Source organism: Alcanivorax jadensis T9, from assembly GCF_000756655.1.
GTDB lineage: Bacteria > Pseudomonadota > Gammaproteobacteria > Pseudomonadales > Alcanivoracaceae > Alcanivorax > Alcanivorax jadensis.
Map to the genome: position 1 here is coordinate 1 of NZ_ARXU01000009.1, position 57,671 is coordinate 57,671.

54 protein-coding genes and 1 tRNA gene (1 of these 55 running past the window's edge) are annotated in these 57,671 nt (G+C 59.7%); 22 read left to right on the top strand and 33 right to left on the bottom strand.

Annotated features, from left to right (window positions below):
- The 8 genes from T9A_RS11545 to T9A_RS11580 all read right to left on the bottom strand — a co-directional run.
- A partial coding sequence (locus tag T9A_RS11545) for a transglutaminase-like domain-containing protein (RefSeq protein WP_232222091.1) occupies window positions 1-2,107 on the bottom strand: 2,107 nt, incomplete at its 3' end.
- 68 nt (window positions 2,108-2,175) lie between these two features.
- Window positions 2,176-8,385 carry a carboxypeptidase regulatory-like domain-containing protein gene (locus tag T9A_RS11550; protein WP_035248534.1) on the bottom strand — a complete coding sequence of 2,070 codons (6,210 nt, stop codon included), beginning with the start codon at window positions 8,383-8,385 and terminating at the stop codon, window positions 2,176-2,178.
- Window positions 8,386-8,546: 161 nt separating this feature from the next.
- Window positions 8,547-8,894: a c-type cytochrome gene (locus tag T9A_RS11555; protein WP_232222092.1), complete on the bottom strand. Its 348-nt coding sequence runs from the start codon at window positions 8,892-8,894 to the stop codon at window positions 8,547-8,549.
- 2 nt (window positions 8,895-8,896) lie between these two features.
- Window positions 8,897-9,355 carry a c-type cytochrome gene (locus tag T9A_RS11560; RefSeq protein WP_035248751.1) on the bottom strand — a complete coding sequence of 153 codons (459 nt, stop codon included), beginning with the start codon at window positions 9,353-9,355 and terminating at the stop codon, window positions 8,897-8,899.
- A gap of 109 nt (window positions 9,356-9,464) precedes the next feature.
- Window positions 9,465-12,059, bottom strand: coding sequence for a CHASE2 domain-containing protein (locus T9A_RS11565; RefSeq protein WP_035248536.1), 2,595 nt, complete (start codon window positions 12,057-12,059; stop codon window positions 9,465-9,467).
- A gap of 3 nt (window positions 12,060-12,062) precedes the next feature.
- Entirely contained in the window at window positions 12,063-13,145 is a 1,083-nt protein-coding gene (locus T9A_RS11570; RefSeq protein ID WP_035248539.1) for a FecR family protein, read from the bottom strand.
- 4 nt (window positions 13,146-13,149) lie between these two features.
- Complete coding sequence (locus T9A_RS11575; RefSeq protein WP_035248541.1) at window positions 13,150-13,839, bottom strand: response regulator transcription factor; 690 nt, start codon at window positions 13,837-13,839, stop codon at window positions 13,150-13,152.
- A 117-nt stretch (window positions 13,840-13,956) separates the two neighbouring features.
- Entirely contained in the window at window positions 13,957-14,286 is a 330-nt protein-coding gene (locus T9A_RS11580; RefSeq protein ID WP_035248544.1) for a DMT family transporter, read from the bottom strand.
- Between the two features lie 270 nt (window positions 14,287-14,556).
- Between T9A_RS11580 and T9A_RS11590 the strand changes: the two genes are divergently transcribed.
- Window positions 14,557-14,633, top strand: a tRNA-Arg gene (locus T9A_RS11590).
- A gap of 58 nt (window positions 14,634-14,691) precedes the next feature.
- On the opposite strand, the gene T9A_RS11595 is transcribed toward T9A_RS11590, so the two are convergent.
- Window positions 14,692-15,708, bottom strand: a complete 1,017-nt coding sequence (locus tag T9A_RS11595) for an AraC family transcriptional regulator (protein WP_035248548.1) — start codon at window positions 15,706-15,708, stop codon at window positions 14,692-14,694.
- Between the two features lie 130 nt (window positions 15,709-15,838).
- On the opposite strand from T9A_RS11595, the gene T9A_RS11600 reads away from it, so the two are divergent.
- Both T9A_RS11600 and T9A_RS11605 read left to right on the top strand, forming a co-directional pair.
- Window positions 15,839-16,738, top strand: coding sequence for a fatty acid desaturase family protein (locus T9A_RS11600; protein ID WP_035248550.1), 900 nt, complete (start codon window positions 15,839-15,841; stop codon window positions 16,736-16,738).
- A 399-nt stretch (window positions 16,739-17,137) separates the two neighbouring features.
- Window positions 17,138-18,445 carry an OmpP1/FadL family transporter gene (locus T9A_RS11605; protein ID WP_035248552.1) on the top strand — a complete coding sequence of 436 codons (1,308 nt, stop codon included), beginning with the start codon at window positions 17,138-17,140 and terminating at the stop codon, window positions 18,443-18,445.
- Window positions 18,446-18,514: 69 nt separating this feature from the next.
- On the opposite strand, the gene T9A_RS11610 is transcribed toward T9A_RS11605, so the two are convergent.
- The 5 genes from T9A_RS11610 to T9A_RS11630 form a co-directional block, all read right to left on the bottom strand.
- On the bottom strand, window positions 18,515-20,128 hold the full coding sequence (locus T9A_RS11610; RefSeq protein WP_035248554.1) for a PepSY-associated TM helix domain-containing protein: 1,614 nt from the start codon (window positions 20,126-20,128) through the stop codon (window positions 18,515-18,517).
- Entirely contained in the window at window positions 20,125-20,382 is a 258-nt protein-coding gene (locus T9A_RS11615; RefSeq protein WP_035248556.1) for a hypothetical protein, read from the bottom strand. The genes T9A_RS11610 and T9A_RS11615 overlap by 4 nt, the downstream gene beginning before the upstream one ends.
- Window positions 20,379-20,648 (bottom strand): hypothetical protein, encoded by a 270-nt coding sequence (locus T9A_RS11620; protein ID WP_035248558.1) that lies wholly within the window; start codon window positions 20,646-20,648, stop codon window positions 20,379-20,381. Before T9A_RS11620 ends, T9A_RS11615 begins: the two co-directional genes overlap by 4 nt.
- Window positions 20,649-20,709: 61 nt before the next feature.
- Window positions 20,710-21,312, bottom strand: coding sequence for a hypothetical protein (locus T9A_RS11625; protein ID WP_035248559.1), 603 nt, complete (start codon window positions 21,310-21,312; stop codon window positions 20,710-20,712).
- Window positions 21,312-21,923, bottom strand: a complete 612-nt coding sequence (locus tag T9A_RS11630) for a hypothetical protein (protein ID WP_035248561.1) — start codon at window positions 21,921-21,923, stop codon at window positions 21,312-21,314. The genes T9A_RS11625 and T9A_RS11630 overlap by 1 nt, the downstream gene beginning before the upstream one ends.
- Window positions 21,924-22,183: 260 nt before the next feature.
- Between T9A_RS11630 and T9A_RS11635 the strand changes: the two genes are divergently transcribed.
- The gene (locus T9A_RS11635) at window positions 22,184-22,882 is read left to right on the top strand and encodes an HNH endonuclease (RefSeq protein ID WP_035248563.1); all 699 of its coding nucleotides are present in this window, start codon (window positions 22,184-22,186) and stop codon (window positions 22,880-22,882) included.
- 45 nt (window positions 22,883-22,927) lie between these two features.
- On the opposite strand, the gene T9A_RS11640 is transcribed toward T9A_RS11635, so the two are convergent.
- The gene (locus T9A_RS11640; protein WP_035248566.1) at window positions 22,928-23,158 is read right to left on the bottom strand and encodes a hypothetical protein; all 231 of its coding nucleotides are present in this window, start codon (window positions 23,156-23,158) and stop codon (window positions 22,928-22,930) included.
- 212 nt (window positions 23,159-23,370) lie between these two features.
- Between T9A_RS11640 and T9A_RS11645 the strand changes: the two genes are divergently transcribed.
- Together T9A_RS11645 and T9A_RS11650 are read left to right on the top strand one after the other, a co-directional pair.
- The gene (locus T9A_RS11645; protein ID WP_035248567.1) at window positions 23,371-24,465 is read left to right on the top strand and encodes an alpha/beta fold hydrolase; all 1,095 of its coding nucleotides are present in this window, start codon (window positions 23,371-23,373) and stop codon (window positions 24,463-24,465) included.
- Window positions 24,431-25,114: a class I SAM-dependent methyltransferase gene (locus T9A_RS11650; RefSeq protein ID WP_232222093.1), complete on the top strand. Its 684-nt coding sequence runs from the start codon at window positions 24,431-24,433 to the stop codon at window positions 25,112-25,114. Before T9A_RS11645 ends, T9A_RS11650 begins: the two co-directional genes overlap by 35 nt.
- Window positions 25,115-25,539: 425 nt before the next feature.
- On the opposite strand, the gene T9A_RS11655 is transcribed toward T9A_RS11650, so the two are convergent.
- The 6 genes from T9A_RS11655 to T9A_RS11680 all read right to left on the bottom strand — a co-directional run bounded on the left by T9A_RS11655 (window position 25,540) and on the right by T9A_RS11680 (window position 31,113).
- Window positions 25,540-26,130, bottom strand: coding sequence for a GNAT family N-acetyltransferase (locus T9A_RS11655; RefSeq protein ID WP_035248572.1), 591 nt, complete (start codon window positions 26,128-26,130; stop codon window positions 25,540-25,542).
- Between the two features lie 323 nt (window positions 26,131-26,453).
- Window positions 26,454-27,197: a sulfite exporter TauE/SafE family protein gene (locus tag T9A_RS11660; protein WP_084573489.1), complete on the bottom strand. Its 744-nt coding sequence runs from the start codon at window positions 27,195-27,197 to the stop codon at window positions 26,454-26,456.
- Complete coding sequence (locus T9A_RS11665; RefSeq protein WP_035248574.1) at window positions 27,197-27,994, bottom strand: SDR family NAD(P)-dependent oxidoreductase; 798 nt, start codon at window positions 27,992-27,994, stop codon at window positions 27,197-27,199. The genes T9A_RS11660 and T9A_RS11665 overlap by 1 nt, the downstream gene beginning before the upstream one ends.
- Window positions 27,991-28,929, bottom strand: coding sequence for an SDR family oxidoreductase (locus T9A_RS11670; protein WP_035248576.1), 939 nt, complete (start codon window positions 28,927-28,929; stop codon window positions 27,991-27,993). Before T9A_RS11670 ends, T9A_RS11665 begins: the two co-directional genes overlap by 4 nt.
- Complete coding sequence (locus tag T9A_RS11675) at window positions 28,911-29,819, bottom strand: bile acid:sodium symporter family protein (RefSeq protein WP_052042898.1); 909 nt, start codon at window positions 29,817-29,819, stop codon at window positions 28,911-28,913. Before T9A_RS11675 ends, T9A_RS11670 begins: the two co-directional genes overlap by 19 nt.
- 1 nt (window position 29,820) lies before the next feature.
- Window positions 29,821-31,113 (bottom strand): flavin-containing monooxygenase, encoded by a 1,293-nt coding sequence (locus T9A_RS11680; protein ID WP_035248578.1) that lies wholly within the window; start codon window positions 31,111-31,113, stop codon window positions 29,821-29,823.
- Window positions 31,114-31,264: 151 nt separating this feature from the next.
- On the opposite strand from T9A_RS11680, the gene T9A_RS11685 reads away from it, so the two are divergent.
- Window positions 31,265-32,233, top strand: coding sequence for an AraC family transcriptional regulator (locus T9A_RS11685; protein ID WP_035248580.1), 969 nt, complete (start codon window positions 31,265-31,267; stop codon window positions 32,231-32,233).
- A 198-nt stretch (window positions 32,234-32,431) separates the two neighbouring features.
- Here the strand turns inward: T9A_RS11685 and T9A_RS11690 are convergent, their stop codons facing one another.
- The 4 genes from T9A_RS11690 to T9A_RS11705 form a co-directional block, all read right to left on the bottom strand.
- Entirely contained in the window at window positions 32,432-33,298 is an 867-nt protein-coding gene (locus T9A_RS11690; RefSeq protein ID WP_035248582.1) for a crotonase/enoyl-CoA hydratase family protein, read from the bottom strand.
- A gap of 13 nt (window positions 33,299-33,311) precedes the next feature.
- Window positions 33,312-34,070, bottom strand: a complete 759-nt coding sequence (locus T9A_RS11695; protein ID WP_035248585.1) for a helix-turn-helix domain-containing protein — start codon at window positions 34,068-34,070, stop codon at window positions 33,312-33,314.
- Window positions 34,071-34,114: 44 nt separating this feature from the next.
- Window positions 34,115-34,603 (bottom strand): Mpo1 family 2-hydroxy fatty acid dioxygenase, encoded by a 489-nt coding sequence (locus tag T9A_RS11700; protein WP_035248587.1) that lies wholly within the window; start codon window positions 34,601-34,603, stop codon window positions 34,115-34,117.
- Window positions 34,604-34,724: 121 nt separating this feature from the next.
- A complete protein-coding gene (locus T9A_RS11705) occupies window positions 34,725-35,132 on the bottom strand; it encodes a CBS domain-containing protein (RefSeq protein WP_035248590.1) in 408 nt (135 codons plus the stop codon).
- 157 nt (window positions 35,133-35,289) lie between these two features.
- Between T9A_RS11705 and T9A_RS11710 the strand changes: the two genes are divergently transcribed.
- Window positions 35,290-38,016 carry an ATP-binding protein gene (locus tag T9A_RS11710; RefSeq protein ID WP_035248591.1) on the top strand — a complete coding sequence of 909 codons (2,727 nt, stop codon included), beginning with the start codon at window positions 35,290-35,292 and terminating at the stop codon, window positions 38,014-38,016.
- Window positions 38,009-38,827, top strand: a complete 819-nt coding sequence (locus T9A_RS11715; RefSeq protein WP_035248595.1) for a mechanosensitive ion channel family protein — start codon at window positions 38,009-38,011, stop codon at window positions 38,825-38,827. Before T9A_RS11710 ends, T9A_RS11715 begins: the two co-directional genes overlap by 8 nt.
- Window positions 38,828-38,843: 16 nt before the next feature.
- Here the strand turns inward: T9A_RS11715 and T9A_RS11720 are convergent, their stop codons facing one another.
- The 7 genes from T9A_RS11720 to T9A_RS11750 all read right to left on the bottom strand — a co-directional run bounded on the left by T9A_RS11720 (window position 38,844) and on the right by T9A_RS11750 (window position 45,799).
- Complete coding sequence (locus T9A_RS11720) at window positions 38,844-39,080, bottom strand: hypothetical protein (protein ID WP_156964892.1); 237 nt, start codon at window positions 39,078-39,080, stop codon at window positions 38,844-38,846.
- A gap of 358 nt (window positions 39,081-39,438) precedes the next feature.
- On the bottom strand, window positions 39,439-40,314 hold the full coding sequence (locus T9A_RS11725) for a metal-dependent hydrolase (protein WP_035248598.1): 876 nt from the start codon (window positions 40,312-40,314) through the stop codon (window positions 39,439-39,441).
- 144 nt (window positions 40,315-40,458) lie between these two features.
- Entirely contained in the window at window positions 40,459-41,424 is a 966-nt protein-coding gene (locus T9A_RS16660; protein WP_052042904.1) for a sensor domain-containing diguanylate cyclase, read from the bottom strand.
- Window positions 41,424-41,948, bottom strand: coding sequence for a methanogen output domain 1-containing protein (locus T9A_RS11735; protein WP_035248599.1), 525 nt, complete (start codon window positions 41,946-41,948; stop codon window positions 41,424-41,426). The genes T9A_RS16660 and T9A_RS11735 overlap by 1 nt, the downstream gene beginning before the upstream one ends.
- A 368-nt stretch (window positions 41,949-42,316) precedes the next feature.
- Complete coding sequence (rsmD, locus tag T9A_RS11740) at window positions 42,317-42,916, bottom strand: 16S rRNA (guanine(966)-N(2))-methyltransferase RsmD (RefSeq protein WP_035248601.1); 600 nt, start codon at window positions 42,914-42,916, stop codon at window positions 42,317-42,319.
- Window positions 42,906-44,309: a M16 family metallopeptidase gene (locus T9A_RS11745; protein WP_232222094.1), complete on the bottom strand. Its 1,404-nt coding sequence runs from the start codon at window positions 44,307-44,309 to the stop codon at window positions 42,906-42,908. Before T9A_RS11745 ends, rsmD begins: the two co-directional genes overlap by 11 nt.
- A gap of 161 nt (window positions 44,310-44,470) precedes the next feature.
- The gene (locus T9A_RS11750; RefSeq protein WP_035248604.1) at window positions 44,471-45,799 is read right to left on the bottom strand and encodes a M16 family metallopeptidase; all 1,329 of its coding nucleotides are present in this window, start codon (window positions 45,797-45,799) and stop codon (window positions 44,471-44,473) included.
- A gap of 210 nt (window positions 45,800-46,009) precedes the next feature.
- Here T9A_RS11750 and ftsY point away from each other — a divergent pair, with 210 nt between their 5' ends.
- The 8 genes from ftsY (at window position 46,010) to trmB (ending at window position 52,588) form a co-directional block, all read left to right on the top strand.
- Window positions 46,010-47,206, top strand: a complete 1,197-nt coding sequence (gene ftsY / locus T9A_RS11755) for a signal recognition particle-docking protein FtsY (RefSeq protein WP_035248608.1) — start codon at window positions 46,010-46,012, stop codon at window positions 47,204-47,206.
- 125 nt (window positions 47,207-47,331) lie between these two features.
- Window positions 47,332-48,015: a cell division ATP-binding protein FtsE gene (gene ftsE, locus T9A_RS11760; protein WP_035248610.1), complete on the top strand. Its 684-nt coding sequence runs from the start codon at window positions 47,332-47,334 to the stop codon at window positions 48,013-48,015.
- Window positions 48,005-49,033 (top strand): permease-like cell division protein FtsX, encoded by a 1,029-nt coding sequence (gene ftsX / locus T9A_RS11765; protein ID WP_035248612.1) that lies wholly within the window; start codon window positions 48,005-48,007, stop codon window positions 49,031-49,033. Before ftsE ends, ftsX begins: the two co-directional genes overlap by 11 nt.
- Before the next feature lie 309 nt (window positions 49,034-49,342).
- Complete coding sequence (gene rpoH / locus T9A_RS11770; RefSeq protein WP_035248615.1) at window positions 49,343-50,206, top strand: RNA polymerase sigma factor RpoH; 864 nt, start codon at window positions 49,343-49,345, stop codon at window positions 50,204-50,206.
- Between the two features lie 92 nt (window positions 50,207-50,298).
- A complete protein-coding gene (locus T9A_RS11775) occupies window positions 50,299-50,667 on the top strand; it encodes a DUF423 domain-containing protein (protein WP_035248618.1) in 369 nt (122 codons plus the stop codon).
- An 8-nt stretch (window positions 50,668-50,675) separates the two neighbouring features.
- Window positions 50,676-50,873 (top strand): sulfur carrier protein ThiS, encoded by a 198-nt coding sequence (thiS, locus tag T9A_RS11780; RefSeq protein WP_035248621.1) that lies wholly within the window; start codon window positions 50,676-50,678, stop codon window positions 50,871-50,873.
- Between the two features lie 52 nt (window positions 50,874-50,925).
- Window positions 50,926-51,705 carry a thiazole synthase gene (locus T9A_RS11785; protein ID WP_035248624.1) on the top strand — a complete coding sequence of 260 codons (780 nt, stop codon included), beginning with the start codon at window positions 50,926-50,928 and terminating at the stop codon, window positions 51,703-51,705.
- A 166-nt stretch (window positions 51,706-51,871) separates the two neighbouring features.
- Complete coding sequence (trmB, locus tag T9A_RS11790; RefSeq protein ID WP_035248627.1) at window positions 51,872-52,588, top strand: tRNA (guanosine(46)-N7)-methyltransferase TrmB; 717 nt, start codon at window positions 51,872-51,874, stop codon at window positions 52,586-52,588.
- A gap of 97 nt (window positions 52,589-52,685) precedes the next feature.
- Here the strand turns inward: trmB and T9A_RS11795 are convergent, their stop codons facing one another.
- Window positions 52,686-53,987 (bottom strand): MFS transporter, encoded by a 1,302-nt coding sequence (locus T9A_RS11795; RefSeq protein WP_035248631.1) that lies wholly within the window; start codon window positions 53,985-53,987, stop codon window positions 52,686-52,688.
- A 90-nt stretch (window positions 53,988-54,077) separates the two neighbouring features.
- On the opposite strand from T9A_RS11795, the gene T9A_RS11800 reads away from it, so the two are divergent.
- From T9A_RS11800 to T9A_RS11820, 5 genes are all read left to right on the top strand, one after another.
- Window positions 54,078-54,593 (top strand): hypothetical protein, encoded by a 516-nt coding sequence (locus T9A_RS11800; RefSeq protein WP_035248633.1) that lies wholly within the window; start codon window positions 54,078-54,080, stop codon window positions 54,591-54,593.
- Window positions 54,594-54,689: 96 nt separating this feature from the next.
- On the top strand, window positions 54,690-55,892 hold the full coding sequence (gene metX, locus T9A_RS11805; RefSeq protein WP_156964895.1) for a homoserine O-succinyltransferase MetX: 1,203 nt from the start codon (window positions 54,690-54,692) through the stop codon (window positions 55,890-55,892).
- Entirely contained in the window at window positions 55,885-56,475 is a 591-nt protein-coding gene (metW, locus tag T9A_RS11810) for a methionine biosynthesis protein MetW (protein ID WP_035248636.1), read from the top strand. The genes metX and metW overlap by 8 nt, the downstream gene beginning before the upstream one ends.
- A gap of 119 nt (window positions 56,476-56,594) precedes the next feature.
- On the top strand, window positions 56,595-57,182 hold the full coding sequence (gene rdgB / locus T9A_RS11815) for an RdgB/HAM1 family non-canonical purine NTP pyrophosphatase (RefSeq protein WP_035248640.1): 588 nt from the start codon (window positions 56,595-56,597) through the stop codon (window positions 57,180-57,182).
- Between the two features lie 319 nt (window positions 57,183-57,501).
- Window positions 57,502-57,671, top strand: partial view of a hypothetical protein gene (locus tag T9A_RS11820; RefSeq protein WP_035248643.1) — the beginning only. The gene runs 274 nt beyond the window's last position; only the first 170 of its 444 coding nucleotides appear in the window; it begins with the start codon at window positions 57,502-57,504; the stop codon falls past the right edge of the window.

A 57,671-nucleotide genomic window follows, 5' to 3' on the forward strand; every position in this document is an offset into this window, starting at 1 on the left:
TAAAGTCTTCTGCCTCCAGTTTTTGTCGGGTGCTTTCCAGGTTGATTTGCAGATCTTGGGCCTGACTCTGACTGATGCCTTGCAGGTTCAGCGCCAGGGCTCTGTATTCGCGGGGAACGGCTTCGTTCTGACTGGTGCGCCACCCCTGATTAGGCTGCCAGTAGCCCATTTCGGATTGCAGCTCGGACCCCATGGCGGTATTGGTGGTCGCTGTGGCTACTACCTCATTGCCAATGGTGAACTCACCAGTTAGATCGATCAGGTAGCCCGGCAGGGTATCGGGAATATCGTTGGGGTCGACCTCGCCGTTTTCATCCGGCTCTGGAAGATAACTGGCCAGGGTCTCCTCATCTTCCGGGGTGGCCGGTTTGAAGGACAGGGCGAGTTTGCGACCGGCCAGGGCTACGGTGGGCTGCTGGATGCTGATCAACTCGCTGCCTTGCCGACCGAACTGGTTAGTATAGAGCTGGTAACGGAATTTCCAGCGCAGGCTATCCGATAACTCGGACGCTACCAGCTTGCGTGTCAGCAATTGATAAGGAAGCCCCGCGGCCAACTGCTGGTGGATCACTGTCTTGATGTTCTGAGTGCCCAGCACTTCCCCTACTGTGGCGTCAGGGGCCTGGTTTTCCAGAAAGGCCTCCAGCTGGGCGCGATAGTCGGCAAAGGCATCTTCCATAGCCTGCTGGGGCACACCCTGCACCCAGCCTTCCTCTTCGTTGATGGTGCTTTGCTGTTCGATGGTCTGGGCCAGACCTTGAGCATCGAAGGGCACCTGCTCTTCCAGGGCCATGCCCTCTGTGTATTCATATTGCTTGAAGCTGGCATCCATGGGCACCCAGCTATCGCCCACGCTATGCTTGGCACCACGACTGGGGTGATAGTCGATCCAGGCCTCCACCCACACATGCTCCAGGTTGATGTGGGTGATTTCCCCTCCGCTGACCATGCCAACATTGGGGATACCGCCCTGCCCCAGAAGATCGCTGGCGGCTTGCGGCGTATTGACGTTGCCTACCCAATTCATCACCTGATCGGCAGGCATTTGCACGGTACCGAACGTGTAGCGGGCAGGGATGTTGGCCGCACGGAGCAAGGCAACCAGCAAGCTGGCTGTGTCGTAGGCATTGCCCTTACCGTGTTGCAGGGTGTAATCCGCGCCCTGGATGGAACCATGGCTGGGAATAAACTCGATGTTATTGCGAACCCACTGGTAGATTGCCACTGGGTCGTGATCCAGCGCTTGCGCCTTCGCACGGACGGCATCGGTGAGCTGGGCATCCAGCGTGGCGGCCAGATCGCCTTCGGTGGGGCCTCCAGGCTGACCGAGCATATCTTGGGTAATGACGTTACTGGCCAGTTGCACGCCACGCTCGAACAAGGGGAGCGCATTCCTGGCGCTTAATTCTCTGGCGGTGGTGGACGGCTCCGGTGTCAGGTTCGGGTCCGGGGTGCCCCATGGCAAGTTGTTCGGGTCAAAAGGATCACGGGGTTTTTCCAGGGTGAAGCTGTCCATCCACTCTTTCAGCGACGCCGCTGCGTCCTGCTGCTCCTGCAGACTCTCTGCTTCCAGCATGGCAGCCATCCGAACTTGCATGGTCTGGTAGCGTTCCCGGTATTGTTGGCGAGCCTCGGCGTGCCGCTGCTGAATTTTTTCTGGTAACTGCTTCTCCCGCAGCCGCTTGCCGGTGGCATCAAATTCTTTCAGCGCCTGCTGATGCAGATTATCGGCCCGACCAGCTAACCAGCTCAGGTCCTCAACACTTTCCAGCGTCAACTGGCTCAGCCCTATGGCCGAAAGCATGTTATCCAGCATACCTCCTTCCTTGGCCAAACGCTGGTCAATAGCCGCCTTACGGTCATGGACTTTATTGCGGACATGCTTGAGCACCTGATCCAGGTGCTGGTTATTCGCTTCCCAGCGGGCCTGCTCGGCAATGTCTTTCTGACGCTCTACTTCCAGTGCGACTGCCCAGGATGGCCAGATCACCCCGTTGAGCAGAAGCAGCACTGCCGCCATCGCAATGGTGCGGGCAAATCGACCGGACTCACGGATTTTCTCCATGGCTGGCGCGTCTACGTTATGCACCTTTTCCCTGTGCTCCATGAGTCCATTCCCCCGTAACATACGCTTAGCCTCGATTCTTGTTCCGTTCATAACACTCTCGCCCCCCATTACCGGTTCAAGGCCCAAATTGCCCAATCCAGATCTTCGCGTAGTGATGGGGCATCCGGGTGACTTGAGCCTGCCAAGGCCGATGTGGCTTTCAGGGCTTTCTTGATGGCCAGGGCTTCATGCCCATGGCTATTGGCCACCACGGCCATTTCCAGCAAAAGCGCCGCTTTCTTCAGCTTCAGGTCAAACAGGGACTGGCCGTAGGCCGCCTGCACGGCCTGGGTCACGTCCATGAGGGTCTGGGTGTCCGGCCCTTCCTGCAGTGGCAGCATTTCCGACAGCGTTAGCGAGGCACCGCTACCAAGGCTGGCCGTCACCTCCGCGCTTAATGTGGCCGAGCCTTGCGAGAAGTTCGGAACCAGCCAGGCGTGCAGATTACGCTGCTCGGCCTCGGCCAAAGACAACCTCCACGACAACGAGCCATTCTGTGTGGCAGGCAAAGTGTTCAGCACCTCGCCTCCTGAAGACATAGCCAGATCTGCCTGGACATCGACAGCGGGCCCCGTGTTTTGCAACGACAGAGAGACAGGTAACACTGCGCCCGGGCGATTTATCAGATTTTCTGCTGTGGTGTACTCCAGTGCCCGCGACAACAACCGGGCATGGTGATCACTGTTACTTTCGGCTACCGCTTCGGCCAGCAGGTCGTAACCCACATACACTGCCCGCCCCTCGCCGTAATCACGATAGGTAACGGCATCGTGCTGACTGGAATAAGCCAGGCACTGAAGCGAGTGGTCACTGACTCCCTGATACAAGGCGGCAACATTGGCTTGATGGTGATGTATGCGCGGCAATCGACGATCCAGAGCCAGTGGCAGGTAGGCCGGTTCGGAGAGCGGGGATTGCATAAATTCCACGCCATCCGCCCTGTGGCCATCCCTACCCAGCAGACTAAACAGATAGTTGCCAAGCAGACTCTCATGTGGATGAACCCCCAGGGTCTGATACAGGGGCAGAGTGCGCGGCCTGTCACCGGCGGCATACACCAGGCCATCACCCCGATTAACCGCTTCCCGCAGTTGCTTGGCGCTCCAGTGGCCCAACGGCACCCGGTCTGCCAGCAACAGATACTGTTGATAATTTCCCGATAACAAGGCATCACGGAAACCACCCAGAGAATCCACCAAGGTGTAGCTGTAGCCATTTTCAGTGAGGAAGGCATCCAGCCATTGTTGTTGCTGTGCCAGTGAGGGTATTTCTGACTGTTCATGTACAGACGACCCACTTTCGCTTTCCTCGACCTCGATATCCACGACTTCGAAGTCGCCGAGGCGCTGGCCAAGTGCCGGAAAATGCCCGCACTTGAATCCTGTCAGACCGGTTTCCAACTTTCCTTGCAGGAAAAGGAATATGGGGTACTTGGCAACAATATTGTGTTTGCCCCCTAGCAGCGCTGAGCCAGATACCCGAACCTCAACGGCCTCCCGGGTAAGGCTGGTCACCGCCACATTCACATCGGCGCCGATATTGCTGTCCAGCAAGTCGGTAAAGGCTTGAGGTGTCGATGCCTCCAGATCAAGGGTGAAGAAGAGGGAATTCAGCGCTTTCACGCTTACCAGGGTGCTCGCCGATAGCGGCTTGGGGAATTCTGCACGCAAAGTCAGCCAGTCCACAGCGGTACAGGCATCTTGCTGTTTGTCCGTCAGCACCAACAATCTCGGCTTCCCTGACAGGGAGAGCGTGGCCTCCAGAGAAATCGGTGGCTCCACCATCTGGAATATCGCAGTGTCCACATCCCGCTGCTCACCATTTTCTTCCACCTGCAGGGCGCAGGCATGGCGAGTCAGATTAAAGCCTGCCGTACCAAACACATCCGAGAAAGTGGTTGTCTCACCCGGCTGCAAACTCACTGTTCGTGTATCGCGATGCAGCTCGGCCTGGTTATCCACATCCAGTCGGGTGTTGATCACTGTCAGGTTCTGTATTGCCTCGCTGCTGATGTTACGGAGCGTGAAATCACAGGTTTGCGGATCCCCCTGGTACACGCTAGCAGCGCGGGCCTGGACCTCACCTTCCACGGCTCTGATTGAGCTGATGCTGACGGTGAATGCCTGCCTGTCACTGGCCAGCACATCCCCATCATCGTCAGTCAAGGTGCCTACCGCTTCATAGCTGCCGGCGGTCACATCTTCCAGAGACAGGTTTTCGTAGAGCTGCACAACTTGGCCAATAGCCAGACCGGCCAATACATATTCTTTATTGAGCAACACGTCGCCGCTCTCGTCACTGACAACCAGGCGATAGTTGGCAGGCTGTATCAGTGTGCTACTACTGCTATTGAGCAGGGTATTCTCAATGACAGCCTTGTCACCCAGGTAATAACTGGCGTTATCAGTACCCACCCCCACCGTCGCAACGGGGGCAGACACATCGCCACCTTCCCGGATTGAGATGGGCACCGTCTGCGAGTCAAGCCGCTCTCCACTTTGGCTATACAGTTCGGCAATCGCCTGATAATCACCTGCCAGTGTCACCCCACTATTCCAGACCACGCCCAGCAAACGCTGCTCACCGGATGGCAAAGCTGGCACCGGTTTACTGCCAAGATTTGCAACCAGGGCGCCGCTACTATCGAGAATGCTATGTTGCACTGAATAGTCTGCTTCCACCCCACCGGTATTGGTCACCAGGGAGTCCAAGTTCAGCGCTTCGGTTGGAGCTAGCAGGCTATCTGACAGCGTCAGCGTGAGCGATCCTCTGCGTGCGGCCACTTTCTTCTGAGCGAGATTATTGGTGTTATTGCATTCTGCCACCTGGCCCTCGATAGCAGCACGAGCATAAAGAGTGACACCCTGCAGCTGGTCGGGATCAACATCGTCCATCACCGCATTTTTGTGAGCGCCACTTTCAACTCCGCCACTAACAACCAAATCACCAATTTCTGCACCGGTGTCAGGGTGACCATCAAACAGCGTGATATGGATATCTTCTGAAATGTCGGCAGATCCCGCATTACCGATAACCATGGCAACTGAGGCCAGCTCTCCCACGCCATTGTCCACGAACTGAAGGGCACCAAGAGTCAAATCAGGGATCTTTGTTTCTTTTGCAACTTTCGAGGAAATACCTTCGATGTATTCCTCATAGCTATCCACCATGAGGACAAAACCGCGCTCTCCGCCCGCCGGTTTGGGGAATACTATATAATTTAAAAGGCTTTCATTAGCTCCTCGGCCAACACCAATGGCGTTGATCACATCTATTCCAGCATTCCTGGCTCTCTCTGAAGCTGCCACTGCAAGAGCTTGGCTGGATTGGCCATCCGTTGATACATCAATCACCTGCAGCGCAGTTTCAGGGGAGGCGTCACTTAATACCTCTGTGGCCCTATCGATACAATGATGAATTGCCGTTCCGCCAGTATTTCTTCGAACTGACCGGATCGCATCAGCCAATTCAGAAACATTATCTTCTTCCACTATTGTTGGATCAATTTCAAGATAGCCGTTATTACTAAATTGAAACAGGGTTAGCCGCATTGAACCATCTCGTGGCACAATATTTGGATTTTCTATAGCCTGCGCGGTTCCCTCTAGTTGCAAAATGAACTCTGGAGAACTGACGCTACCGGAAGAATCCAGACACAAGGCCAAATCCAGATAGGGCTTCTGATTGCTAGCACACTCACCAGCCGTGCTTTCAATATTGTTGGTTTCCGATAGCTCGGAAATAGCCTCGCCCGCATCAAGCAGGATATGTAAAGGAGCATCACGGAACGGCAAATCACCCTGAACCGGCACACTGATACGCTGAATGGTATCTACCTCCAATATCCCCTCAACGGTGGTTTCGCCAAGAACCGCATCATGGTCCGGACTAAACGCACCGTCACGGTTTGAATCGCTGAACACCCGTACAGAGAAAGGCTGCGTCAGATCAGCATTCCCGCGATTAATAATCACAACATCAAGTTCACCCGACACCTCGAAGGTGTCCGGATCTGAAAGCAAACCTCCAGACTGAGTGCTTTGCACTGCAAGATCAGGCAACAAGGCATCAATCCCTGGTTGGCGGAGACGGACTTCACCCAGATCAAGATCGCCACCTGTTGCGATGACAACCGGGAACGACAGGGGCTGATAATCTACTTGTGAAAATTCGAGCGTGTATTCGCCCTGAGGCAGGCCTTTCACTTCAAAACGACCCGAGGAATCCGTCATTGCTTCGCCGGCCACTGTCGAGGATGAAACCTTGACCTTAACCAGAACCCCCAGCAACGGATCCTGAGTACGCACCTCCACCACCTTGCCGCTGATACTGTTCACCGCACTATCCAGTGGCACCAGCTCCAGCTCCCCAAGGTCATTGATAACACCCGCCTCAACGCGTGCAGTGGCACCAATGGCACTATAGCCGGAAGCGGTAATGGTAATTTCTACCTCAGCCGCCAAAAGCTCCCTGAGCTGGAAACGCCCATCACTGTCGGTAGCAACGGTTATCGGTGCAGTACCATCCAGGTAATCGACGGATACTTGCGCTCCCATAACTCCCCGGCCGGTAATCGCGTTAATGACAACACCTTGGAATCCACCCGGCTGCTGTTGTGGTGCATCGCCAGAGGGGGCAAGCAGCGGGGAAAACTCCACGCTGGCCCCGTCAGATACCTCTGCTTCAGCGGATACACTCTCAAAACCTGCTGCCGACACCCCCAACGTCAGGTTACCTGCAGGTAAGTCCTCTAGACGATATTGACCCTGTGCATCCGTAGTGACCGATTTGGCAACACCCTGCACTTCAGCGCTGACCATTGCACCGCTAATCGAGGCTCCCTGGTGACTGCTGCTGATGGTGCCAAAAACACTCACACCCTCCGGCACCGACGCCTTCAATCCGGGGGAAAACAGCAGGGTTTGGCCGGCCACCATTTCCGCATTACCGGTTACTGACTCATAGCCTTGCGCTGAAACGGTAATACTAAGCGGTCCCGCCGGCACCTCACTGAACAGGTAGGAGCCATCAGTCGCCGTGCCAGAGGAAAGGCCCGTGCCGGTCAACGTTACCGTTGCCTGCGCTAACGGAGCCCCGCTATCCCGATCTGTGATGGTCCCGCGGACAATGCCGGTTTGCAGGGGCTCGCCGGTATCCGGATCAGTTTCCTGGATATTAAGCGCCAACATACCGACATCACGTTTGTCACCGGTTTGCAGGACCGTGTTGAGTACCAGGGTGCTGTAACCTCCTTTGCTCATGGAAAGCTGGTAATGGCCTGGCGTCAGTCGATTGGCAAAAAATCCGCCATCTGCATCGGTGACAAGCTGACGGGACTCAGGGCCGGCAAGAGCAATATCAACGTCTGCAAGAGGCTGGCCGCTCTGGGCATCCACGAGGGTACCGGTAAGGCTTGTTATGTCTGCAGCGGGACGGGACGCCGCTGACAGTACACGCAGGGCCAGAGCCGTAACATACACATCCTGCTCGAAATCCCCACCCGGGTTCTGCCTGTTTTGCAGCGCATCCAGTGCCTGCTGGAGGGAAGTCCGGTCAACTGCCCGCGACACCAGTGCATACAACGCCAATGCAGAACTTTCAGTATCGCCCCAGAGTTGCCCCTCTTGCTGGGCCAGCAAGAAATCCTCGGCGGCTTGCAGAGGAGACTCCACATCATAGACATGGCGATACTGCCAAAGCGCATGCATAGTCAGAGCGGTAGTCTGGACTTGCCCCACATCGCCAGCCAATGCCCAGCTGCCATCATCATTCTGGACATTGATCAGATATTGCAACGCATAGGCAGCAGGCTCCTGAGTAATGCCCAACAAGGATAGTGTTTCCAGTGCGTAGGCTGTGCTTAATGGGTCTGGGTCATAGCCAGGAAATGCCCCAAATCCGGAACCGGCTATTTGGCGCTTAAGCAATTCGTCCTGTGCCTCACCAAACTCCTGGCCCAGCGCGTAAGCCGTCCGGATACTACGGGACAGGTTCTCCGCACTGTGGTCTGCATCGACGCTGGCAAGATAGCTGGTCACACCACTCAAATCACCGACAAGACTCTGATCCGCATCAAGCAGATTGATTGTGGCTTCCGTGGTGGACTGAAAAGTGATGGCTTTGGAGGCAGGGGAATCCAGACTGCCATCGGCCTGGATTTGATCAACAAGCCACTGCTTTTCAGCCTCCTGACTGCCCACCCCCAATACAGGAAAAAACAACAACAGACAGAAAAGAGCCCGAACCCAGCCCCAGATACCTGAACGTGACGCAGCCATGCGATCCCCCGCTTGAAAACCCTACGCTTCTTTTATGAGATAGCGCGCAAAGGTTACCAGCAAGGCACAAGCCATTATGTAGGACATCTCTTAAGCAAGGGGTAAGCGTTTTACCTAAAGAGTCGGTAAACCCTTACGGCTGAAGAAACATTGGAATGGAGTTATTTAGCGCCGCTCAACTGCAGCATGTAGATGACAGTGTTGCGGATTTCGTCGTCGCTGCAGTCGAAGCAGCCTCCACGAGGGGGCATGGAGTTGATGCCGGCGATGGCTTCATGGACGATGGTATCGAAACCTTCTTCTTCGATTTCGTGGGACCAGTAAAGGCGGTGTTCCTTGCCGACCCGGGGAGCACCGAGGGCGCCGGAACCGTGGCAGGTAACACAGTATTGGCGATACAACTGCGCCCCGTCACGCGTCTGCGAAGCATCCGCAGTGGCCGGAGCGCTATCGTCGGAACAGGCTGCCAGCCAAAGGGCCGACAGCAGGATCCCCAGGGATCGCAGCAAGGTTACTGGCTCTGCTCAACCATATACTCGACGGCGGCCTTGATCTCGTCGTCAGAGCAATCCATGCACATGCCCTTGGGCGGCATGGCGTTGAAGCCTTCAATCGCGTGCTTGACCAAGGTGGCATTACCCTTGGCGATACGCGAACCCCAGGCAGCGGAATCGCCGGTCTTCGGGGCACCTGCAGCACCAGTGGTATGACAGGCCGCACAGGCAGACTGGTGCACTTGCTCACCGCTGCGGGGTCCACTGGCCACTTGCTCTTCGGCTGCGGCAGCGGTGCCACAATCTTCACCCTCGACACACACAGAACCCACCGGCTGAAGACGCTCGGCGATGGCCCGCTCACTGAATACAGAACGCTCACCCAGCGGATACGGGGAAATTTCCTTGGTGCTCTTGGCAGCCACGCTACCGGCGGCAAACAGGGTAGCGACCAGTACCAGGCTGGCAGTCAGCATCTTTTTCACGATTCCACCTCTATTCTCTGTGATTCGCCCGAGGGCGCTGCGGCGGCATTATACCCGCTCAGGGCGTGGGGACAAAACGCTTGCTGTTACACAGCTTGATTTAGTCTATCTCCACCCGAGGTAATGACAGGGTGAAGCGGCTACCTTCGTTTGGCGCACTATCCACCTGAATGTCACCACCGTGGCGCTCCGTCACTACCTTGACGAAGCGCAGTCCCATGCCCGCGCCGCGGGTGCGGGCGCCACCACTGGTGCTGGCGCGACTGAAACGCTGGAACAGCCGCTCCAGGAATTCCGGCGGAATCCCCACACCCCGGTCGCGCACCTCACAGAGTACGGCCTCTTCCCGGGCATACAGTCGCACATCAACGGAACTGCCCGCATGGCTGTATTTGATGGCATTGGTGAGCAAATTCACCATTAACCGCTCGAGCAATTCGTTATTACCCAGCACCCAGACCTCCTGATGGGGGTCATAATCAAAGCGCAGGGTGATATCGGCCTGCTGAGCCTGGATCTGCACCATGTCGATGGCGCTCTCCACCACGTCGAGCATGTCCTGCTCGTTCATTTCCACCGTTTCCACCGCTTCCACCCGGGCCAGCTGCAGGAACTGCTCGGCGATACTCAGGTTGCGCTGGGCATAATGCTGCACGTTATCGAGGAAGCCATCCAGGGACTGTCCATCACCCTGCTGACGCATTTTCTCGGTGAGAGCCAGCACTGAGACCATGGGGGAGCGCAGGTCGTGGGAGAGAAAATCCAGCATTTCCGAGCGGGCCCGCAGGGCCTGCTTCACGTCGCTGATGTCCTTGAAAGAGATGATCATCATCCGGCCCGGATTATCACCGGCATGCACCAGCAGGAGATCCAGGTAAAGGTCTGCGCCCTGGCGATTGCGGCATTCCAGCTGGGTGCGCCCTTCCGCCAGGGACTGACGTAGCAGCTCGTCCCAGCTGTGCTCGCGCAGGTCCAGCTCCCGACCCAGATCCGTCACCATGGGCTGGCCCGCATCCAGCGCCCCCATTTCCAGGCCAAGCAGGAAGGAGGCCTGGGGGTTGGCATAGACAATGACGCCACAGGCATCAGCGATCACCACTCCTTCGCGGATCTGTGCCAGGGTCACCTGGAAGAATCGGGTCAGGGCCTCCTGACGAGCCTCTTCCCGACGTAGCCGGTCGATATGTTTTTCCAGCACTTCATAGCGGGGCCCCACGGTGGGAGCATGGGTGCGCACCCGTACCAGCATCGCCCTCACCCAGTAATCATAGGTATCCGCATGCAGCGCCTGATGCCACACCAGGTCAAGCTCGTAGCGGCGCCCCTCATGCTTGAAGCGGTACTGGCGCGCCAGCGACCCTTTCCAGGTGGCTGCGGGCAGGCTGTCGCCACCGCGCCAGGGCTTTTCCCCACCCAGCAGTCGCCAGGCACGCACCGGTAGCACCTGATCGAACATTCGCCCCATTTGCTCCAGGGTAGACGGCCGGGTCAGGCGCTGATTCAAATCGCTGTATTCGGATAACCGCTCCAGGGCATGGCGCATATAGGAGAGGGAATATTCCAGGCGCCGCCAGGTCCACAACGGGTAGCCCATCAATGCCGCCGCCATGGCACCGGATGGCGGGAACCACAGCCGCAACACGACCAACACCACCATGCTTGTCAGCAGACAGAGCAGAATCACCCCGGCCACCAGCGGAATACTCCAGCGCGGCAGCACATAGGGCAGCAACAGCGGCGCCAACAACGCCAGTACGGCCCCCAGCACCAGCACACTGCTCATGGGCAGCTCCCGGATCAGCCGATCCGAGCGCAGTGCATCCAGCAGATTGGCGTTGACCTCCACCCCGGCCATCAACTCACCCTGGCTAGCCATGGGCGTGGGCAGCATGTCACCCAGGCCGGCAGCGGTGGCACCAATCAGTACGATCTTGTCGCGGATCAGCTGCTCCGGAATCAGGTTGTTCAGCAACTCCACCGCGGACACCTGCGGGTAGCTATTGGGACCGCTGACAAAGGGCACATAACGGTGGTAGCGACGCACATTGGCCAGCCCGGAGAATTCCTCGCCTTTGTTCGCCGGGAAGGTATTTTCCGGCAGCATCCCTTCCTGGATCAGCAGGGTCTGGGTGATATGCGGCCACCAGGCCTGACCGATACCCGAGCGCATGTACACAGAGCGGGCTACCCCGTCGCTGTCCAGCTCCAGGTCCACGTGCCCCAACCCGGCGGCGGCACGGGCGAACGGTGCATAGGGCAAGACTTCGATGAGCTGGCCACCGGCCCGCAGTTGCTCCACGTGCACCGGCAGATAGACATGGCCACTGGCCGCCATGGCCTGCACCAGGGCCAGATCGGAATCCGGGTTGTTGCGGTCCGGCTCGGACAGGATCAGATCCACCAGTATCGCCCGTGCCCCCATATCGGTAAGACGGTTGATCAATTGGGCGTGGACCTTGCGATCCCAGGGCCAGCGACCGATCTCCCGCAGACTGTATTCGTCGATGCCGACGATAACCAGATCCGGGGACGGGTCGTCCGGGAGGGTTTTAAGAAGGTTGTCGTAAATGTAGCGGTCAACGAAGGACAAAGCCCCGCTGAGACTCAGCAGGGCGCAGAGGCCGACCACCAGAAACAGCACTGATATGTGTTCAGCCAGATAGCGGCGCTGATAGGCATTCAGGCGCGAGCGCATCCGTTACAGCGCCAGCAACAACGCGGCTCCGCCGAGGAAGACCCACAGGTCCCATTTGGAATCCTTTTCAGGCACAGGCTCTGGTGCGGGTTCAATGGAGAAATTGGTCCAGCTTTCGTGGCCACGCAGGCCGTTTTCATCCACCGCACGCACCAACAGACGGTAATCGCCTACCGGTAAATCCTGTTGCCAGTGACCGGCCTGCAAGGACGCCTGGCCCAACAACAACCCATCGCGCTGGCGATACCACTCCAGCCAGTAACTGGCCGCATCCGCCTGGGTGGGCCACGCCGCCGTCACATCCTCGTGGGTTACTGCCAGCTCCACCGCCGGGGCCGGCAACAGAGGCACCGGTTCAATGGGCGGCCGGTCAAGCCGGGCCAGGGTGGCGAAACCGGCTTGCACATCACGACGGGTGCCCCGGGCACTGACATCCACCCGGCCATCCACCACTTCGTTGCGGGTGGTTTCACCGGCGTCCACGCTGACGTAGTACTCGGTACCACGCACCGCCGCGACCGCGCCAGGGGTGAAGACCTTGAAGGTACGATCATCGTTACTGGCCGGGGTTACGGTGTTGCGAATATTACCGCGCTGCAGACGCAGTTCGGTCTGCTCGCCCTGTTGATCCAGAAAACGGCGATAGCGGTTGACCACCAGCAAGCTGCCAGGCTTGATCACCACTTCGGACTGGTCGGCAAACTGTAGTCGGGCACTGGCGCCGGTAGCGGTTTCCAGCGCATCGCCAAAGGCCACTGTCTCACCACTCTGCACCTGACGGGCCTCGCCACCGGCAGCGGGATACAGCATCACCTCACCGCGAACTGCGACAATCCTCGCAGGAATCGGCTTTTCCTTCAGCCAGGCAATGGGGACAAGCAGGTTCTGGCCCGGTTCGACACTATGAGGGTTTTTCAGCGAATTATGGCTGGCCAGATCACGCCAGCAGGCAGCCGGTTCCTGGGCAAACTGCTGGCAGACCTTCCACAGGGTATCCCCCGGGCGCAGGGTGTAATGCCAGTCGTCGGATGCTGCTGCGGCAGTCGTCAGTCCCAGCAGCAAGGCTGCACACAACCAGACCCTCATAGCGTTATTCCTCAATCGGCTCCAGGCGGTAACCATGCTGGTAAACCGTCTTGATGCGGTAGCCCTGCTCCGGGCGTATCTGCAGGCTGCGACGGATGCGGCTGATATGCACATCCACAGTACGAGATTCGATCGGAGTCATGATACCCCAGACCTTTTCCAGCAGGTGGGCACGACTCATCAGCTTACCCACATTCTGGAACAGATAGCTGGCAAGCTCATAATCCTTGTCGGTCAGCTTCACCGGCTCGTCCGCCAGCAGAATCTGCCGTCGCGACCGGTCCACCGTCCAGGGCCCCACAGTCAGGGCAGTGTCATCATCCATATCCGATACCCCCGCCCGACGCCCTAACGCGGCTATCCGGGCCAGCAATTCCGCTTGCTTGGTAGGCTTGACCATATAGTCGTCCGCACCCTGACTGAGTGCTCCCACAATGGAGGACTCATCGTCCCGCTGGGTGGCAAACAGCACCGGGGTGCGGTTGCCGCTGGCCCGAACTTCCTCTAGCACGGCGTAGCCATTCATATCCGGCACTTCCCAATCGAGCACCAGAATGTCGAAGGTGTCACGCCGCAACAGGGACATGAACTCGCGCCCGCTGGCCAGGTGAATGCAGTTATGGCCCGCTTCCTTAAGCCAGTGAGTGACAAGCTCAGCCTGAGCCATGTCATCTTCCAGATAAGCAATGCGCACAGTTTTCTCCATCAGTTGGCGGCCAACATCTGCCCGCAGAGGGTACCGATTAATCGGGGAATTCATGGGAAAAGATTGTAAAATGGACGGCACAAGCGTGCGGGCCCAAACTCGTCATCAGGTCGGTGAAGCCGTCAACTTGAGGCCGATAATGCCGACCACCACCAGCCCCATGAAGGCCAACCGTGGCAGGCTGGCCGGGTCCTTGAAGAACAGAATGCCCAACACGGTAATGCCCACAGCCCCGAGTCCGGTCCAGACCGCATAGGCGGTACCCACCGGAATGCCTTTCATGGCATAGGACAGCATCAGCATGTTCAGGGCGGTGAGCACCAGCGCCGTGCCAATGGACGCCACCCCGGGCTGCACCTGAATCCATTTGAGACTCATGGCCCAGGCAATTTCCACGATCACTGCCAGTAATAGCACAATCCAGTACAGGTTCATCCTGTTTCCTCCGATACAGTTGTCTGGTCACAGACACGGGCTCGTAAGGAAAACAGTACTGCCGGAAACCCGAAAGAGGCAGACTGCCGCGAAATGACTGCCGTGATCACACGGCGCGCGCAGATTATAAGCATCTGCGCCCACAATGCATCCCATCCATGGACGCCAACGCCACAACCGGCTATCATTCTCGCCCGTTGAACCCCCAAGTTCTTCATCTGCAGATCGTCGGAACTGACCAACCTCATCCGGTCGACTGCAACAGGTTTTGCGCCCGTAGCTCAGCTGGATAGAGCGTTGCCCTCCGGAGGCAAAGGTCAGAGGTTCGAATCCTCTCGGGCGTGCCATATAAAAGAAAGGGGCCTCCTTACTGGGAGGCCCCTTTTTTGTGTCCCACGGTGGATTTCACCCAGGCAAATCCCCCCTGTACTCACTGGGCGAGCAGCCCTGCCAGCGCCGAAAGGCACGAACAAAGCCGCCGGCATCGGTATAGGCCAGATGGGCGGCGATCTCTTCGATTTTCATGGTGGTGTTGCTGAGCAGCTGCAAGGCCAGTTGGCGGCGCTCCTCCTCAACCAGGTCGCGGTAGCTGGTGCCTTCCTGTTCCAGTTTGCGACGCAGACTGCGGGAAGAGAGGGCCAGCTCGCTGGCCATGTCGTTAAGGGTAGCGCCCAAGCCCAGCTCTCCGAGCAGTTTCTGGCGAACCTTGCCGGCGACGCCACTGCTTTCCACGGTGTCCATACGCTGCCGACACTGCTGCTCGAGCATGCGGGTTAGCACCGGATCGTAGCCGGGGAACGGCTGGTTGGCCCCGGCACGGTTGACCAGGATACGGTTGGCGCGGGCATGAAAGGTGGGCATCACGCCGCACAGCTCCGCCACGGCGGACGCCGCCACATCCGGTTCGCCAGTGAACTCGATACCCGTAAACGCCACCCCCTGAAGCGTGATTTCCCTGACCAGATTGAGGGCGGTAGCCATGTCTCGCTCGAGCAAAAACTGGCGCAGGTGCGCCGGTATCGGGTCAGGATCGAATGTCACGCCGAACGTATCGCCCTGCTCACAGACCGTAATCCGGCAGTAGGCCGTGCTCAACGGCAGGTAACGTACGCCCAGGGCGGCGGCATCGCGCAGGGTCTTGCAGGTGCGCAGGGCGAATCCCCATACCCCGAAGGTGGCCAGGTTGTATTGCCGACCCAGCTCAAAACCGCCCACTCCGGCTGCCGGCAGGGCCAGCATGAGATTTTCGATCAGGCGCATTTCCTGGGTGCGGGTAACCAGACCCTCGCCACTGGACAGGGCTTCGTCGGCAATACCGGTGCCGAGCAGGCAGGTTTGCCGGTCGATGCCATGTCGCTGGGCGAAGTTGAGCATGACCTGACTGATGGCCACCGGATGAAGCTTGTCGTCTGAATGCTGCATTGCCCGTCCCGCAGATACCGCCCCGTCACACTCTGGCCACTTATGCAGGGCGATTGGCCACGGCGGCTATTCTGGTTGTTGTGGGAGCACCGTAGTGTTGAGCCTGATGAAACCAACAAGAGGCGACACCATGGATTCGGCCACACTGAACAAGCAGGCCATTGCCTGCGCCAAGCACTATATGGGGAAAACCGCCTGGCCGACAATATTACTGACCCTGGCCGTGGTAGCCGCATTTGTTGCCACACTCTCTCTGTTTGCCAGCGGCTCCCTGCCGGCCTGGGGTGCTTATCTCTTGGTGGCAGCGCTGACCTATATGTCCTATACGCCGCTGCATGAGGCGGCCCACGGCAACATCCACGGGCAGAATGACAGTCATAAATGGATCAACGATCTGTGCGGGTACCTGGTGGCTCCGATCATTGCGATTCCCTATGCCTCCCACCGCATCGAACACTTTACCCACCACCGCTACACCAACCAGCCGGACAAGGACCCGGACTTCATTATCAGCGGAATGCAGAAAGGGCCGCTGGGTTTACTGGCCGCCGGACTACGTTTCCAGTGGGTGCAGAATACATTTTTTGTGCAGCACAGCTGGGCCAGCGCGTCGCTGAAAGAAAAACTGATTTATTGCGCCGAGCTGGTGGCATCGCTGGGCTGGCGGATTGCCTTTCTGGTCATGGTGGATCAGCCCGGCACGGTGGCGGTGATTCTGCTCGGCTATTATACCGGCGGACTCTTCACCGCCTACTGGTTTGCCTATCGTCCGCATCACCCCTACAAGGTCAGTGAGCGCTATCGCAATACCAACAGCCTGATCATGCCCCGCTGGATGAAACCGCTGGAGTGGTTCTGGCTGGGCCAGAACCTGCATTCCATCCATCACTTGTTCCCACGAGTGCCGTTTTACCGGTACCACGCCCTGCACCGGGACATCGAGCCGATTCTGCAGGATCAGGGCACGCCCATCATCGGGATATTCACCCGCAAGGCCGTTAACCAGCCCGGCAGACGTCCCGGCCTGTAGATCCCTGGCAAGGCGGACAGCCTGCCTCTGGCAACAGCAAATTCTCCATTGTCCCATTCCGGCGCGGCAGCACCATCCATTGCCGCGCCCATTCCTCCTCGCAGTCCCGACCATTGCATCCGCAAATACCTGAATGGCGCCGAAACGGGTTTCCTCCCGCCCACGCTGACTGTCCCTCATTCCACCATTCCGCAACACCAGCAAGCCCTCACACGCAGAGCCAAACAGCGGTAAACACTCAATTTACTCCCGAACCACCTTCACAACAATAAACATCATGTTTCCGCAATAATGACGCTTTTATCCTGTTTTTTCGGCGATATTGACGATAAACACTCTGTAATAATTTGTGTCCGAATGTTAACTTGCGCGCGCAAAAAACAACTCGGGAAAGCTATCATGAAGTATTCGAACAACGTCCTGCTGGCAGCAGCCATTGCCGCGGCTTCCGGCCAGGCCCTGGCCAACGGCCTGGCCCTCAACGAACAAAGCGCCAGCAGCGCCGGCTCCGCCTACGCCGGTCGCGCTTCCAGCGCTGCCAACGCCAGCACCCTGTATGGCAACCCGGCCGGCATGAGCCGCCTCAAGCGCGCCGAGATCAGCGGCGGCCTGGCCTTTATTGACGCCAGCACCGACATCCGTAACCCCCAGGGAAAACTGGGCCAAGGCGGCAGCAACGACGGTGACATGGTGCCCTTCACCACCATTCCGTTTGGCTATTACGTCACCCCGCTCAACAACCAATGGCATGCCGGCATCGGCGTGTACGCCCCCTTTGGCGTCATCAGTGATTACGAGGATGGCTGGCAAGGCCGCTACAACGGCCTGAAAAGCGAAGTGCAGGTGGTCACCATCCAGCCCACCCTGAGCTACGCCTTCACCGACAAGGTATCCGTAGGCTTTGGCCCCACCTTCAACCGCATCGACGGTGCCCTGAGCAGCAATGTGCCGAACGCGGCCGTGCCCGGCCCAATCCCCGGCAGCGGCGATGCCGAGGTGGATATCGAAGGCGACGATCTGGCCGTGGGCTATACCCTGGGCCTGCTGGTAGCAGTGAACGACCGGCTGGACTGGGGCCTGACCTATCACTCCAAGACTGACTACTCACTGGAAGGTCGCACCAAGGTCAGTGGCGCCAACGGCATGCTGGGCCCGATCCCACCCAATCCGATGATTCCCACCGGCCTGCCCGGGCTCAATGGCAGCTACGATGCAGAACTGGACATCACCATGCCGGAATCCGTGGATACCTCCGTCAGCTTCCGGGCCACCGACAAACTGACTCTGAACCTGGGCACCACCTGGACCCGCTGGAGCCGCCTGAGGGGTATTGAAGTGAACAACAGCGGCGTACACCCGGCCTACGCGGGCAGCTTCGCCACCATTTCCGAAGAGCTGAAATGGGAAGACACCTGGGCAGTTGCCTTCGGCGGCGCCTACCAGCTGAACCCGCAATGGGTGGTGCGTGCCGGCTACGCCCGGGACAACTCGCCCACCAACGATGCCCACCGCACCGTGCGGATTCCGGTCAGCGACCGGGACATCTTCACCCTGGGCGCCGGCTGGAGCCCCACCGCCGACCTGACCCTGGATGCGGCATACGCGTATCTGCAAGAGAAGAAGGGCAAGGTGGATCAATCCAGCTACCGGGCGGAGTTTGAAAACAGCGCCCACGGCCTGAGCCTGCAGGCGACCTATCGCTTCTGAAGTGAGGGAGCCTATCGCCAACAAAAAAGGGCCGGATATTCCGGCCCTTTTTTTGTGCAAGCGTCTTCGTTACCTGGCTGAATCCGAGGCCACCGCATCGGCTTCCCGCTCGGTGTCGGTCAGGTGCCTGGGATCGCCCTCGGAGACCTTACCCACCCACAACGGATGGGGCTCGGCCTGACGTATCCGCTTGCGGAACTGGCGGCGCACCACCCACAGGCAGGCCGCCACGGCCAGCAATACCAGATTGATCAGCCGGTTATCCGCTTCCAGCCAGGCATGGCTGCCTTCCAGTACCGTCTGCAACAGGGGTATGGAGAGATAGCAGAACGGCGCAACACGAAGCATCTGACTGCTGAATCGCAGCGGCGACGCGCGCAGACTCCAAGCCACCAGCAACACCAGAATCACGGCAAACACACCCCGTTCAGCCAGGGCCACCAGCCCGCTCAACGGGGTATGCGGCAACAGCTTGCTGACCAGGAAGCTGAAAGCAACGCCGATCACCACACCCGCACAGACCCCCAGAGTCAGGCGCAACAGAAAGGCCGAGGATCGCCCCGGGCCGGTGCGATCCGAACGGCGCTCGCACCAGAGAATATTGCCGGAGACAAACAGTAGCGAGCCCAGCAGCCCCAGGAGGAAATACAACAGTTTTACCAGCAGGCCGCCGTAATCACCGAAGTGCAGGGAGTAAACCGGTGACAGGCTGGCAAAGTTGAGGCTGCGCTGCCCCGGCGCAATCACGCGCAACGGCCCCAGAGTCGGGTCCAGCACCACATGGGCATGATGCCCCACATACCCCGGCACGGAGCCGGCCACATCAATCCAGCCGGCGGCATCGCCATAGCCGCGGATTTCCAGCCAGTCCACGGTCAGTTCCGGCAGCTCATTACGGGCGGCGGACAGCACATCGCCCATGCGCGGCATGATTACGGTGTTGCCCTGGCTCTCCACCGCCGACCACACTTCGGTTTGCTCGGTGATCACCCCGCGCAACTGGGGCCCGAAGACCAGCGCCCCCAGCAACACCGCCACCACGGTAAACATGCCCATGGCAGCACCGGTCACCGACATGATCAGATGGAACGGGAAGCTGATAATGCCGATCACGTTGTGCAGGTTTTTCCAGTAACGGCGCATGTTGCCCTCGTGCTTGAGAGCAAAGAATTCCTTGCGGATTTTCGGCCAGTGGATCAGCAGCCCGCTGAAAAGCGCGACCCCATACATCACCGAAATCAGCCCCATGAATGTCATGCCGATATTGATCGGCCAACCGGGATTGGGAATACCCAGGGCAAAATGCAGTTCATTGATAAAATCCGCCAGCGCCGAGCGGGGAGTCGCTTCGTGCACCCCTTCGGCATTGAAATCCGTGGCGTGGGCGGTGACCCAATCACTGTCGGCGGACTCAAACCACATCACACCGGGATCGTCATCGTCAGGAAGCAGGTACAGACGCTTTCGGGCATCCGGGTACTGTTCGGTGACACGTTCCAGCAGCCGGTCCATGCCCATGGGCGTGGCGGCCTGCTCCGCGAAATGTGGCTCCTGCCAGTGATGCAGCTCGTGGTGAAACACATTGATGGCGCCTGCGAAAAAGGCCACAAACAGCGCCAGGCCGCTGGCCATGCCCAGCCAGGCATGCAGATCGATCATCCGGCGCAAACGCTCTCCTTTCATGCGCCCACCCCGTATAGCGGTGTAGCCTGCAGGACCAGCCAGGCAGCCAGGTTACCGACCACCAGGGCGATCAGCGGCGGCCAGGTCTTTGCCGGCAGGGCCACCAGCAACGCCAGAAGCATCCATAGCACGATGGCCGCAATCAGTTGCAGCACCAACCATCCCTGCCAGGGCATCGGCAATGCCGCCGCCAGCAGCCCGATCAGCATCAACGACAAGGGAAGGCTGAGCAGAACGCCCAGAAAATATCTCATCCGCGCAGCCCCCGCTGGAAGCTGTCACGGTAATGCCCGGCCATCAACGGCAACAGCATCGCCGGCAGGGCAAACACCCAGAGCCCCACAAAGAGCCCGACACCCACCCCCAGAGTCACCATCCAGAGGACAGCGGAAGCAGCCAGCAACAACAAGGCCAGCAGCCGCGACAGCCCCGGAAGTGGCTGATCCAGCCAGCGCTGCTGGCGATCACTAAGATAAAAAAGGACAACACTGGCCAGGGTGGCCAGAACGGCAAACCACATGGGAAAAGAACCCTGAAGAACTGATAATGGTTCTCATTTAATAACAGTCCGGCAGGCCCCGTCAATCCGTGCGGACACCCCCCTCCTCACGCAGCGGCAGCAAGTGCTGGGTGGCCTCACTCAGTTTGGCGGTAGACAGCTGGTTCCAATCCACCGCGCCCCGATCCGGCATCCACACATCCCGGAATGCCGCCGCATCGGCCAACGCCATTTCCGGGGTCAGCATGGCCACACCGTGGTGATCGCCGGCAATCCCCCCGGCCTGTCGCACCGCAGCCCACCAGGCCGGTGGCCGCCAGCGCAGGGCCACGCCCGGCAGGTTGCAGTTCAATTCACCCTCCGACACACAGCATTCCAGCAGTGTGTCGCGCTGGGCACTGAGACCCTGCCGCCACAGGACCGAACCTGCCACCATCACCAGTGAGGGAAAAGCCCGCAACAAGCCACGGCAGCGATCCACCTCATCCAGTTCCTCGCCCAGTATTACCTTGAAGAAAACCGGCCGCGGCGGCGCCACCTGCTTGATGACGCCAGCTTCCAGCCAACGCAATGCCACATCCAGCGCCTGGTCTTCCTCTCCGGGCAGCAACTGCTTCAGGTCTGACAGGGCAAACACCCGCGGCAGACTTTCCAGAGCCGGGGCCAGTCGATTCGCTGCCAACATTAACGGTCCACCAGGTTAGCCAGAGGTAACTGCAGACCCAACCACTGGCGCACCGTCATTACCCGATGCAGAAGATGGCAAATGGCGGTCAACCGGCGCGGCTCGGGCAACCCGCTGCTGCGCAGGCCAGCCACTTCTTCCAGTTGTCGTTGCAATCTGTTGATCTCTCGACTGCGGCTTTCCGTGGGGCGCTGGTACTGGGCCAGCCGCAGGGTCAGCAGCTGCCCCTGGAGATCGTCCTCAAGGGCCGCATAAGCCCGTTCGATCAGGCTGTGGCTGGTCAGGTGGCGCAGCATCCCTGAAGAATGGCGACGACGTCCACCACGACGAACCGGACTGACAAACACCGCCAGCAACCCCACCACACGGTGCAACAGCGGCAACCAGGTAGCCCCTCTACGAGTCGCCTGCAGATACCACCACCAGGCCCGCAAGCGACCAATGTCCTTGCGCAGCATTCGCACCCTGGCGTAGTGGCGCCCTTCACCGCTGGAGGCATAACTGGCGCGATATACCGCCAGATACTCACCCAGCGCCTGAAGGCGATGTTCTACGGCGGTAAGCGCCAACTCCTGCTGACGCCACCGATCCGTTTCCGTTTGGCTTCCCATAGCCGAGACTCCTGCAACTGCTACTACTCAAAATGCACTGCAAACAACGCCCTGGACAAACCGCACGCATGAAGCGGCTACAGCCCGGCAGCTTCACTCTAGCGACGAGCCGGAGCTATCCACAGTGGAATTTCGTTTTGCCTCGTTGCCGTTTGTATCTTGCTGCTATCGGACTATTGCCTTAATTTGCACTGCAAGATATCGCCTACATATTAGCGTGGTAATATCCTGATCATATTGCTGCTCTCTGGACTTCCCTTTTGCTCAATCGACTCTTTGCTGGTTTCCTGATCGTTATCGCCAGCCTCGCCCACAGCCACCCCGGCGGCCTGGACAAGCAGGGCGGCCACACCAACCGGACCACCGACCAGTATCACTGCCACCGTGAACCCTGCCTGACCCTGCATCGCCAGCAACAACAGGCGGAACAGGAAGCCCGCCAACAGCAACGGGCCTTTTCCGGCCTCTATGAGCGTAGTGACTGGCCCCACTGGCTGGATGAGGATGGCGACTGCCAGGACACCCGCGCGGAGATCCTGATTGCCACCAGCCAGGTGCCCGTGACCTTTACCCGGGATGATCGATGCACCGTGGCCCGCGGACGCTGGCACGATCCCTACAGCGGAGAGACCTTTACCGCCGCAGGCGACCTGGATATCGACCACTTGGTGCCACTGCGCCATGCCCACGGCCATGGTGGCGATGGTTGGGATGAACGCCATCGGCGCCAGTTTGCCAATGATCCGGGCAATCTGTTGCCCGTCTCTGCCAGCGCCAATCGCAGCAAGGGCGCGGGCAGCCCGGACCAGTGGCTACCGGAAAACCGGGATTACTGGTGCCAGTACGGGCAGCACTGGCAACAGATCAAACAACGCTACCGGCTACTGATCACGCCACCGGAACAGCAAGCTATCGATAGATTGCTGTCAACCTGCCAGGTGACAGAAAGGCACCCATAAAAAAAGCCGCCCGAAGGCGGCTTTTTCAGCATGTATCCGCTGCCATTACTGCTCGGCGGCGTCTTTCATGCTCTCGGCTGATTCTTCAGCGCTATCATAGGCATTGTCGAGATCTTCGCCCATTTCTTCCATGGGACCTTGCGGGTTCATGGAGTCTACCGCTTCGTCCACTTTTTCACCGGCCTTTTCCACCGGCCCGTCGCTGCTGTCGCAACCCGCCAGCAGGGCGGAAGAGGCAAACAATGCTGCTAAAGCTGCTTTACCGAAAGTATGCATAGACTCACTCCTTGAAATATCAGTCATTAAGACAATCCAGACTGTATCGTCATCATGGGCCGCACACCAAGAACAAACACGCAAAGCGCGGGCATTTTACGAATCATTACGTTGCCAGCCCAATACGCCGAAGGATTTTTACGCAGCCACGCCCGTCGTTTCCGACAGACTGGCAGCGCCCTGCTATGATGCAGGCAAGATAAGGAGAACCCATGAAGCAAATAGGCCGAAATGTGGGCGGGCTGGCGCAACTGGTTACCCGTGTGGGCAACGAAATCACCCAGGTGGTGCAGGATATTCATGGCACCGTAGCCAATCCGTTCGGCCTGCGCGGCAACGACTACACCCCCGCGCCGATGGTCTACAACCTGATCCGTTACGGCTTTCGCCAGGCGGGCAATGTGGCAGGCATGGCGGACTTGCTGGCGGACCCCAACCGGGAACTTCGTGACAGCCTGGACCTGCAAAGTATCGTCAACGGCATTTTCGGTCAGCTGCTGGCCGAACAGAATAGCCCCTACTCCCTGCCGATGGCTCTACTGCCCACCGGTCCGGTGCAGGGCGACACCCTGGTGGTGTTTATCCATGGCTTGTGTATGAACGATGCCTGCTGGAACAACCCGGCGGCTGATGCCTTCAGCCACTGGGCCCGCGGTGAGATGAAAGCCGATGTGCGCTATCTGCGCTATAACACCGGCCTGCACATCTCCGACAATGGCCGCAAACTGGCCGGGCTGCTGGCCCATACCGCCCTGCCCCGGCGGGTCATCCTGATTGGCCACTCCATGGGGGGGCTGGTGGCCCGCAGCGCCCTGCATCAGGGCCGCCAGCGCGGCGACGCCTGGACCGACAAGGTCACTCACCTGGCCTGCCTGGGCTCCCCTCATCAGGGCGCCATGCTGGAACGCGCCGGCAATCAGGCCAACCGCCTGCTCGGCGCGACTCCCTACTCCCGCCCTCTGATGCGGCTGGCCAATCTGCGCTCCGACGGCATCCGCGACCTGCGCTTTGGTTATGTGCTGGAAGACCAGTGGCGGGACCGTCCCCTGGACGAATCACGCCCCAGCAGCAAGGTGCCGCTGGATAGCCAGGTGGAGCAACTTTTCATTGCCGGCAGTGTCAGCGAACCGGGCCACCCACAACCCCGCGGCGACTGGCTGGTAACCGTGGACAGCGGGCTCGCCACGCGTCTCTATCCCCAGGCCGACGGGCTCACCCGAGAGCTGTTCTACCAGATGGGCCATATGACCATGATCGAGGAAAGCCGCACTTATGCGCGCATCCAGCGGTGGCTGGAATCAAGCTGATATGCTGCATTGCACGCTCTGCGGCAACCTCGCACAACCGTTTGCCCAGCTGGATGTCCGTGACTTTTTTCGTTGCGGCACCTGCCAGCTGACCTTTGCAGACCCAGCCACACTGCCAGACCCGGAAACGGAAAAAGCCCACTATGACCATCACGACAATACCCCCGGGGACGCCGGCTATCGGCGATTTCTGTCACAGCTGGCGGACCCGCTATGCGAGCGCCTGAAACCCGGCGATTGCGGCCTGGACTTCGGCTGCGGACCGGGCCCGGCGCTGGCACAGATGCTGAACGAGCGCGGGTTTGCCTGTCGCACCTATGACCCGATCTACGACCCGGATCCGGCACCGCTGGATCAGCAATACGACTTTGTCACCTGCACGGAAGTGGTGGAGCACTTGCACCGCCCTGAACGGGAATGGCAGCAATTCGCCCGGCTGTTGAAACCCGGCGGCTGGCTGGGCATCATGACCCACTGGCTGGTCGACGATAACGCCTTTGCCCACTGGTATTACCACCGCGACCCGACCCATGTGTGTTTCTGGCAGCCGGACACCTTCGCCTGGCTGGCCCGGAAGCAGGGCTGGCACATCACGCTGGTGGACAATCCGGTGGTGTTGATGCAGAAGGCGCCCGACACCGATCGGTAAATAAATGCCCCTAGATCTCGCGTTTCAGATTTTTATCCGGCGCCCTGCATCGAACCTGTCGTTACCCTGCCACCATCACCGCGACACCCACCGCCAGCAATGCCAGCGGCACGATAATCATGGCCTGTCGGGGAAGGCGAGCCGCCCAGTGTTGATGAGTGCGGTAATCACGCTCCATGCCCCCCTTCACAACAAATTCACACTCGAGGCACCGAGTATAGGAGGCACAAGTTGACGGTTAATCGCTCATATAGATGAAAGATTGATGGCAGCGCCACACAAACGAAATACGCAAATATTGCAATATTAAAAACGCGCAAAGCTGCATATCTGGCAGCAGAGAAGAAAACTCGGCAAAAACAGTCATCTACAAACAGACATCCGCCGGCGGATTGCCGCTGAGCCACCCTTTTTCTTAGGCCCGATTAAAGACTGTGTAGCCAGAACTGCATGGCCTTGCGGGTAGGTGTCACCTCGCCCACGTCAGTCCAGTCGAAATGGGCCACCAGCTGCTTCTGGGGGAAATAGCCCCGGCCGCGCCAGAAATCATCCAGCGGGCGATAACTGTCAGGGCGCAGAGGGTGGTCATCCGGGCGCTCCACGGCACAGAACGCCGTGTGCAGAAATCCAAAATCCGCCGCGTACTGCTCGCGTAGATCAAAGAAGCGGTGGCCAACCCCCTCACCCCGATAAGGTTGTAGCAATACCGACTCGCCAAAATAGAATACCGAACCCAGCTCCGCGCCCAGTTGCCGGAACGGTGCCTGAAATTCCTCGTCCGCATCCATTAGCGGCAATGCCGTGGCCGCCCCCACCAGCCGGTTGAACTCCAGCGCCAACACAAAGACGCTGCGATCAGACTGGGCATAGCGATCCAGATAACGACGCTCGTAGTCCCGATCCCCCTCGTACAAATAGGGAAAATCCCGAAATACCTGAATGCGCAGTTCAGCCAGCTCATCCAGCCAGGGCTCTACGGCAAAACCGGTAACCGGACGAATCTCCACATGGGACATGGCAACTCCTGAACATAAACCGGACGACAGGAAACCAATAGCATGATGACAGAGGAAAGGAAAATTGCCTTTTGGGCTACAGAGTGAGGCCATGAGGCACCTGGTCGCTGCCGGGCGATCCAATCCACATCGGGCTGGGTATGGGCTGGTTGTGTTTGGATAGACCTGTCGAGTTCTGAATGGCCTGATCGCCCTACGGTCGATTTCCGCGCAAGCGCGGTTCGCACCTCAAGAGGTACTCCTACAGGGGCTTCGTAGAAATACCGACATCCGGGGAACTTGCCAGACCCTCACTATCCAACGAGCGTAGCTCGTAGCTCATCTCACCCCGGCCAGGCCAGAATCCCCCCGGTCACGGCCAGCACCACAAACACCGCCTGCCGGAATCGCTGCTCGTTGACCCGGTGATGCAACACTTCCCCCACCACCATGGCAACGATGACCACCGGTACCAGCATGGCAATACGGGGCGCTGCTGGCAGCAGGCTGCCATCCAGCAGGAACACCAGGGTGAGCAGGCTGTTGAGAGCCAGCCACACCAGAATCAGGGTGGCGCGGAAGCGTTGCTTGTCCAGGGACAGGCCGCTGAGGGCATAGACCAGCAGCGGGCCACCGGAGGCAAACAGACCATGGGTGATACCCGCCAGAAACATCCACACGCGGGCCCACAGGCCGCCATGGGCTGAGGCAGTCGCGCCACGCCACATTCGCCACAACTCCCGTCCGCTGAACCACAGCACCAGCACACCGAAGGCATTCTTGAGCAACTGGTCTCCCAGCCAGGGACGCAACCCGTAACCGGCCAAAGTCCCCACCACCATCAATGGCAGGATCAGTTTCCACAGGGTGGGCCAGTGAATGGCGCGGCGGTGACGCCAACTCAGGGTGCTGCTCATGACAATATTGAGCGGCACAAGCACCGGCAGAATCTCCGCAATCGGCAACACCAGCGCCCCCAGCGACAGGGCAATGACGATGCTGCCAAACCCGGTGGCGGCTTCGGTGGTGAAGGCCAGAAAGATAAACAGCCCCAGCAGCAGCCAGGGCAGCGTGATCATCTCTGCCATTAATGCGGTTCCAATTCGGAAGCGAACTTGCGCACCATCATGCGCTGGTAGAAGTCCGGCGCCAGTCGCCACAACAGGCTGGCGAACCAGGTAAAACGATCCGGGAACAGGCGCTTTTTCTTGCGGTAATAGGCCTCGAACACTCGCTCTGCCATCCACTCCGGCGTCTGCATGGCACCCACCATGGAACGGGGGTGTGCGGCAGGCTGACCATCATGGCCCAAAGCATTGGTTTCAATAGGCGTGTCGAGGAAGCTGGGATACACCATCAGGATATGCACTCCATACTGCGCCACCTCGCCGCGCAGCACCTCGAAAAACTGGCTCAGGGCACTTTTCGCACTGCAGTAGCCGGCTCGCCCCAGCACCGGCATCCAGCCCGCCATGGAACCGATATTGATGATACCGCCCCCGCTAAGCTTGAGCAGCGGCAAACAGGCCACGGCCATTTCCACCGGCGCCTGCCAGTCCACCGCCATGACCTTGCGGAATACGGCAATGTCAGTCTTGTCCGCCAGGGAACGGTGGGTAATACCAGCATTGTTGATCAGCACATCCAGGCCGCCTTCCTTTTCCTTGAGCAAGGCCACCAGTGCGGTGATGGCCTCACTGTCGGTCACATCCAGCCGGTGAAAAGAAACCCGGGATGGATCCTGACTGGCCAGGGCATCGGCCCGTGCTGCCAGCAGCAAGGCGTTCATATCGGTCATGATGACCCGATGGCCCAGCGAGAAGGCTTGCTGGGACAAGGCCCAACCGAGGCCGGACGCGGCCCCGGTAATCAGTACGGTTTTCATTCATCCTTCCTCTGTTGTTGCCCGGCCATATAGAAGCGAAATACCTGCTCCGAGGTCTTGCGGGGGATATAGCCGAAGTCTTCCTTGAGTCGTCGATTGGCCAGCACCGGCCGGTAGCGCAGGAAATTCACCTGCGCGGGCGTGTAACGGGTAAGGCTCAGGCGGTTGCCGATCCAAAGGGCCGCGCGAATCAGGCCGGCAGGCACGGAGACCACCGGTTTATCCAGCAAACGGCCCAACTCATGAATGCTGAGGGCGCCGTCACCGGCCAGGTTGTAGCGACCGGTTTTGCCTTCCAGAACGCCCTTCTGAATGATCGCCACCACATCCTGATCCCAGATAAAGACAAAGGGCGATGGCGAACCGGCCACCGCCACCAGGCGGGGTTTCTCGAACAGACGGGTAATCAGGTTACGGGTATTGGCGCCCAGCACGGTGCCCGGGCGCAGCACCAGTTGCTTCAGTGCCGGGTGTGTCTGGCGATACTCCGCCAGCAGGGTTTCCACCTGGCGCTTGTGATCCGAGTAGGGAAATTCCGGGTTTCCGCGCAGGGCATCATCTTCATCCAGCCAGGCGGGATTATCCGGGTGATAGCCGTAGGCGGCGCCGGAGCTGGCCACCACCAGTTGTTCCACGCCGGCCGCCACACAGGCATCCAGCACATTGCGGGTACCGTTCACATCGATATCGAAATCCCGGGCCCGGTCGCCGGAATCCTCCAGCACGGCGGCCAGGTGGACCACCTGCTGAATCTGGTGCTCACCCAGCAGGCGCCCCAGATCCGGGTCACGAATATCCATCTCGTAAAACGGAAAATCGGCACTGTCATCCGCGCGAATATCCACCCCTACCACATGGTGGTCCTGGCTGAGTCGGCGAGCCACCTGGCTACCGATATAGCCGGCAGCGCCAGTAATCAGGATACGTCGTCGCATGCGCCCTCCTCACAGCCATGGCCTCGTGACCACCACCAGGCCAGCAACAATCCGGAAATCAGATGCCAGACGCCCCAGAACGCAGCGATCAAGATCATGCCGCTGGCTTGCGGGAAAAACGTAAACAGAATGGCCAGGCCCAGGCCGGAATTCTGAATCCCCACCTCCATGGTGATGGCACGTCGATCCTGCCGGGGCAGGCCCGTGAGCATGCCGGCAAAGGCGCCCATGCCCAGCGCCAGCATATTCTGCAGTACCACCAGAATGACGATGCGATCCGCCGTGGCCAGGAACACATCCATGTTGTTGCTGAACGCCACCCCAACAAACAACAGCAATACCAGCAGCGTGATCACCCGCATGGGCTTCTCGGCTTTGGCGGCAAAACGCGGAAACAGCTTGCCGGTCATCATTCCCACCAGCAGTGGCAGCCCCAACACCAGCACCACCAGGATCAGGATGTTCATGCTGTCCAACTGGATTTCGGTGAGCATGGAACGGGTATTGGGGTTGAGCCAGCCATAGAGGGCAAAGTTGAACGGTGTCATCACCATAGCCACCAGGCTGGAGATGGCCGTCATGCTTACCGATACGGCCACATTGGCCCGCGCCAGCCAGGTCATGATGTTGGAAAACGAACCGCCCGGGCAGGACGCCACCAGAATCATGCCCAACGCCATTTCCGGCTCCACTTCAAAGAACCAGGTGGTCAGGCAGGTGGCGGCGGGCAACAGTACGAACTGGGCAAGCAGACCGACAATGGGGGCATCCGGGCGCTTTAGCACGCGCCGGAAATCCTCACCGGTGAGCGACAGGGACACCCCGAACATCATGAATGCCAGGATGACGTTGAGAATCAGCAGATTCTCGCTACTGAACTGAACCTCCACCTCACACCCCCTGTTTCAGGTCGGCGATGTGGGCGTTGACCGCCTTGCGATAGCTGTCCTTGTGCACGTAGTAGGCCATACGTTCCAGCTTCAGGTAGTCGAAGCCGCCATCCAGGGTCTGTCCGGCTTCCACGCTGGCTTTCTTCTCCAGCTTGTCTGCCTCCGGGTGCTTGTTCTGCCGGGCCTTGATGTAGAGAGCCACCATCTCCGCCTGCTCATTGCGCCCTTCCCAGCCCAGGCCGGCGGCTTCCACCATGCCCATCATGAACAGGTTACGGTTCTGCGGGTGGAACACATTCAGGTATAACTGCGGCGCATCGGCGTTGTGCCAGTTCAGCTCCGAGGCATCGATAAAGGGGTAATCCAGTTTGTAGCCCGTGGCCATCAGGACCAGGTCATAAACCCGGGACTGGCCGTCGGCAAAGGTCACCGTGTCACCCACCACCCCGACAATGTCGCCGTGGGGTGTGATGTCACCATGACCGAGATGGTGCAGTACCAGTGAATTGATCACCGGGTGGGATTCATACATCCGGTATGACGGCTCCGGCAGGCCGTAGTCACTGGGCTTGCCGACAATAAGACGAATCAGCCGGGCATCCAGTCGCTGCTTGAGTCCGCGGGGCAACTTGAGCTTGCCACCGATGCTGTCGGTGGGTTTGCCGCCGATAAACTTGGGCAGGAAGTAATACCCGCGACGTACGGACAGATCCACACTGGCCGCCCGGTGCACCGCGTCCACCGCAATATCACAGGCAGAGTTGCCACAGCCCACGATCAGCACCCGCTTGCCATCAAACACCGCCGCATCGCGATAATCGCAGGAATGCATCAGCTCACCCTCGAACTTGCCAGGCAGGCTGGGCTGGTTGGGTGTGTGCAGGGTGCCATTGGCGATCAGGACACCGTCGAAATAACGGCTTTGCGTTTCCCCATCCCGTTCGGTGGTGATCTGCCAGCCGTCACCGTTGCGCTCCACACGCACCACCCGGGTGGAAAATTCGTAGTGCCGATACAGATCAAAATGGCGCGCATAACTCTGGAAATAGCGCTTCATTTCACTGTGATGGGGATAGGTGGCCACCTCATCCGGCATGGGGAATTCACTGAATTCGGTCATTCCCTTGGAGGAAATCAGATGCGCGGACTGATACATGGTGCTGTGGGGATTATCGATGTCCCACAGGCCACCCACATCGCTGTTCAGATCGAACCCGATGAAAGGAATATCGTACTTGTTAAGATTTCTGGCGGTGGCCAGGCCCATGGGGCCGGCGCCTATCACTGCGTACATGGCTGTCCCGATAACTATTATTATGAACCCGGATCCGGGTTGGCCGAGTTGGACTCAGCATTTGGTATGATGTCTACTCTACGGTCCACCGGGTGCAGGCTCACGGCCAATTCGGGACCTTGCCACGGTTAATTCGGGACCTCATAACAGCATGACGCACACCCCCACCGTTACAGTGCGCTTCACCCAGGCCATCAGCCACGCAGCAGAACAGCTGGGATTCGCCCTGCCCGCCACGCTGCAACAGGCGGTCGGGGAACAGGACCGTGTCAGCCTGGCGCTGCAGGGCCAAATCTGGGAAAGCTTCTGCGAACAGGCCCGCGACCCGCTGGTGGGCATCCAGTTCGGGCTGGCCCTGCAGGTCGGGCATCTGGACACCGTGGGCATGGTGCTGATGAGCTGCGATACGGTGGAAGATGCCCTGGATTCGCTGATGGATTACTACCCCATTGTCGGCGAAGGGGGGGCCTTTTCGTACCAGGTACACAACGACGAATGCGAGATTCGCTACCAGCCCCAGTACACCGTGCGCCAGCGGGAGCGGGTGGAAGCCGCGATGACAGCCCTGCTGCAGCTGTCACGCTGGACCACCGGCGATCATCTACAGGCAATCCGCATGACCTTTTCCCATCCGGCGCTGGACGATAATCGGCGCTACGAATCCCTGCTCGGATTACCGGTACGCTTTGCCACTGACCATAACACCCTGGTGTTGCCCGCCAGCGATTTGAGCCTGCCGTTGATCCATGCCAACCCGTCCCTGTGCCATCACCTGCGCACCCTGGCCGATCAACTGCTGGACAACCTGGGCAGCCAGTCTCTCAGCGCCACCGTCCGCGACCTGCTCCGCCAGCACCCGCACTGGGGCAAGGAAAAAGTGGCCGACCAGTTGGCCATGAGCGGACGCCATCTGGTGCGCAAACTGGGAGAAGAAGGTAGCAGTTTCAAACTACTGCGCGATGCGTTGCTGCAAGGCATGGCAGAAAAGGAATTACAGGCGGGCACCCGTCTCGCCGACATTGCTGACAAGCTGGGCTTTTCCGATGAGAGTGCGTTTTCCAAGGCCTTCAAACGCTGGACCGGCATGACGCCGGCAAACTACCGCGAAGAAAAACGATAACGCCAATTTCGCCCCGTCTTTTGTAGGAGCGCAGCTTGAGGCGCGAAACGAGCGAAGCGAGTAACGAGGTTCGAGTTGCGAAAAGCAAAACCGGTGGTGCTTTTCGCAACTCGTTACTCGCTCCTCGAAACTGCTTTCCCTCCTCAAGCGGCGCCCCTACAAAACACGGGCTTCGCAGAAAATATTCCGGGCGTCCTGTTAACCAAGCTCTGGCTCATGCCAGAAATCGAACTGTGTCGGAATATCCGCCAGTGGCGTTTCGAAGCGCGGTTCGCGTTTTTCCAGGAAGGAGGTGAAGCCGTCGCGGCCGTCCCAGAATTCGTTGGACCAGTAGATCATTTTTGATTCCACCGCATGGGCCTGCATGGGGTGGGCAAAGTTGGGGTTACGCCAGAGCATCTGTTTGGCCAGCGCCGCCGCTACCGGGGAACTCTTGGCGATCATCTTGCGGGCAATGCAGCGAGCCACATCCACCACTTCACCCTTGTCATGGGCACTGTGGAACAGCCCGGCCTCCACGCCTTCTTCGGCCATGAAGATATCACCGCTGATGACCCATTCCATGGCTTTCTGAATACCCACCACCCGCGGCAAGAACCAGGAGGAACAGGCTTCCGGGGTCAGCCCCCGCTGGGTGAAGACAAAACCGATCTTGCTGTTGGCCGCCACCAGGCGAATATCCATGGGCAGGGTCATGGTGATACCCACGCCTACGGCGGCGCCATTAATTGCGCCAATCACCGGTTTGCGGCAGTTGTAGATAGCCAGAGACACCTCGCCACCGGAGTCACGAATCTGCTCCAGGGGCGGATCCATACCCTCGGCCTCGTCGTAGCCGAACACATTGCCGCCCTCTTCCGGCTGCATTTCCATGCCGGCACAGAACACCTTGCCGGCACCGGTAACGATCACCGCCCGCACCGCGTCATTCTGATCCGCTTCGCCAAAGGCATGCACCAGCTCATCCTTCATACGCAGGGTAAAGGCGTTGAGCCGGTCCGGGCGATTCAGGGTAATGGTAAGAATTTTTTCATCCAGATCAGTGCGAATATGCTGGTAATCCATGGGGCCTCCATAATTATTCTTTCAGGTGCACGACCTGCACCGGCAGACCCCGAGCATACCGCGATGGCAGGGCGTCGAACATGGCGCGCAGGGTGCGATTGAGATGGGGTTGGTCGTAAAAGCCGGCAGCCACCGCCAGGTCGGTGAAATTCATGCCGCTACGCCATAATGCCAGCGCTCGCTGACACTTGAGATGCAGCTGATAACGCTTGAGGGATACGCCGAGTTGTTCGCGGAACAGATGCCGGAATCGGGAGGCAGACAGGTTGGCGTGCGCCGCCAGGGTATCCATGGAAGGCACCGCCTCCCCGGCACGCATCAGGCTGCAGGCATCGGCGATACGCGGGTCCAGCGGCAAGGGGTCAGCCACGCCGCGCAGGCCGTGCAGAAATTGCCGTGCCTGGCTCTCGCTGCCAGTCTGCACCAGGGCCGCAATCTGTTCACCGCACCAACGCTGCTGCTGTTCATCCAGCCCGTCCAGACGGCACAGGGCCCGCCAGGCCGGTTCATCCGGATCCAGGTGAACCACCGCCACCGGCCCCTGGCTGTTCAGACTCTGGGGCACATCCGGCGGCACCAGCACCACCCGCTGCTGGCACAGACGCCCCTCCACGGTGACCCGAATCGGCTGCTCCAGCCCCACCAACAGGGATGCGGCCACATGCTGGTGGGGCTGGTTGTCGATGGCAGGCATCACCATCAGCCAGCCCCCCTGCCAGAGAAACAGGGGGGTTAGCGGCACATCCGGTAAGGGTGGGGTGTTGTCATCCATAACCGCCGATCATGCCCGCCCGTGAACGGGCGGGCAATGGACGATCAGGCCGATACGCGGCGGCCAAACCCCAATTTATGTGCCAGCTCGATGCTGACAAACATGGGGCCTACCAGCAGGAACACCAGATCATCGACAAAGGACGGTTTCTTGCCTTCCACCTTGTGGCCCCATACCTGCACCGCCCAGGCCAGCAGCCATACACCTGCAGCACTCCAGGCCAGAGACAAACCGCTGCGATCCACCGCCACGATGACCGCCAGGGACGCCGCCAACCAACCGGTCATCAGCACTGTCATGCCCAGTGACATGCGCAGATAAAACGGCATGCAGATTACCGCCAGCAGGGTGCCACCATTGACCCAATAGGCAGCAGTGCCCTCCAGGCCCAGCCAGCGCCCCAGGGGCAGCAGCCAGAACAGGCCGATGGTGGAAACAAAGATGGCCGGCACACAGAGGATATGGACCCACTGGTTAACCGGGTTCTGATGGCTCTCGCCGTAATCGGCCAGAAAGGTTTGAAGGTTACGCATGACAGCTCTCCCGAGTTGTTGTTTTGAGCTGTCATGGAATGTAACGCCCGTCATGGATGCGGGATTGTACGCAGGGGTCACGCCGTTGCGCGCTCGCGGTTTTTCGTATGACCCGCTTTCCTCAGTCGCAACCCCGCCGGCTGTCCTTGAGGGCGCGCAGCACCTGCTCCCGGGTCAGCAAGCCCACCAGAATGCCCTTGTCGTCTACCACCGGATAGATCTTGGGTTTCTGGGTGACCATCAGCTCGGCCACATTCACCGCAGAATCGTCCTCGTGCACAGTGAGAGGCTGGCTATGCATGAATTCTTCCACCACCAGACTGCCCTCGCAGTGATAGCTGGATATCAGCAGCTTGCGCAGGCAATCCTGCTCGGACACAAAGCCCACCACCTTGTTGTGATCATCCACCACCGGCAGGCCGGTGAATTTGTGCTGCAACAGGATGTCCACCACCGCCGTCAGCTCCGTGCCGGTCTTCACCGCCGCCGGGTGCTTGGCCATCAGGGCCCGCACAATCAGTTCGCTCATGGCTGTCTCCTTGGAACCTGTTTAAACCTTTCTTGACTATAGCACTCCGCTACCTTGGTATCTTCCGGGCTGCTACAAAACCCATGGGCAATATCAATGGATGACGGCATGGCTACCGGTTCCTACAATGGACTCTGCTGAGGAGAAGGAATTGCGAATGGTATCGCCATGTTTACGGCTGTGTGTTGCTCTTATCGTTCTGGCCCTGACCGCCACGGTGCAGGCCAACGGGGTGGCCGCCTGCGAGGCGGCCGGTCAGACCCTGGAACAGCTCCAACAGGAGAAACAGCAGCAGGCAGCGCAGCTGCAGCAGCTACAGGACTATCTCAATGGTCAGGTGCCGGACCCTGTTCAGCTGGCGGCCTTGCTTGGCCACCCCCTTGAGGAGACCGCCCCCCTGTCCCAGCGCCGGCCGGGTCAGCGCAGCGTGCCGGACAACAAGTGCGACGCCCTGCAAAACGACATTGATACCCTGCTGGGACAACTGAGCCGGCAGGACCAGAAACTGCATACTCTGCGCCAGCAATTTACCCAGCTCCCCGACACCCAGCGCCAGGCCTTCTCGTCCCTGGCTGCGCTCTACCAACATCTGCAGACACTGACCGACCCGCAAGACACCCAGGAGGCGGTGAGCCTGGCGGCCACCACACTCAGCGACCATGTCCGGCAGGCCTGGGCCATTCTTCCCCTGCTCGGGTTATCACCACAACAGGCCCTGCAACAACTGGATCAGCTCTGGTATCAGAGCCCGTCCCTGACGCCGCCACCCCAGCCCACAGCACAATGGCGCGACCTGCTGCGCACTCGCCTGGAGATGCAGAGCCAGCTGCGCCAGCTGCGTGCTGACCTGTGGCAGCGACGCTCCCTGTGGAGCCAGATTGACGCCATGGGCGGCCCCGCCCAGGCGCCGGCATTGCTCCACCACGAAGCAGAGCGCATCGGCCAGCGGCTGCTGGATACCGCCCATGTGATCGATCTGGATCTGCAGGAATCGGCCAAGAACAAACGCTTTCTGCCGCTGGTGCAGAACAGTGTGGCGCTGATCCTCGGCATCGCCGGCTTCATGCTGCTGATCCGACTGGCCCGGCGCACTCGCCAATGGACCCTGACCCTGCACGAATCCGTGGTCCGGGCCAGCGGTGAGCACCGCTGGCTGCGCAACGCCAGCCGCCTGATCAGCGGCCTGGCGCCCATGCTGCCCTGGGTGCTGTTATGGCTGATGCTGGATCTGCTGGCCCCGTATCTGGACACCCCGTCCACCCGCATTCTTGTCTGGCTGCTACCGCTGGCCCGGCTTTATGTGATTTACGGATTGTTCTGCCTGGTCGGCGAATGGCTGGTGATCCGGGTGGCACAGAGTGCCAACGCCTATCTGAGCAGCGATCAGTCCCGACAGGTCCATGACCACGCTCGGTTTATCTCACGCTGGCTGATACTGCCCTGGTTGCCGTTGTTGATCGTGTGGGAAAGCCTGGGCCCGTCACTGCTCTATTACCTTTGTCTGGGCATTTTGCTGGTAGCTATTTACTGGGGACTGGGCCGACTGCTGGCGCTTCGCCCCCAGGATTATCAGCGTTGTCTGCAGGCCATCCTCCCTTCGCGGCTGGATCCGCTGGCGGAAAAATTGCTCACCCCGGTCCTGTTCTGGCTGTTTGCACCGCTGCTGCTGCCGGTGGCCCTGGCCAGCTTCCTGGTGGGTTTTGTGGATCGGGTGCTGGCAGATTTCGACTGGTACATGCGCTTCAAGGCCCGCCTGTTTCGGCTGCGCACCCGCATCAACAACGATGAAGAAGACCCCGACAATGAGCAGCCAGTGGATGAGCATTACGAACGCTGGTTTGCCACCGCCCTGCCAGAGGGCAGCAAAACGCCCTTTGTGGATACCGGCCTGGTGACGGCCATGGAAAAGAATATCCAGCGCTGGCACGAGGACAAGACCGACGAGAATGCCCAGGTGGTAGTGGGCGAAAAGGGCTGTGGCAAAACGGTCAGCATTGAGCGGCTGGAGCGGGCGCTGTCGGAAAGCTGCAAGGGCCTCAATCTGGTCAAGCTGACAGTGCCGGCCAAGACCATCGACCCGGATGCCATTCTTTCCCTGGTCGGCGATGCCCTGGACGTGGACCTGGCAAGTGAAGGCCCGGCGGCCCTGGTGAAAAGTGACGAGGAACGCCAGCCTACCCTGGTGGTCCTCGACGAGGCACAGAACTTTTTCCTCAAGGAAATCGGCGGCCTGGAAGGCTGGCGCACGGTACTCAGCCTGGTCAATGCACGGCTGGATAATGTGTTCTGGTTGCTGATGATCAACAACCAGAGCTGGGCCTATTTGTGCAATGTGTTCGGCCGTGATTACCAGTTCCGCAACGTGGTGAAAGTGAAACGCTGGGGACAGACGGATATCCGCTCACTGATCCTGGCGCGCAACCACCTCAGTGGTCATCGGGTTCGTTATGACGAGGTGCTGCTGTCTTCCCGTGGACCGGAAGCGGGCAATGTGCGCAACGCGGAGCAACGCTATTTCAGCCTGCTGTGGGATGCCTGCCGCGGCAACCCCATGGTGGCCCTGCGACTATGGCTGACTTCGGTGAAGCCCAAGGGTCGACAGGTGCTGGTGGGCCTGCCCACGCCGCCCTCTGCCAGCATTCTCGACAGCATGGGCGAGAACGCCCTGTTCGTGTATGCCGCCATTGCCACCCATGAAAACCTGACCAGCCAGGAAATCAGCCATGTCACCAATCTGCCGGGCAATGTGGTGCGCTACGCCCTCAAGGGTGGCTTCGATGCCGGTTTCCTGAATAAATCCGAGGATGGCCGCTACCGGCTGAAGCCCCTGTGGTATCAGCAGGTGATCAGTTACCTGACAAGGAAGAATCTGCTCAATGAATGAAGGCAATATCGTCAATGATCTGGCGGTGGTGGTTGAGCTGTTCAACATCTACGCCCTGTTGCTGCTGTTTATCGGCGGCTTTGTGCTGTGGGCACTGAACTGGGGCATCAGCAAGGCCAGCCTGAAGATCACCGAAAAGCTGCCCACCCGGCGCTTCCTGATTCTGCAGATTACCACCCTGATCGGCTTTGTGCTCTACACCGTAGGCTCCGCCGCGCTGATCATCGGGGTGCTGCAGCCGCCCAAGGAATTCATGCTGGCCGCCGGTGGTTCCATCGCCGTGGCCCTGGGTTTTGCCCTCAAGGACATCGCCGCCTCCCTGGTGGCCGGCCTGCTGCTACTGTTCGATCGCCCCTTCCGGGTGGGCGACCGGGTCAGCTTCGCGGATGTCTACGGAGAGATCGTCTCCATCGGCCTGCGTACCGTGCGACTGCAGACCCTGGACGACAACCTGGTGACCATCCCCAACTCACGCTTCATCACCGATGTGGTGGCCTCCGGCAATTCCGGCGAACTGGACATGATGATCGTCACCGACTTTCACGTGGGCCTGGATGCGGACCTGGAAGACGCCAAAGCGATTATCGAGGAAGTGATTGTCACCAGCCGCTACGCCTATCTGAAAAAGCCGGTGTCTTTTGCCATTGAGGAAGTGGAAATCGGCGACATGCTGGCCATTCGCCTGCGCTCCAAGGCCTACGTGCTGGACGTGCATTACGAGAAGGCCTTTCAGAGCGATATTGTGGTGCGGGTTTCCAAGCGTTTTCAGGAACAGCAGATTCCCCGGCCCCGCCGCGGCAGCGATGCCTGACAGCCTTGGCGGGGGGCTACTTTTTATCTTTGCGGTTTTTCGACAACGCCTCTTCCAGCTCTTCGCGGGGCATGTAATCCAGATCCCAGTGGCTGGTAAAGGTTTCCTTGATACGGTGTCGGCCACGGTGAAGATCATCCGGGGTTTCCCCTTCGTGGGCCGGGTGATAGTCCAGCGGCTCGTGGGCCGACTCAGCATCGGGCTGATGACGAGAGGGAAAGAGCTTTTCTTTCAATGTAGTAAACCAGCGCATAAACACCTCCATAGGGAGCCTCCGAATAACTCCTTGCATGCTCAGTCTTTCAGGCTGGCTCGCCCCCTCGGCCAAGGTAAAGAGGGGCGCAATGTTGAAGGTGTGTGTCCACCCATCGAGACATTGCAACAACGAGTGCGGGCCAGCCTGAAAGACTCGTAGGGCGCGGCCTGAAGGACACATCTGCTGCGCTTTATCGCTAGGAAAGGGAACCACCCTGCCCGTCGCGACAAAACACAACAGCTGCACCCTTCAGGCCACGCTGAGTATGCAAGGAGTTATTCAGAGGCTCCCTAGTATTTTCCCACCGTAACACGCCAGCACGACAGGAAAACATGAAGGGCATGCGCAGGGACGATCAGGCAGTCAGATCCGGGCGATCCAGTAGCCGCGACAGTTTCTTCAACCCTTGCTTGCGCAGGAAGGTACTGTCGCGCTTGGCCGGGTGAAAATCCCGCTTGTAATACGCCAGGTAGGATTTGCCCAGTTTACGCAGCCAGCCCGGCTTGCCGAGTAGCCAGTTGACGCCGCCGCGCACGGATCGCCAGTCGGTGGCATCGTCCATGCCCTTGCGCAGCTGGTAGTAATGGAAAATGGTGAAGCTGATAAATTCCACCGTGGTAAAGGCCATTTCCGAGGTGCGTACCCAGTAGCTGTCCACCTGGTCCTGGTACACATCAAAGGCCACGGCCTTGTGCTCGCTTTCTTCCACCGCATGCCATAACCACAGTGGCAACATGCGTTCGTCCATGCCTTTGAAAAAATCCGGATGCTCCAGCATCAATTCCGCCAGCATGGCGGTGAAGTGTTCCAGGGCGCAGGTCTTTGCCAGCTGTCGTTGCGGTGACAGATGCTTGGCCATGAAGCGCATGCCGCGATTGACGAACTCATCCACCTTGCCGGTGGGCACGCCCTTGGACTCCATGAAGTGATTGAAGGCATCGTGCTCGTTGCCATGATGGGCTTCCTGGCCGATAAAGCCTTTCACCTGCTCGCGCAGCAGCGGGTCCTGGATCTGTTTCTGGTAATGGCGCACTGAGCGCACGAAGAAGCGCTCACCTTCCGGGAAGGTGCAGGAAAGGGCCGTCAGCAGAATGGTCTTGAACTGATCGTCGTCAAACCAGTAACGCGGCATGGCCGGATCAAACGAGAAATCCATCTTGCGGGGCTGGATATCGCTGTTATTCAGTTTTTTTGGCGTTTTCGGCGATGTGGCAACCGCTTTGCTAGTCATGGCAAACCCTCCTGCGTATGAGCACAGTATTCGCCAGCGAGAAATGGGACACTAGTTCAGGTTGTGCCATTTCCTACCTGCCGGCGTCACTGGGAGCACATTGATTGTGAGGGGCCGCAGAGTGATTGTGCCTGGGCGCCACCGCTAACCAGCGTCCGCCCTGGGTGGATCTGACTGACCGGACAGAGCCGCATGCACCGCCTGATCCCGCCCGCGCTGCTTGGCCAGGTAAAGACCTCGATCCGCTTGGCGCATCAGCTCACGGCCGGTGATGTTACTGCCAGGCAGGCGGGTCGCCACACCCACGGACAGGGTCACCGGCTGCCAACTCTCACCAGACGGACAGCCCGCATTATGATTGCGAAGGGTCATCACCAACCGCCAGGCCACTTTCAGCGAGGCATGGATATCTGCCCCCGGCAGCAATATCCCGAACTCTTCACCGCCGATTCGGGCCACCTGATCACCACGGCGGGTAAGGGTCCCGCTCAGCAGCCGAGCCACACGCTGCAACACCTGGTCGCCCAGATCATGGCCGTGGGTGTCATTGATGGCCTTGAAGTAATCCAGATCCACAATCATTACAGACAATTCTTGCTGCTGATCGGCCAGCGCCGTCGCCAGCCAGTCATCAAACGCGCGGCGATTGGCAATACCAGTCAGCGCATCCCGGGAAGCCTGGGTCTGCGCCACCAGTGCGGTTTTCTCCGCGGCCGCTCGCTCCCTTTTCAACGCCGTGGTTCGCTGGACCATCTGGGAAAGTTGATGCATGCCGCCCACTACCCACTGTCTTGGCAACAGCTCCAGCAACCAGAAATCCAGAACCTCGCCCTGCCGGGCAATCCGGGTACTGGCAATGTAACTATCTTGCATGGGTGCACCGAGATGCAGTGCGAGGTGGGAAAATGCCTGATTGCGGCGCATGGACCGCAAAAATTCCTCACTGCGTGAGGGCGACGCCAACAGACACTTAATCGTTTTCGGGACGCGATCGCCTAGCAACTGGCTGGCCCGGCGGTTCAACCACTCTATGTGGCCATCGGCGTGGACCACAAACACCGGCATGGACATGGCATTGATCAGGGCCCGACAGTCCGCTGACCATGGCATCAGTCACCGGAGCGAAAATATTCCCGCCCCGCCCCCGTTTCGCTGGCTTCCAGAGAAATGACCACATGACAGTGGCCATCGCCATTGGCAATGGACTTCTGGATATCCACACGGCCATAACCGGCATTTTCTGCCGCGATCACGCCGAACACGTTGGATGTCATCATGCAAAGCGCCGGACGCCCAATCACCTTGTCGCCGAACGGGCATCGCCGATTGCCCAGCACCAGTTGCCGCTCATCCGCATGGATCAGGTAAAAGTCGCCGTCGATACGACGTTTGAGATCGACCAGTACTGCCGGAATTTGATAACGATCCAGCGTTGTCAGATTCAGGGATTGCAGGTAGTGACCATTCAGCTCATCTCCAATTTTCTGGCCCACCAGGGAGATAAACCCTTCCGCCTGATCCATGCCGGTAACCTCCTGCAGAGACTCGGCCAGATAGCCCAGCAGCTGACGCAGAAAGCGATCCTTATCCAAACCAATCGATACAGTGTGAATCCGTTCCGGTATCTTTTCCATTATGCCGCCCCGCCCCATCCATGCGCCGTTGATGGCGCCTGGGAGCCTCTGAATAACTCCTTGCGTACTCAGTCTTTCAGGCTGGCTCGCAATCTAGGCGCGATTTTGAAGGGCTATGTCCATCCATCGAAAAAGCGCAACAACGAGTACGTGCCAGCCTGGAAGACCCGGAGGGCGCGGCCTGAAGCGTGCAAGGAGTTATTCAGAGGCTCCCTTATCCTTCATCCCCGGCCATTCCTAATGGCTTAATACACATGATTCACCGGCATGACTGCGACATCAATCACGTTCACTCAAGCGGTCATACCGTTTACACGGGAAATTGTGCCGATTGTCCGTGAAGTCGACACAAACCCGACGAATGGGAGTCAAATTTCTTCCCGGCGGAATAAACGGGCACGAATATCACCGCCGCTCTTCTCCCGGTGCAGCTGCCAGTTCGATGGCACAACCGGTTCTTCAGCGTGCCGACGGCTTTCCACATAGATCCAGGCTTGTGCCGCCAGCAACCCCCGTTCTTCCAGCGCCGCACAGGCGGGCTCCGCCAGCCCCAGGTCGTAGGGCGGGTCCACAAACACCAGGTCGAACTGCAAGGCGCTTTGCCCTGCCCATTGCAAGGCATCCGCAGTGTGGATCTCGATGCGATCGTCAAACAGGGGCAGCAACTGACGCTTCAGGTCGGCGGCCCGTTCGCGCTTTTTTTCCACCAGCACTGCCCGCTGAGCACCGCGGCTCAGGGCCTCCGCCCCCAGCACCCCGGAACCGGCAAACAGGTCCAGTACCCGCAGGCCCGGCAGCTCGAACTGCAGCCAGTTAAACAGGGTTTCGCGCATGCGATCGGAGGAGGGGCGCAGATCGCCCCCCTGATCCACGAACTGCAAGCGATGGCCACGCCGCTCACCGCCGATAATGCGCACCTGGCCCTTGCTGGTGGCGCCGCCTTTGCGATTCGGACCTCTACTCGCCACTGCGCTCTTCCTTCTCACCGGGGTTCCCACTGTCCTGATCCTGAAGGATTTGTGGTGCCTCCGGACCAATACTGACGATGGCCAGATCCTCCACATCCAGGGTTCTGCGGAAAGCCTCGCGGATATCCGCCACGGTGACCTGTCGCACCTGATCGTTGAACCACTGCAGGTAATCCAGCGGCAGATCGTAGAAACCGATGGCACCCAGCTGGCCAATAATATCGCTGTTATCGGCGGTGCTCAGGGCAAAGCTGCCAAGGATATTGGCCCGCGCCTGTTCCAGCTGTGCCTGGCTGGGTCCCTCTTCAACAAACTTACCGACCAGATCCAGCGTCAGGGTCAGCGCTTCGTCGGCATTCTCATTGGCGGTCTTGAACTGCACCTGGAATGGGCCGCCCGCTGCCATGGCGGAGAAACCGCTGCCGATGCCGTACACATAGCCACGCTGCTGGCGCACCTCGTCGGTGAGAATGGACGCGAAGCCGCCACCGCCGAGAATCTGGTTGCCCACGTGCAGAGCCACATGATCCGGGTTGCCCCGCCAGGTGGCCTGGTTGCCCAGCAAAATATGGGTCTGCGCGGAGGGGAAATCGATGTGCTCGCGTTTGCGCTCGCTGAGCACCTCTGCCCGAGGCAACGCTGGTGCCGCGGCTCCCGCCGGCAGTGCTGCACTGATCTGTGCGGCAATCTCCTCGGCCTCGCTGCGCGACAGGTCCCCAACCATGGCAATCACGGTATTGCCGGCGGCGTAATAGGTGTCATAGAAATCCACCAGCTGCTGTCGCTGTATCTGCGGCAGACTCTCCAGGGTCCCTTCGCTGGGCTGGCCATAGGGGTGATCGGCAAACACCGTGGCCATGAACGCCTTGCTGGCCTGCGGCCCGGGCACCTGTTGCTCCATGCGCAGCCCCTGCATGGCGCGGGTACGCAGACGATCCAGCGCGTCCTGGGGGAAGCTGGGCGAACCAATCACCTGATTGAACAGCGCCACCACCGGCTGGCGATATTCCGCCGCCGACAGGGTACGCAGGCTGATGATGCCCATGTCCCGGTAACTGCTGGAGGAAAAACTGGCGCCACGATCCTCAAAGCCCCGGGCGATGTCATCCACACTGAGAGCCTCGGTGCCCTGACCGATCAGGGCACTGGTCAGGGAGGCCACACCGGGTAAGCCGTCATCCTGGGAACTGCCCGCCGCCATCACCAGACGAATATCCAGCATGGGCAAGGCATCGCTTTGCACGAACATGACCTTGGCACCCTGCCCGGTCTGCCAGGATTGAATATCCAGCTGCGGCGCCTGGGGCTCGCTGGCCGCCACCTGTTTTTCCGTCGTCGGAAAGCTGGTACAGGCGCTGAGCATCAGCGCTGCCGACACTGCCAGAAGGCGCAAGCTGCAAGCTACAAGCTGCAACGCGCGCAAACCTTTCAGCCAATCGAATAGCGCAGGAGCCGCGCCCCCGACACTGTCAGCGCGGAACACCGCCCTGCGAGGAGAGGAAGCCGACATCTTCGCGCCTTGCAGCTTGTAGCTTGTAGCTTGTAGCTCGGTTTTCATTGTTCTTCCTCCTGCTCAGGCACCACATGGGCCACCGCCAACCGCTCCGGCACCAGCCACTGGCGGGCCACCCGCTGCACATCCTCAGCCGTGACCTTGCCCAACTGTTCCTCGAACTGATCGGCCAGATCGATATCCAGCCCCAAAGTGCTGAGCATGCCCAGCTCCATGGCCTGGCCCATCACCGAATCCTTTTCAAACACCTGGCTGGCCAGCACGCCGGCCTGTACCCGCGCCATTTCGTCCTCACTCGGCAAGGTGCTCTGCAGGGTCTTGATCTGCTCGCGCAGAGCTTGCTCTACCTGATCCAGCGTGACACCCGGGTTCGGAGTCGCGGTAAGGGTAAAGGTGCCATCGCCGCGCTGGATGCCGCTGTAGCTGGCCCCGGCGCCGGCCACCAGCTTCTCGCCACGTACCAGCTCGGTTTCGATACGGGCACTCATGCCGCCATCGAGCACTCCCGCGAGCATGGTCAAGGCGTAGAAATCCTCTTTCTGCTCGGCAGTCACCAGGGAGGGCACGTTATAAAGCATGTAGAGGGCGGGCACCTGCACGGCCATGGCCAGATCCAGGCGGCGCTCACCGGCAGGGGGGGTGACCGTCTGCGTTGGCCGCGGCGGCGTGGTACCGGCGGGCAAATTGCTGAAGAAGCGGCGTACCAGTGGTTCCACCTGATCGCGGGTCACATCACCGGCAACCACCAGGGTGGCATTACCCGGCACATAGAAGCGGTCGTACCAGCTACGAGCCTGTTCCGGCTGCAGCTGGGCCAGCAGGGAGCGCCAACCGATGATCGGGTGGGCATAGCCGGTACCCGGGCGGGCCACCGCCTGGAATTTTTCCCAGGCCAGGGCATTGGGGTTGTCGTCGGTGCGGGTACGGCGCTCTTCCAGCACCACCTGCAACTCGCGATGGAACTCGTCATCGTCGATCTTCAGGTTGCCCAGTCGCTCCGCTTCCAGCTCCAGGGCCAGCGGCAGGCGCGACACCTCATACTGCTGGAAATAGGCGGTGTAGTCATAACTGGTGAAGGCATTGTCACTGCCCCCATAACGGGCCACCAGTTTGGAGAAATCCCCCGGCCCCAGCCTCTCGGTGCCCTTGAACATCATGTGCTCAAGCACATGGGCCAGGCCGGTTTCATAGGGCGCTTCGTCGAAGCTGCCGGCCTTGAACCACACCATCACGGTAACCACAGGAGCCCGATGATCCTCGCGGATCAGCACCTTGAGACCGTTATCCAGGGTAAAGCCGTGGGTGGGCAGCTCGGCCCGAGCGGTCAGACTCCAGAGAATGACCACCAGTGCCACCATGAGTTTTCTCATGCATTGTCCTCATTGTGTCGCCCCCGGAAGCTGCTCCCCCGTGAGCGAAGTGTTAGGATAGCCGCGCGTTCGTTAGCGAACGTCCAGCCTGCAGGAGGGCGCATTTTATTTATCGCCGGCATAGCATACCGGTTTACCGCCCTGTCCTTGCAGCCTCATTGCAAAGGAAGAGGCCCGATTTACCCTCTTCGCGATTGGATAAGACTGAACATGAGCGACGAAGTTTCCCGCGACGACGACAACGCCCCCAAGCCGGAAGAAAAAAAGACCGGTTTCTGGAAGCGCATGTTTACCGGTGTGGATGCCGATGAACTGAACGACACCGACTCGGCACCCGCCCCGCAAGACAATGCCTCTGGCGAACCCGAGCCCACAGTCACTCCCCCGGCAACTGCACACGTTGAAGCCCCTGCCGCTGACCCGCAACCATCGCCACAGGCCGAGAGCCAGGCCGAACCGGCGGATGACAGTGACAATGGTGAAGGCTTCTGGACACGCATGAAGCTGGGCCTGGGCAAGACCCGCAAGGGCTTGGGCAAGGGCCTGGCTGACCTGCTGGTGGGCGCCAAGGAAATCGACGACGAGATTTTCGAGGAAATCGAGACCCAGTTGCTGGTCGCCGATGTGGGCGTGGAAGCCACCGACGTGATCATCGAGGCACTGACCGGCCAGGTCAGTCGCGAAGAACTGGTGGATGCTGACGCCTTGTACGAGTCCCTGCAGAACGAACTACGCAAGCTGCTGGTGCCAGTGGACCAACCGCTCACCATCGACGGCAGCAAGAAACCCTATGTGATCCTGATGGTCGGCGTGAACGGGGTCGGCAAGACCACCACCATCGGCAAGCTGGCCTGCCGCTTCAAGGCGGAAGGCAAGAGCGTGATGCTGGCCGCTGGCGATACCTTCCGCGCCGCTGCCGTGGAGCAGCTGCAGGTATGGGGCGAGCGCAACGACATCCCGGTGGTGGCACAACACACCGGCGCGGATTCCGCCTCGGTAGTCTATGACGCGGTCCAGGCCGCCCAGTCCCGCGGCGCCGACGTGCTGATCGCCGACACCGCCGGTCGCCTGCACACTCGCGGCAACCTGATGGAGGAGCTCACCAAGGTCACCCGGGTGATGAAGAAACTGATCCCGGATGCGCCCCACGAAGTGCTGCTGGTACTGGACGCCGGCACCGGCCAGAATGCCATCCAGCAGGCGGAACAGTTTCGCGATGCCGCCGGCGTGACCGGGTTGGCACTGACCAAACTCGACGGCACCGCCAAAGGGGGTATCCTGTTTGCCTTGGCCAAACGCACTGGCCTGCCGATTCGCTTTATCGGCGTAGGGGAACGACTGGAAGACCTGCGCCCCTTCCATGCGGAAGAATTTGTGCAGGCATTGTTTGAAGACGTGGCGGGGTAGCAACACCACACCTCGCCGATAGCACCGTAGGATCGCCGCTTGAGGCGCGAACTGTACTCGCGACAACGGTTGTTCGCGCCTCAAGCGGCGCTCCTACTGCGACATAACACATCCCAAGGGACGTCATGATTCAGTTTGACCGGGTCAGCAAACGCTACCCGAACGGCAAAGACGCACTCAGCAAGGTGAGCTTCACGCTCCCCGCCGGGCAGCTGACGTTTTTGACCGGTCATTCCGGGGCGGGCAAATCCACCCTGTTGAAACTGATCATGATGCTGGAGCGTCCCACCCAGGGTCAGGTACTCATTGATAACCAGAATCTGAATGGCTTCGGCAACCGGCAGATCCCACTGCTGCGCCGCAAGATCGGCATGGTTCACCAGAACCACCAATTGCTGTTCGATCGGACCGTGTTCGACAACGTGGCCCTGCCGCTGATTATCGCCGGCTATGCGCGCAGCGATATCGGCAAACGGGTGCGGGCCGCACTCGACAAGGTGGGCCTGTTGGACAAGGAAAAGTTAAACCCGATCATGCTCTCCGGCGGCGAGCAGCAGCGCGTGGGTATCGCCCGGGCGGTGGTCAACAAGCCGCCGCTGCTGCTGGCGGACGAACCTACCGGTAACCTGGACCCGGCCCTCTCCGAGGAGATCATGGACCTGTTCAAGGATTTCGCCCGGGTTGGTGTAGCCGTGCTGATCGCCACCCACGACCTGAGCCTGATCGCCCGCTATAACCACCGCCTGCTGACCCTGCGTGAGGGGCGCCTGATCCACGACGGCGACGAAGGGGGCCACCATGGCAGCTAACAAGGGGCCCAGAAACGCCACCCCGATCAAGGCCAGCCGCCAGAAACCGGAGCGAGTGCGCCGGGTGGCCGGGGCGCACAGTGCCCGCACCTCCCTGCAGGACCGTTTCCGCAGCTGGCGTCAACACCATCAAGACTCCTTCAAGGATGCCCTGCAACGGCTTAACGCCGCACGTACCAGCAGTGCCATGACCATTCTGGTGATCGCCATCGCCCTGGCACTGCCTGCCGGGCTGGCGGTGCTGCTGGATAATGCCCGTGCCATTACCCGCGGCTGGGACGGCAATGCCCACCTGTCCGTGTTTATGGAAATGAATATCAGCGAGCAGCGGCAAAGGGATCTGGCCAGCGACTGGCAAGGGCTGGACAACATCAGTCGCACCGAGGTGATTACCCGGGAGCAGGCGTTGGCGGAATTCAAGGCCCTGTCCGGCTTTGGCGACGTGTTGGAGGCCCTGCCGGACAACCCGCTGCCGCCGCTGATTGTGGTCTACCCGGACGAGACCGACCCGGTCACCCTGCGCGCCCTGGAAAACCGCCTGGCGGAGGCAGACGGGGTGGATCTGGTACAGCTGGATGTGGAATGGGTACGCCGCCTGCATGCCCTGATTGAACTGGGCGAACGGCTGATTTCCGCTCTCACCCTGGCGCTGGCTGCCGCGGTGGTGCTGGTGGTGGTGAACACCATCCGCCTGGCCATCGAAAGCCGCCGGGAGGAAATCGTGGTGGTGAAGATCGTCGGCGGCACCGACGGCTTCGTGCGCCGGCCCTTCCTCTACTCCGGTTTCTGCTTCGGCTTTGCCGGCGGCGCAACGGCGGTCATCCTGGTACAGGTGGCCCTGTGGTGGCTCGGCGGGCCAATCGACGAACTACTGGCGCTGTACAATAGTGAGGAATCACTCACATCAATGGCCGCATCCAGCCTGATCATCCTGCCCGTATTCAGTGGCATCCTGGGGCTTCTGGGCGCCTGGTTGGCCGTGGGTCGGCATCTGGGTGATATCGAGCCGAATTTTTAACCGCTGCAGGAGCGGCGCTCTCTGTGGCCCGCGGGTATGAGCCGCCACGGCCTGGCACGGCTTGTCGCACGTATGTTCGCGGCTCGAGCGCCGCTCCTACAGCAGACACCCCAGGAACCTTCCACTTTCATGCACGTCCAACCCTGTGTTCATCACCGGTTCACATGGCCGGCCTAGACTTGGTGATTGCTCCATCGACCCTCTCAATCGGCGGGAACCTTTTTGCCTATTAGCACTCCAAAGAACCGAGTGCTAAGATCAGCGGCACATACAGGACATAGACTGGTCTTCAACGAGGAGACAACGCGCATGACAAACCCTTCAACGCAAGCACAGGCGCTGATGTTGGCCGTACCGGGTAATAACCTGGACGCCTACATGCGAGCCGTTAATGCCGTGCCGGTTCTCAGCGCAGACGACGAACAACGTTTGGCAGGACAGTATTTCTACGAACAGGACGTGGATGCCGCCCGCAACTTGGTACTCGCGCACCTGCGGTTCGTAGTGCACATCGCCCGCAGCTACACCGGCTATGGTTTGCCCCTGGGCGATCTGGTCCAGGAAGGCAATGTGGGCCTGATGAAAGCGGTGAAACGCTTCGACCCCACCAAGGGCGTACGCCTGGTGAGCTTCGCGGTGCACTGGATCAAGGCGGAAATCCACGAATATGTGATCAAGAACTGGCGCATCGTCAAAGTGGCCACCACCAAGGCCCAGCGCAAACTGTTCTTCAACCTGCGCGGGCAAAAGAAGCGCCTGGGTCGCCTGAGCATGGAAGAAGCGCAACGAGTGGCCGATGATCTGGGCGTTACTGCCATCCAGGTAAAAGAAATGGAAGGCCGCCTGGGTGCCTACGACGCCAGTTTCGATGGCCCCACCAACGACGACGAGGACAGCACCGTAGTGTCCCCGGCCGCGTACCTGCACAGCGACAACAGCGATCCCGCGGACCTGCTGGCCGAACAGGATCAGCAGGAACGGGAAAGCCGCCAACTGGGCTCAGCCCTGATGGCGCTGGACGAACGCAGCCGCGACATCCTCGAGCGCCGCTGGCTGGCCGATCAGAAGTCCACCCTGCAGGACCTGGCGAACGAGTACGGCGTGTCCGCCGAGCGTATCCGCCAGCTGGAAAACAACGCCATCAAAAAGCTGCGTAACGCCATCGCAGCGTAACGCCGACCGCAAAAAGCCCCTCCTTCGAGGGGCTTTTTATTTTCACCGGTTACGTGCTGCGCGCATGCCTGCAAGCGGGTAACATACCGTCCATGAAAATTCTCCTCGTACTCGGCGCCCTTAACGGCGCACTGGCCGTTATCCTCGGCGCCTTCGGTGCCCATGGCCTGAAATCCCGCGTGGATGAATCCATGCTTGCCGTGTGGTCCACCGCCAGCGAATACCATTTCTACCATGCCCTGGCGATGCTGCTGTGTGGGTTGCTGGCCAGGGCGTTTGGCGCCAGCGGCATGGTCACCGCTGGCTGGGTGCTGTTTGCCGGCACCCTGGTTTTCAGTGGTAGCCTGTATGTGCTGGTGCTCAGCGGTCAGAAATGGATCGGCGCCATTACCCCGCTGGGCGGCACCGCACTGATCATTGGCTGGCTGATGCTGGCCTGGTCCCTGTTCAAGGCAGTTTGATCTCTATCATGAAGCTTACCGTCAACGGCGATACCCTGACTCTGGATGGCACCACCATCGCGGATCTGGTCACTCAGCTGAATCTGGCCGGCCGCCGCCTGGCGGTGGAAGTGAACCGGGACATCGTCCCGAAAAGTCAGCATGACGATTTCACCCTGAACGATGGCGATGTGGTGGAAATCGTCCATGCCATCGGCGGTGGCTGACACCACCCGGACCCTATTTATTACGCAGTAACCCGAACCGAGGCGAGGCCCCATGTCCGACCTGCTCACTATTGCCGGCAACACCTATTCTTCCCGACTGCTGATCGGCACCGGCAAGTACAAGGATTTCGAGGAAACCCGCGAGGCTATCGAAACCAGTGGCGCCGAGATCGTCACCGTGGCCATTCGCCGTACCAATATTGGCCAGAACGCAGACGAGCCCAACCTGCTGGATTTCATCAACCCGGACAAGTACACCATCCTGCCCAACACCGCCGGCTGTTTCTCCGCCGAGGATGCGGTGCGCTGTTGCAAGCTGGCGCGGGAACTGCTGGACGGCCATGATCTGGTAAAGCTGGAAGTGCTGGGTGACCAGAAAACCCTGTATCCGAACATTACCCACACCCTGCGAGCGGCCCGGGAACTGATCGATGACGGCTTCAAGGTGATGGTCTATACCAACGATGACCCGATTGTGGCCAAGGAACTGGAAGACATGGGCTGTGTGGCGGTAATGCCGCTGGGTTCACTGATCGGGTCCGGACTGGGCATTCTCAACCCGCACAGTATCCGCCTGATCCTGGAAGAGGCGAACGTGCCCATCATCGTGGATGCCGGCGTCGGCACCGCCTCCGACGCCGCCCTGGCCATGGAAATGGGCTGTGACGGCGTGCTGCTCAACTCCGCCGTGGCCCATGCACAGAAACCAGTATTGATGGCTTCCGCCATGAGAAAAGCGATCGAAGCCGGGCGCGAAGCTTTCCTGGCCGGGCGCATGCCCCGAAAGGCGTATGCCTCAGCCTCTTCACCGCTGGACGGCATCAGTCGATAAAAAAAAGGCGCCGATCTTGGGGGAGAGTCGGCGCCGGGGTAATGGGGTTTTCAATACCATGACTTGCAGGGTGATAATCACCCACTTGCCATCAAGGTGACGTGAACCCCACCCACTCGCGGTTTTTGCTACAATCGCTCCCCGCTTCAACTCACCTGGCAGCCCCATGCTCGATTTCATCAAACAGGATCAAGACCCGGAAACCGGCAAGGTCATGCGCAAGGTGCGCAGCTTTGTGTTGCGCGAGGGCCGCCTCACCGCCGGACAGCGTAATGCGCTGGATAGCCTCTGGCCGCAATTTGGCCTGGAGCGCGCCGATGGAGTGCTGGATCCACAAGCGGTCTTCGGTCGCGATGCCCCTCGGGTTCTGGAAATTGGCTACGGCATGGGGCACTCCCTGGCGGATATGGCGCAGGCCGATCCAGACAAGGATTTTATCGGCATCGAAGTGCATCGCCCGGGAGTGGGGGCCCTGCTGATGGAAATCCAGCAGCGCGGCCTGAGCAACCTGCGCAGCTATTGCGATGACGCGGTGGAGATTCTCGAGCTATGCATCCCGGATAACAGCCTGGCCCGGGTGCAACTCTACTTCCCCGACCCCTGGCACAAGAAAAAACACCATAAGCGCCGCATCGTTCAACCCGCCTGGGTGGCCCTGGTGCATCGCAAGCTGCAGCCCGGCGGCGTGCTGCACATGGCCACGGACTGGGAGAATTACTCCGAATACATGATGGAAGTGATGAACGACGCCGAAGGCTTCACCAATACCGCCGGTACCGGACAATTCTCACCCCGGCCATCATGGCGCCCGGAAACCAAATTTGAACGGCGCGGTGAAAAACTGGGGCACGGGGTGTGGGATCTATTGTTTGAAAAAAGCTAAGCCCTCCCCGTTGGAGCTTTGTTCACAAAGCGAAAAGTGGACGCCCTTGCCTCTCTCGCTCTTCGCTTTGTGAACAAAGCTCCAACAAATACGCGTATTACACGTCTTTCAGCAATCTCGCACTGAGCACTCCCACCGCGCCCATACCCCCCAACACCAGCAAGGCCCAGTCATTGCCCAACAGTGCCACCCCCGCACTGATGCCACCCACTGCCAGCAACAGAAAGCCAATAACGGTATTACTCACTGCGGTGTAGTCCGTGCGCTTGGTGCCACCCGCCATGTCCACCATGTAGGTCTTGCGACCGATGCGCACGCCGGCATGGGCAATGGCCAGCACGAAGAAGGCCAGCGGATACAGCCAGTGGAGCCAATCCGCCTGCGGACCCCAGGCGGCGAACCCACCGGCCAGCAGACAGACCAGCGCCGCCAGCCCACCGCCCCGCACCATCACATTACGGCTGGAGGTGTCGGCCATATAGCCCCAGACCGTGGCGCTGACGGTACTGGCCAGGCTGGAGGCCAGCACGAAGCTGCCCAGCAGCAGCGGCAGCGAGGCCTGCTCCTGGGCCACCAGTACCAGGAACGGCGAGGCCAGCGACGACGCCATCAGCAAGGCGCGGGTGATCACGAAACGGCGGAAAGGGGCATCGGTTTTCAGCAGGCTGAGACTGGCCAGCGCTTCCTTGAAAGCGTTATTGCCGCCTTCGCTGGCCCCCGGATACTCGTCTACGCTAAAGAACACCGCCGCAGCCACTAACCAGGCCACCCCTGCCGACGCCAACAACGCACCATAGAACGCCATGGACGGATCCTCACCTCCGCGGAAGATCACCAGTGACAGTGCGAACGTGATGGCGCCCGACAGCGTGGCAGACAGCCCGGTAAGGCGGCCACGGCGAGACTTGGGGATGCACTTCCCCTGCACATCCTTCATGGCCACGGAACAGAAGCCGCGACTGATACTGAACAGAACCAACAAACCGATAATCGCCAGACCTGCCTGCATGCCCTCCAGCAACCAGACCGCTGCGGCCATTGCCAGCACGGCGATACCCTGCAGCGCCGCCCCCAGGGTCCAGAAGCCCTTGCGTACCGGGTAGCGACGCACCAGCGCACCGATCATCAACTGGGGAATCAGCGAGCCGGATTCACGAATGGGCACCAGTAACGCGGCAAGATAAGACGGCGCCCCTACCGCGGTGATCAGCCAGGCCAGCACGGTTTTCGGGTTGATCAACAGATCGCCGATCTTGGTCAGGGTATTGGCGCAAATGATACGAAAGAAATTCCCGGGCACCTCCCGACAGGCGGCATCACTGATGTCCGTGCAGGTACGTGCGTCTTCCTCGTTGGCCACCTGGGCGTAGAGGCGGTCGAGAAGATCCTGTTTTGCCATGCTTCACCCCATCTTGATCACTTTTTGACCCGGCACTCACTGTGGCAGGCTTAGCGTGAACCCAACATATAACGACGGAGGGTAAGACGCATGTATCGGGTTTACTATCTCGTTCCCAACCTGCAACAGGTCTCCAACGCGATCACCCGCCTGGATACCGCCGGTATCGGTGGAGATCGTATTCATGTCATGGCACGGGATGCCGGTGAGCTTGATCGTCACGGCATCAACGCCACCACCCCCTGGGAAGATACCGACATCATGAGTAATGGCTACAGCGGCGCCACCCGCGGCCTGCTGATCGGTCTGCTTGCCGGTTATGCCATCGCGTTCATTGATCCATGGGGCGTGGATGCCCATCTGGGAGTATGGCTGCTGACTGCCCTGTTTTTCACCTGCTTCGGTGCCTGGGCCGGCGGTCTACGCGGTATTTCCCAGTCCAATCATCATCTGGCCCCCTATCTGCAGTCAGTGAAAAACGGCAATTACCTGCTGCTGATTGATGTGGATCGAAAACATGAACGCAATCGCGTCCACCAGGCGCTGGATCATCACATCGACATCCGCAACCAGAGCGAAGAGGAACATTTCTCCCCTCTGGGATAAATCATCCACTGATTAACAGGCCAACCGCCCGGTCGCCGATTGCACGGCCACCGGGCGGGCTTTAGACTTTGCGGCATCCTTTGCAAGCGAGTCATCATGCCGCAACAGATCCCCGACGACGCTCCATGGTCTGCTGAAGACTCTGTAGGTCTGGTCGAGCCCAGAACGCTCCAGTTTGATACTGCTCTCGAACTGGAATGCGGCCGTACCCTGACGTCCTACGAGCTGGTCTATGAGACCTATGGCACCCTCAACAGCAACGCCTCCAATGCGGTGCTGATCTGCCATGCCCTGTCCGGCCACCACCATGCCGCCGGCTATACCAGCAAGAGCGACAAGCGCCCCGGCTGGTGGGATGCCTGCATCGGGCCCGGCAAGGTGATCGATACCAACCGCTTTTTCGTGGTCAGCCTGAACAATCTGGGTGGCTGTCACGGCTCCACCGGCCCCGCGTCCATCAACCCGGAAAGCGGTCAGCCCTGGGGGCCGGACTTCCCCATGATGACGGTGAAGGACTGGGTGAACAGTCAGGCCAGGCTGGCAGATGTGCTGGGAATTTCCCGCTGGGCGGCGGTGATCGGCGGCAGCATGGGCGGCATGCAGGCACTGCAGTGGTCCATCGACTACCCGGACCGACTCAGTCATGCGGTGGTCATCGCCGCGGCGCCGAAACTGTCTGCCCAGAACATTGCCTTCAATGAAGTGGCGCGCCAGTCGATTCTTACCGACCCCAACTTCCACGGCGGGCGCTATTACCTGCACGACACCTATCCCCGTCAGGGACTAATCCTGGCGCGCATGGTCGGCCATATCACCTACCTAAGCGACGACGCCATGCGCATGAAGTTCGGTCGCGACCTGCGTGCCGGCCGCTTCCATTTCGGCTTCGACGTGGAATTCCAGGTGGAATCCTATCTGCGCCATCAGGGCGAAGTGTTCTCGCGCAATTTCGACGCCAACACCTACCTGCTGATGACCAAGGCGCTGGATTATTTCGACCCGGCCCGGGAGTTCGATAATTCCCTGGAAACCGCCCTGGCAAAGCCGGAGTGCAAGTTCCTAGTCATGTCTTTCACGTCGGATTGGCGCTTTGCGCCGGAGCGCAGCCGGGAAATCGTCAACGGCCTGGTCCATGCCGGCCGTGATGTGAGCTACGCGGAAATCGATACGCCCAAAGGCCACGACGCCTTCCTGCTGGATATTCCCGAATACACCAAGCTGTTCGGCGCCTACATGCACAGGGTCGCCAACGAAGTGGAAAACGGCGTCAACAATGTGGAGGCAGGCGACCATGCGTGATGACCTGCAACTGATCAGTGACTGGATCCCCGCTGACGCCAGCCTGCTGGACCTGGGCTGTGGTGACGGCACCCTGCTGGCCCACCTGCAACACCACAAGCAGATCCGTGGCTACGGCCTGGAGATCAACCAGGACAACCTGGCGGCCTGTTTTGAAAAAGGCGTCAATGTACTGGAACAGGATCTGGACGAAGGCCTGGGCAATTTCCAGAATCATCGTTTCGATTATGTGGTGATGACCCAGGCCCTGCAGGCCGTGCTACGCCCGGACCAAATCCTCAATGAAATGCTGCGCGTGGGTCGCGAAGCGATTATCACCTTCCCCAATTTCGGCCACTGGCGGGTGCGCGCCTACCTGGGTCTGAAAGGACGCATGCCGGTGTCTTCCACGCTGCCCTACGAGTGGTACAACACGCCCAACATCCACTTGTGCACGGTGCAGGATTTCGAAACCCACTGTCGCAAGAGCAATATTCGCATCCTGGAACGGCAGGTAATCAACCGCCGCCATCGCAGCGGCCTGTTGGCAAGACTATGGCCGAACCTGTTCGGAGAAATTGCGATCTATCGGGTGACGGTATAAAAGCAGCTACGAGCTAAACAGTTGGATAACAAAGAGCCGGGCACTCAAGTTCCAGGCTTTTCTCTTTTCCTCGCAGCTCGTCGCTAGAAGCTCGCCGCTAACGACGTCAGGAGTTTTCCATGGAAAAAATCGTTCTTGCCTCCGGCAACGCCAAAAAACTCGCCGAAATGCAGCAACTGCTGGCGCCACTGAATATTGAGGTGGTGGCCCAGAGTGAGTTTTCCGTGCCGGAAGCGGATGAAACCGGTACCACCTTTGTGGAAAACGCCATTATCAAGGCCCGCAATGCCAGCAAATACACCGGCCTGCCCGCCATCGCCGATGATTCCGGCATTGAAGTGGCAGCACTGAAAGGAGCCCCTGGGGTGTACTCAGCGCGTTTTTCCGGGGTCGGCGCCACCGATGCCAAGAACAATGCCTTGCTGGTGGAAATGCTGACCGATGCGCCGGACGTCTCCCGTAACGCCCGCTACGTAGCCGTGATCGTGCTCATGCGCCACGAGGATGATGCCACCCCGCTGATCTGCCAGGGCACCTGGGACGGAGAAATCGTACTGGAACCCCAGGGAGAGCAGGGCTTCGGCTATGATCCGCATTTCTTTGTTAAAGAAAAGCACTGCACCGCCGCCCAGTTGCCCGCGCAAGAAAAAAACGCACTCAGCCACCGGGGCAAGGCCATGGCCCAGCTGATCCAGGCCCTGCAGTAATGTTCTCCAGTCACCTTCACCCGTGTATCTTCCAGGCCTGTTAGCATGGACTTCACGTGCAGCAGGGATGCCATTATGCGAACACGACAACTTGCCGTCGCCAGTGCCCTGACATCACTCGTCTCACTGGCCCAAGGCAGTGGCCTGGAGGGCAGCTTCCAGTCTCAGTGGCAAAGCCGCTATGTGACCGAAGGGCGAGACAACCTGGACGGCAACCCTCTGGTCTCCGCTGCCGTTGACCTGACCCGCCAGGCCCATCACCGCCGGGGTCTGGCAGGCCTGGGCCAATGGCAGCGATTACCGGGAAAACAATCTCTTCGTGGAATACGCTCCCTACGTGGAGCACTGGAGCCCCTACCTCAACGTCACCTACCTGCAGTTTCACCCGCAGGGTGCGGATGATGTGGAAACCGGCGCCGGTTTTACCGCGCCGCTTCAGCCCTGGCTATCCGTATCTCTGGATGGCACCTGGAGCAAACAGGCCTCTGG

Bases quoted from the DNA above. Each gene is read 5' to 3' on its own strand.
- T9A_RS11550 (WP_035248534.1), bottom strand. From the start codon at position 8,385: ATGGCTGCGTCACGTTCAGGTATCTGGGGCTGGGTTCGGGCTCTTTTC.
- T9A_RS11560 (WP_035248751.1), bottom strand. From the start codon at position 9,355: ATGCTGACTGCCAGCCTGGTACTGGTCGCTACCCTGTTTGCCGCCGGT.
- T9A_RS11565 (WP_035248536.1), bottom strand. From the start codon at position 12,059: ATGCGCTCGCGCCTGAATGCCTATCAGCGCCGCTATCTGGCTGAACAC.
- T9A_RS11570 (WP_035248539.1), bottom strand. From the start codon at position 13,145: ATGAGGGTCTGGTTGTGTGCAGCCTTGCTGCTGGGACTGACGACTGCC.
- T9A_RS11580 (WP_035248544.1), bottom strand. From the start codon at position 14,286: ATGAACCTGTACTGGATTGTGCTATTACTGGCAGTGATCGTGGAAATT.
- T9A_RS11595 (WP_035248548.1), bottom strand. From the start codon at position 15,708: ATGCAGCATTCAGACGACAAGCTTCATCCGGTGGCCATCAGTCAGGTC.
- T9A_RS11600 (WP_035248550.1), top strand. From the start codon at position 15,839: ATGGATTCGGCCACACTGAACAAGCAGGCCATTGCCTGCGCCAAGCAC.
- T9A_RS11605 (WP_035248552.1), top strand. From the start codon at position 17,138: ATGAAGTATTCGAACAACGTCCTGCTGGCAGCAGCCATTGCCGCGGCT.
- T9A_RS11610 (WP_035248554.1), bottom strand. From the start codon at position 20,128: ATGAAAGGAGAGCGTTTGCGCCGGATGATCGATCTGCATGCCTGGCTG.
- T9A_RS11615 (WP_035248556.1), bottom strand. From the start codon at position 20,382: ATGAGATATTTTCTGGGCGTTCTGCTCAGCCTTCCCTTGTCGTTGATG.
- T9A_RS11620 (WP_035248558.1), bottom strand. From the start codon at position 20,648: ATGTGGTTTGCCGTTCTGGCCACCCTGGCCAGTGTTGTCCTTTTTTAT.
- T9A_RS11625 (WP_035248559.1), bottom strand. From the start codon at position 21,312: ATGTTGGCAGCGAATCGACTGGCCCCGGCTCTGGAAAGTCTGCCGCGG.
- T9A_RS11630 (WP_035248561.1), bottom strand. From the start codon at position 21,923: ATGGGAAGCCAAACGGAAACGGATCGGTGGCGTCAGCAGGAGTTGGCG.
- T9A_RS11640 (WP_035248566.1), bottom strand. From the start codon at position 23,158: ATGCATACTTTCGGTAAAGCAGCTTTAGCAGCATTGTTTGCCTCTTCC.
- T9A_RS11645 (WP_035248567.1), top strand. From the start codon at position 23,371: ATGAAGCAAATAGGCCGAAATGTGGGCGGGCTGGCGCAACTGGTTACC.
- T9A_RS11650 (WP_232222093.1), top strand. From the start codon at position 24,431: ATGCGCGCATCCAGCGGTGGCTGGAATCAAGCTGATATGCTGCATTGC.
- T9A_RS11655 (WP_035248572.1), bottom strand. From the start codon at position 26,130: ATGTCCCATGTGGAGATTCGTCCGGTTACCGGTTTTGCCGTAGAGCCC.
- T9A_RS11660 (WP_084573489.1), bottom strand. From the start codon at position 27,197: ATGGCAGAGATGATCACGCTGCCCTGGCTGCTGCTGGGGCTGTTTATC.
- T9A_RS11665 (WP_035248574.1), bottom strand. From the start codon at position 27,994: ATGAAAACCGTACTGATTACCGGGGCCGCGTCCGGCCTCGGTTGGGCC.
- T9A_RS11670 (WP_035248576.1), bottom strand. From the start codon at position 28,929: ATGCGACGACGTATCCTGATTACTGGCGCTGCCGGCTATATCGGTAGC.
- T9A_RS11680 (WP_035248578.1), bottom strand. From the start codon at position 31,113: ATGTACGCAGTGATAGGCGCCGGCCCCATGGGCCTGGCCACCGCCAGA.
- T9A_RS11685 (WP_035248580.1), top strand. From the start codon at position 31,265: ATGACGCACACCCCCACCGTTACAGTGCGCTTCACCCAGGCCATCAGC.
- T9A_RS11690 (WP_035248582.1), bottom strand. From the start codon at position 33,298: ATGGATTACCAGCATATTCGCACTGATCTGGATGAAAAAATTCTTACC.
- T9A_RS11695 (WP_035248585.1), bottom strand. From the start codon at position 34,070: ATGGATGACAACACCCCACCCTTACCGGATGTGCCGCTAACCCCCCTG.
- T9A_RS11700 (WP_035248587.1), bottom strand. From the start codon at position 34,603: ATGCGTAACCTTCAAACCTTTCTGGCCGATTACGGCGAGAGCCATCAG.
- T9A_RS11705 (WP_035248590.1), bottom strand. From the start codon at position 35,132: ATGAGCGAACTGATTGTGCGGGCCCTGATGGCCAAGCACCCGGCGGCG.
- T9A_RS11710 (WP_035248591.1), top strand. From the start codon at position 35,290: ATGGTATCGCCATGTTTACGGCTGTGTGTTGCTCTTATCGTTCTGGCC.
- T9A_RS11715 (WP_035248595.1), top strand. From the start codon at position 38,009: ATGAATGAAGGCAATATCGTCAATGATCTGGCGGTGGTGGTTGAGCTG.
- T9A_RS11720 (WP_156964892.1), bottom strand. From the start codon at position 39,080: ATGCGCTGGTTTACTACATTGAAAGAAAAGCTCTTTCCCTCTCGTCAT.
- T9A_RS11725 (WP_035248598.1), bottom strand. From the start codon at position 40,314: ATGACTAGCAAAGCGGTTGCCACATCGCCGAAAACGCCAAAAAAACTG.
- T9A_RS16660 (WP_052042904.1), bottom strand. From the start codon at position 41,424: ATGCCATGGTCAGCGGACTGTCGGGCCCTGATCAATGCCATGTCCATG.
- T9A_RS11735 (WP_035248599.1), bottom strand. From the start codon at position 41,948: ATGGAAAAGATACCGGAACGGATTCACACTGTATCGATTGGTTTGGAT.
- T9A_RS11750 (WP_035248604.1), bottom strand. From the start codon at position 45,799: ATGAGAAAACTCATGGTGGCACTGGTGGTCATTCTCTGGAGTCTGACC.
- ftsY (WP_035248608.1), top strand. From the start codon at position 46,010: ATGAGCGACGAAGTTTCCCGCGACGACGACAACGCCCCCAAGCCGGAA.
- ftsE (WP_035248610.1), top strand. From the start codon at position 47,332: ATGATTCAGTTTGACCGGGTCAGCAAACGCTACCCGAACGGCAAAGAC.
- ftsX (WP_035248612.1), top strand. From the start codon at position 48,005: ATGGCAGCTAACAAGGGGCCCAGAAACGCCACCCCGATCAAGGCCAGC.
- rpoH (WP_035248615.1), top strand. From the start codon at position 49,343: ATGACAAACCCTTCAACGCAAGCACAGGCGCTGATGTTGGCCGTACCG.
- T9A_RS11775 (WP_035248618.1), top strand. From the start codon at position 50,299: ATGAAAATTCTCCTCGTACTCGGCGCCCTTAACGGCGCACTGGCCGTT.
- thiS (WP_035248621.1), top strand. From the start codon at position 50,676: ATGAAGCTTACCGTCAACGGCGATACCCTGACTCTGGATGGCACCACC.
- T9A_RS11785 (WP_035248624.1), top strand. From the start codon at position 50,926: ATGTCCGACCTGCTCACTATTGCCGGCAACACCTATTCTTCCCGACTG.
- trmB (WP_035248627.1), top strand. From the start codon at position 51,872: ATGCTCGATTTCATCAAACAGGATCAAGACCCGGAAACCGGCAAGGTC.
- T9A_RS11795 (WP_035248631.1), bottom strand. From the start codon at position 53,987: ATGGCAAAACAGGATCTTCTCGACCGCCTCTACGCCCAGGTGGCCAAC.
- T9A_RS11800 (WP_035248633.1), top strand. From the start codon at position 54,078: ATGTATCGGGTTTACTATCTCGTTCCCAACCTGCAACAGGTCTCCAAC.
- metX (WP_156964895.1), top strand. From the start codon at position 54,690: ATGCCGCAACAGATCCCCGACGACGCTCCATGGTCTGCTGAAGACTCT.
- metW (WP_035248636.1), top strand. From the start codon at position 55,885: ATGCGTGATGACCTGCAACTGATCAGTGACTGGATCCCCGCTGACGCC.
- rdgB (WP_035248640.1), top strand. From the start codon at position 56,595: ATGGAAAAAATCGTTCTTGCCTCCGGCAACGCCAAAAAACTCGCCGAA.